This is a genomic window from Methanobrevibacter cuticularis (assembly GCF_001639285.1).
In the GTDB taxonomy this organism is placed as follows: Archaea; Methanobacteriota; Methanobacteria; order Methanobacteriales; family Methanobacteriaceae; genus Methanobaculum; species Methanobaculum cuticulare.
In genome coordinates this window covers 1-57,671 of record NZ_LWMW01000064.1, presented here as the reverse complement: position 1 = coordinate 57,671, position 57,671 = coordinate 1, and the positions used below count along the sequence as shown (strand labels likewise).

At 26.9% G+C, this 57,671-nt stretch carries 49 protein-coding genes (1 of these 49 running past the window's edge); 9 read left to right on the top strand and 40 right to left on the bottom strand.

Translation table 11 applies throughout. The features are described 5' to 3' along the window. The 14 genes from MBCUT_RS02010 to npdG all read right to left on the bottom strand — a co-directional run. Window positions 1–91, bottom strand: the beginning of a protein-coding gene (locus MBCUT_RS02010) for a translation initiation factor IF-2 subunit gamma (RefSeq protein ID WP_067258212.1). Its footprint begins 1,133 nt before the window's first position; the window shows 91 of its 1,224 coding nt (coding positions 1–91); its start codon is at window positions 89–91; its stop codon lies off the left edge, out of view. 92 nt (window positions 92–183) lie between these two features. Then, complete coding sequence (locus MBCUT_RS02005) at window positions 184–582, bottom strand: 30S ribosomal protein S6e (RefSeq protein ID WP_067258209.1); 399 nt, start codon at window positions 580–582, stop codon at window positions 184–186. 260 nt (window positions 583–842) lie between these two features. After that, on the bottom strand, window positions 843–2,630 hold the full coding sequence (gene infB, locus MBCUT_RS02000) for a translation initiation factor IF-2 (RefSeq protein WP_067258205.1): 1,788 nt from the start codon (window positions 2,628–2,630) through the stop codon (window positions 843–845). 412 nt (window positions 2,631–3,042) lie between these two features. Next, complete coding sequence (ndk, locus tag MBCUT_RS01995) at window positions 3,043–3,495, bottom strand: nucleoside-diphosphate kinase (protein WP_067258202.1); 453 nt, start codon at window positions 3,493–3,495, stop codon at window positions 3,043–3,045. Beyond that, complete coding sequence (locus MBCUT_RS01990; protein ID WP_067258200.1) at window positions 3,492–3,653, bottom strand: 50S ribosomal protein L24e; 162 nt, start codon at window positions 3,651–3,653, stop codon at window positions 3,492–3,494. Before MBCUT_RS01990 ends, ndk begins: the two co-directional genes overlap by 4 nt. 23 nt (window positions 3,654–3,676) lie before the next feature. Next, the gene (locus MBCUT_RS01985) at window positions 3,677–3,883 is read right to left on the bottom strand and encodes a 30S ribosomal protein S28e (protein WP_067258196.1); all 207 of its coding nucleotides are present in this window, start codon (window positions 3,881–3,883) and stop codon (window positions 3,677–3,679) included. Between the two features lie 116 nt (window positions 3,884–3,999). Continuing rightward, window positions 4,000–4,371 (bottom strand): 50S ribosomal protein L7Ae, encoded by a 372-nt coding sequence (gene rpl7ae, locus MBCUT_RS01980; protein WP_067258194.1) that lies wholly within the window; start codon window positions 4,369–4,371, stop codon window positions 4,000–4,002. A gap of 1 nt (window position 4,372) precedes the next feature. Further along, window positions 4,373–4,501 (bottom strand): hypothetical protein, encoded by a 129-nt coding sequence (locus tag MBCUT_RS11665; RefSeq protein WP_281177919.1) that lies wholly within the window; start codon window positions 4,499–4,501, stop codon window positions 4,373–4,375. A gap of 663 nt (window positions 4,502–5,164) precedes the next feature. Further along, window positions 5,165–5,416 carry a histone family protein gene (locus tag MBCUT_RS01975; protein ID WP_169805366.1) on the bottom strand — a complete coding sequence of 84 codons (252 nt, stop codon included), beginning with the start codon at window positions 5,414–5,416 and terminating at the stop codon, window positions 5,165–5,167. Window positions 5,417–5,688: 272 nt separating this feature from the next. Beyond that, entirely contained in the window at window positions 5,689–6,888 is a 1,200-nt protein-coding gene (thrC, locus tag MBCUT_RS01970) for a threonine synthase (RefSeq protein ID WP_067258246.1), read from the bottom strand. Window positions 6,889–7,516: 628 nt separating this feature from the next. Further along, window positions 7,517–8,155 (bottom strand): stage II sporulation protein M, encoded by a 639-nt coding sequence (locus MBCUT_RS01965; RefSeq protein ID WP_067258187.1) that lies wholly within the window; start codon window positions 8,153–8,155, stop codon window positions 7,517–7,519. A 316-nt stretch (window positions 8,156–8,471) separates the two neighbouring features. After that, on the bottom strand, window positions 8,472–9,560 hold the full coding sequence (locus tag MBCUT_RS01960; RefSeq protein ID WP_067258184.1) for a tryptophan--tRNA ligase: 1,089 nt from the start codon (window positions 9,558–9,560) through the stop codon (window positions 8,472–8,474). A 226-nt stretch (window positions 9,561–9,786) separates the two neighbouring features. After that, window positions 9,787–10,302: a tRNA-intron lyase gene (endA, locus tag MBCUT_RS01955; protein WP_067258181.1), complete on the bottom strand. Its 516-nt coding sequence runs from the start codon at window positions 10,300–10,302 to the stop codon at window positions 9,787–9,789. Window positions 10,303–10,420: 118 nt separating this feature from the next. Continuing rightward, a complete protein-coding gene (gene npdG, locus MBCUT_RS01950; RefSeq protein WP_067258177.1) occupies window positions 10,421–11,101 on the bottom strand; it encodes an NADPH-dependent F420 reductase in 681 nt (226 codons plus the stop codon). A gap of 802 nt (window positions 11,102–11,903) precedes the next feature. Here npdG and MBCUT_RS01945 point away from each other — a divergent pair. Next, complete coding sequence (locus MBCUT_RS01945) at window positions 11,904–13,298, top strand: MATE family efflux transporter (protein ID WP_067258174.1); 1,395 nt, start codon at window positions 11,904–11,906, stop codon at window positions 13,296–13,298. Window positions 13,299–13,691: 393 nt separating this feature from the next. Here MBCUT_RS01945 and MBCUT_RS01940 read toward each other — a convergent pair whose 3' ends face one another. From MBCUT_RS01940 to MBCUT_RS01920, 5 genes are all read right to left on the bottom strand, one after another. After that, entirely contained in the window at window positions 13,692–15,176 is a 1,485-nt protein-coding gene (locus MBCUT_RS01940; RefSeq protein WP_067258170.1) for a glutamate synthase-related protein, read from the bottom strand. A 136-nt stretch (window positions 15,177–15,312) separates the two neighbouring features. Beyond that, entirely contained in the window at window positions 15,313–16,080 is a 768-nt protein-coding gene (locus MBCUT_RS01935; protein ID WP_084270680.1) for a GltB/FmdC/FwdC-like GXGXG domain-containing protein, read from the bottom strand. A gap of 10 nt (window positions 16,081–16,090) precedes the next feature. Then, entirely contained in the window at window positions 16,091–17,008 is a 918-nt protein-coding gene (locus MBCUT_RS01930; RefSeq protein ID WP_067258166.1) for a class II glutamine amidotransferase, read from the bottom strand. A 136-nt stretch (window positions 17,009–17,144) separates the two neighbouring features. Continuing rightward, entirely contained in the window at window positions 17,145–17,741 is a 597-nt protein-coding gene (pdxT, locus tag MBCUT_RS01925) for a pyridoxal 5'-phosphate synthase glutaminase subunit PdxT (protein ID WP_067258162.1), read from the bottom strand. A 1,023-nt stretch (window positions 17,742–18,764) separates the two neighbouring features. Beyond that, window positions 18,765–19,232 (bottom strand): HEAT repeat domain-containing protein, encoded by a 468-nt coding sequence (locus MBCUT_RS01920; protein ID WP_067258159.1) that lies wholly within the window; start codon window positions 19,230–19,232, stop codon window positions 18,765–18,767. Window positions 19,233–19,800: 568 nt separating this feature from the next. Between MBCUT_RS01920 and MBCUT_RS01915 the strand changes: the two genes are divergently transcribed. Both MBCUT_RS01915 and aksF read left to right on the top strand, forming a co-directional pair. Beyond that, complete coding sequence (locus MBCUT_RS01915) at window positions 19,801–20,382, top strand: hypothetical protein (RefSeq protein WP_067258155.1); 582 nt, start codon at window positions 19,801–19,803, stop codon at window positions 20,380–20,382. A gap of 189 nt (window positions 20,383–20,571) precedes the next feature. Further along, the gene (gene aksF / locus MBCUT_RS01910; protein ID WP_067258152.1) at window positions 20,572–21,579 is read left to right on the top strand and encodes a homoisocitrate dehydrogenase; all 1,008 of its coding nucleotides are present in this window, start codon (window positions 20,572–20,574) and stop codon (window positions 21,577–21,579) included. Window positions 21,580–21,837: 258 nt separating this feature from the next. Here aksF and argB read toward each other — a convergent pair whose 3' ends face one another. The 8 genes from argB to MBCUT_RS11655 form a co-directional block, all read right to left on the bottom strand. Further along, complete coding sequence (gene argB / locus MBCUT_RS01905; RefSeq protein ID WP_067258149.1) at window positions 21,838–22,743, bottom strand: acetylglutamate kinase; 906 nt, start codon at window positions 22,741–22,743, stop codon at window positions 21,838–21,840. Window positions 22,744–23,201: 458 nt separating this feature from the next. Beyond that, complete coding sequence (locus MBCUT_RS01900) at window positions 23,202–23,417, bottom strand: HVO_A0114 family putative DNA-binding protein (protein WP_281177920.1); 216 nt, start codon at window positions 23,415–23,417, stop codon at window positions 23,202–23,204. 186 nt (window positions 23,418–23,603) lie between these two features. Beyond that, on the bottom strand, window positions 23,604–25,007 hold the full coding sequence (locus tag MBCUT_RS01895) for a glutamate decarboxylase (protein ID WP_067258144.1): 1,404 nt from the start codon (window positions 25,005–25,007) through the stop codon (window positions 23,604–23,606). 246 nt (window positions 25,008–25,253) lie between these two features. Then, entirely contained in the window at window positions 25,254–26,678 is a 1,425-nt protein-coding gene (locus MBCUT_RS01890; protein ID WP_067258142.1) for a hypothetical protein, read from the bottom strand. A 237-nt stretch (window positions 26,679–26,915) separates the two neighbouring features. Next, entirely contained in the window at window positions 26,916–28,187 is a 1,272-nt protein-coding gene (locus tag MBCUT_RS01885; RefSeq protein WP_067258139.1) for an Ig-like domain repeat protein, read from the bottom strand. A gap of 392 nt (window positions 28,188–28,579) precedes the next feature. Continuing rightward, a complete protein-coding gene (locus tag MBCUT_RS01880; protein ID WP_157082431.1) occupies window positions 28,580–30,484 on the bottom strand; it encodes a right-handed parallel beta-helix repeat-containing protein in 1,905 nt (634 codons plus the stop codon). Window positions 30,485–31,405: 921 nt separating this feature from the next. After that, complete coding sequence (locus MBCUT_RS11660) at window positions 31,406–31,702, bottom strand: transposase (RefSeq protein WP_067258134.1); 297 nt, start codon at window positions 31,700–31,702, stop codon at window positions 31,406–31,408. Further along, the gene (locus MBCUT_RS11655; RefSeq protein WP_169805364.1) at window positions 31,695–31,916 is read right to left on the bottom strand and encodes a transposase; all 222 of its coding nucleotides are present in this window, start codon (window positions 31,914–31,916) and stop codon (window positions 31,695–31,697) included. The genes MBCUT_RS11660 and MBCUT_RS11655 overlap by 8 nt, the downstream gene beginning before the upstream one ends. A gap of 10 nt (window positions 31,917–31,926) precedes the next feature. Here MBCUT_RS11655 and MBCUT_RS01870 point away from each other — a divergent pair, with 10 nt between their 5' ends. The 3 genes from MBCUT_RS01870 to MBCUT_RS01855 all read left to right on the top strand — a co-directional run bounded on the left by MBCUT_RS01870 (window position 31,927) and on the right by MBCUT_RS01855 (window position 35,085). Continuing rightward, window positions 31,927–32,145, top strand: a complete 219-nt coding sequence (locus MBCUT_RS01870; RefSeq protein WP_067258131.1) for a hypothetical protein — start codon at window positions 31,927–31,929, stop codon at window positions 32,143–32,145. A gap of 528 nt (window positions 32,146–32,673) precedes the next feature. After that, on the top strand, window positions 32,674–34,425 hold the full coding sequence (locus MBCUT_RS01860; RefSeq protein WP_067258125.1) for a DUF11 domain-containing protein: 1,752 nt from the start codon (window positions 32,674–32,676) through the stop codon (window positions 34,423–34,425). Window positions 34,426–34,896: 471 nt separating this feature from the next. Then, window positions 34,897–35,085 (top strand): hypothetical protein, encoded by a 189-nt coding sequence (locus MBCUT_RS01855; RefSeq protein ID WP_067258122.1) that lies wholly within the window; start codon window positions 34,897–34,899, stop codon window positions 35,083–35,085. A gap of 479 nt (window positions 35,086–35,564) precedes the next feature. Here MBCUT_RS01855 and MBCUT_RS11515 read toward each other — a convergent pair whose 3' ends face one another. The 9 genes from MBCUT_RS11515 to MBCUT_RS11805 form a co-directional block, all read right to left on the bottom strand. After that, on the bottom strand, window positions 35,565–36,167 hold the full coding sequence (locus MBCUT_RS11515) for a hypothetical protein (protein WP_067258118.1): 603 nt from the start codon (window positions 36,165–36,167) through the stop codon (window positions 35,565–35,567). A 35-nt stretch (window positions 36,168–36,202) separates the two neighbouring features. Next, window positions 36,203–36,385 (bottom strand): hypothetical protein, encoded by a 183-nt coding sequence (locus MBCUT_RS01845; RefSeq protein WP_067258117.1) that lies wholly within the window; start codon window positions 36,383–36,385, stop codon window positions 36,203–36,205. 966 nt (window positions 36,386–37,351) lie between these two features. Further along, entirely contained in the window at window positions 37,352–38,731 is a 1,380-nt protein-coding gene (gene cca / locus MBCUT_RS01840; RefSeq protein ID WP_067258114.1) for a CCA tRNA nucleotidyltransferase, read from the bottom strand. 156 nt (window positions 38,732–38,887) lie between these two features. Continuing rightward, window positions 38,888–39,451: an RNA 2',3'-cyclic phosphodiesterase gene (thpR, locus tag MBCUT_RS01835; protein WP_211263758.1), complete on the bottom strand. Its 564-nt coding sequence runs from the start codon at window positions 39,449–39,451 to the stop codon at window positions 38,888–38,890. Between the two features lie 430 nt (window positions 39,452–39,881). After that, window positions 39,882–41,012 carry a 3-dehydroquinate synthase II gene (locus tag MBCUT_RS01830; RefSeq protein WP_084270679.1) on the bottom strand — a complete coding sequence of 377 codons (1,131 nt, stop codon included), beginning with the start codon at window positions 41,010–41,012 and terminating at the stop codon, window positions 39,882–39,884. A gap of 128 nt (window positions 41,013–41,140) precedes the next feature. Then, window positions 41,141–41,932, bottom strand: coding sequence for a 2-amino-3,7-dideoxy-D-threo-hept-6-ulosonate synthase (locus MBCUT_RS01825; protein WP_067258107.1), 792 nt, complete (start codon window positions 41,930–41,932; stop codon window positions 41,141–41,143). Window positions 41,933–42,347: 415 nt separating this feature from the next. Next, entirely contained in the window at window positions 42,348–42,893 is a 546-nt protein-coding gene (locus tag MBCUT_RS01820) for a methyltransferase domain-containing protein (RefSeq protein WP_067258104.1), read from the bottom strand. A 1,085-nt stretch (window positions 42,894–43,978) separates the two neighbouring features. After that, window positions 43,979–44,227 (bottom strand): hypothetical protein, encoded by a 249-nt coding sequence (locus tag MBCUT_RS01815; protein WP_067258101.1) that lies wholly within the window; start codon window positions 44,225–44,227, stop codon window positions 43,979–43,981. 500 nt (window positions 44,228–44,727) lie between these two features. After that, the gene (locus MBCUT_RS11805; RefSeq protein WP_084270678.1) at window positions 44,728–45,786 is read right to left on the bottom strand and encodes a protein-L-isoaspartate O-methyltransferase; all 1,059 of its coding nucleotides are present in this window, start codon (window positions 45,784–45,786) and stop codon (window positions 44,728–44,730) included. 373 nt (window positions 45,787–46,159) lie between these two features. Between MBCUT_RS11805 and MBCUT_RS01805 the strand changes: the two genes are divergently transcribed. After that, window positions 46,160–47,074 carry an Rpn family recombination-promoting nuclease/putative transposase gene (locus MBCUT_RS01805; protein ID WP_067258098.1) on the top strand — a complete coding sequence of 305 codons (915 nt, stop codon included), beginning with the start codon at window positions 46,160–46,162 and terminating at the stop codon, window positions 47,072–47,074. Between the two features lie 205 nt (window positions 47,075–47,279). Here MBCUT_RS01805 and MBCUT_RS01800 read toward each other — a convergent pair whose 3' ends face one another. Then, entirely contained in the window at window positions 47,280–48,083 is an 804-nt protein-coding gene (locus MBCUT_RS01800; protein ID WP_067258095.1) for a hypothetical protein, read from the bottom strand. Window positions 48,084–48,785: 702 nt separating this feature from the next. Between MBCUT_RS01800 and MBCUT_RS01795 the strand changes: the two genes are divergently transcribed. Beyond that, window positions 48,786–49,319 (top strand): DUF2115 family protein, encoded by a 534-nt coding sequence (locus tag MBCUT_RS01795; RefSeq protein ID WP_169805363.1) that lies wholly within the window; start codon window positions 48,786–48,788, stop codon window positions 49,317–49,319. A 35-nt stretch (window positions 49,320–49,354) separates the two neighbouring features. Here the strand turns inward: MBCUT_RS01795 and MBCUT_RS01790 are convergent, their stop codons facing one another. Then, complete coding sequence (locus MBCUT_RS01790) at window positions 49,355–50,248, bottom strand: pantoate kinase (protein WP_245634924.1); 894 nt, start codon at window positions 50,246–50,248, stop codon at window positions 49,355–49,357. Between the two features lie 247 nt (window positions 50,249–50,495). On the opposite strand from MBCUT_RS01790, the gene MBCUT_RS01785 reads away from it, so the two are divergent. Then, entirely contained in the window at window positions 50,496–51,161 is a 666-nt protein-coding gene (locus tag MBCUT_RS01785; protein ID WP_067258083.1) for a histidinol phosphate phosphatase domain-containing protein, read from the top strand. A gap of 506 nt (window positions 51,162–51,667) precedes the next feature. Here the strand turns inward: MBCUT_RS01785 and MBCUT_RS01780 are convergent. Both MBCUT_RS01780 and MBCUT_RS01775 read right to left on the bottom strand, forming a co-directional pair. Further along, a complete protein-coding gene (locus tag MBCUT_RS01780) occupies window positions 51,668–55,030 on the bottom strand; it encodes a beta strand repeat-containing protein (protein WP_067258080.1) in 3,363 nt (1,120 codons plus the stop codon). Between the two features lie 1,152 nt (window positions 55,031–56,182). Further along, window positions 56,183–57,439, bottom strand: a complete 1,257-nt coding sequence (locus MBCUT_RS01775; RefSeq protein ID WP_067258076.1) for a peptidase U32 family protein — start codon at window positions 57,437–57,439, stop codon at window positions 56,183–56,185. Window positions 57,440–57,671 lie beyond the last annotated feature (232 nt).

Below are 57,671 nucleotides of genomic sequence, written 5' to 3'. Positions count from 1 at the left end.
TCCATATGCCTGATAATGCTTTAGTAAGAGTTGTCTTACCATGATCGACATGACCCACTAGTCCTATGTTAACATCTGACTGTACTTTCACAGATTACACCTGCTATAAATTTGATTATAAATGTTTTCATACAATTCATACAATTTCATGATAATTATCTTCTATTTTTTATTTCTATTTAGCTATTCTTCTGGTTTTGCTTCCTCTTCAGGTTCTGGGTTTAAAATAGCATTTATAGATTTTTTACCGGATTTAGAGACCACAGTATTAATTTGAACTATTTCATCAGAAATAGAAGTTCCTCTTATTGTTTTTCTTCTTTTAATACCTTTAGCCTTAGGATTATAACCTATTCCACCAGATAATAAACTTTTGATTCGTCTAGACCCTGAAACATCTTTTTTCATAGGAAAACCATTCTTATCACTCCCACCAGTGATAGTTAAAGTATATCCATCAAGACCTAATAATGCTCCATCGATATCTTCACCAATAGATAAACCTATAATTTTTTTATTATTAGAATCTACTTCTATTTGATAACTTTCATTTTTATCTGAAACAACGACTTTAAATACCAAAAAATTCCTCCTTGTAAACTTTAAATACGATAATTTTCATTTAGTAATTTAAATTATTTTTATAAATTATGATAATTAAATTTAAATTAGATTATTTTTTATTATTTTATTTTTATTAATATATGAAATTTAAATTAGATTATTTTTTATTATTTTATTTTTATTAATACTTATATTATTTATTAATACTTATATTATATGATTTTATCAATTATATGTTGAATTAATTTATACTGATTTATTGCTAATTTTTAAATTAGCTATTCAAAAAGACCAAAAGTTCCCCAATTAGGGTCAATTTTCCTTTTAATCTCAATGATTTCATTAAGAGTTTGAAACTCGTCTTCAGTTAACTTATTCTTAAACTCTCGTTCTAAAATTTTGTAGTGCTTTTCAGGGATATCAACATAAAGTTCATCTCCTTCTTCAAAGTCTTTTCCAACTATTGCATCTTTAATAGCCATAGCTATCTTTTGACCTTTGCTAATTGAAGGTAAATTATCTCCTTTATCTTGCATACCTTCAATGGTACCAACAAAATTTCCATTTAAATCCATGAGTGAATAATTTTGTTTTATTGATCCACTGATTACTTCAATTCCAACTATTGCAGGTTTACTTTGACGGAATACTAGTTTAGGAATTACTCGAATTTTTGCAGGTTTGATAATAGCATCCATCCATTTTTTCTTTTGCTCTTCTTCTCTTTCTTTAATCCAAGCATCATAATCCTCAGTTATTTTATAAATAACATTTCCAGAAAATAGCTTAATATCAGAATTGTTTAATTCTTCTTCTGCTTTAGGATGAACTTTAACATTGAATGCTATAATTACTCCATGATTAGGATCTTCCTGTTTAACAATAGATGCATTTATAACATCTCTCCTTGAAACATCCCCAATTTCTGCAATTCTAATTGGAATATCCATGTCTTGTAAAAGATTAACAAGAGCTTCAAGAGAACCTAAAGTATCTGCTTTCGCCATGACTCCATTGTCATTGGTATGTATTGTAATATCCTCAAGTTCTTTCAATATGTCCTCTTTAACATGATCTCCATCACGAGTTACTCTGAGTGGAGAACCTGAAACAATATTTTCAAGTTTAGGGGCTACAATTTTTATACCGGCAGCAGCTACAACCTCATCTACTTTTTTAAACTTCTTTTTTGAATCCCTCATCTCTTCTAAAGGAAGTGGGCGCAAAATAGATCTGATTTTTGTGGTTAAAACATCCTCAGTTTCCATTAAAGCTATTTCATCATTCTTTTTAACAATTCCATCATAAATTATAGTATCAATTGTGACACCAAGTCCTGTTTCTTCTTTAATTTCTAAAACAGTCCCTTTAGCTGGTGAATTTTCTTCAATTTTTAGCTGTTCTGTTAAATATTCTTGAGCAAGTCCTAAAAGCATTGCAAGAAGTTCAATTATTCCTTCACCAGTTTTAGCACTAATTGGAATGATAGTTATCTGTGATGAAAAGTCACTAACACGATCAAATCTTTCTGATTGAAAACCTTCTTTATGTAAAATTCCAACGATTTCATAAATCCTCTTATCTAGCTCTTGTTGTACACTTTGAGCTTGAGTAGAGAAAGATTTAGAAAAAGAATCAAATTCATGTATTTCCCAACCAAAAATTTTATCCATCTTATTAGCAGCTACGATAAATGGAGTTTTATACATTTTTAGAATGTTTAAAGCTTCATATGTTTGTGGTTTAAATCCTTCATTGATATCAACTACTAGAATAGCTAAATCAGCTAAAGCACCTCCACGTTTACGAAGACTTGTAAAAGCCTCATGCCCTGGAGTATCTATGAAAAATAGACCTGGAATAATATCTTTAATAGTCAATTTCTCTATAAAAGTGCCACATATATTTTCTACAGTATCTATTGGTATTTCCGTAGCTCCAATATGCTGAGTTATTCCGCCAGCTTCTTTAGAAGCGATTGTACTACCCCTTATAAAATCTAATAAAGTAGTTTTACCATGATCAACATGGCCTAATACTGATACAATAGGAGATCTAATTTTCATATCTACTCAATATAATTAATAATCATTATTTAAAAACCAATAACCACTATAGAAGTACTAACAACATTATTCAAGTACCAATAACCACTATAGAAGTACTAACAACATTATTCAAGTACCAATAACCACTATAGAAGTACTATTAGTTGTTATTGAAATTGGTATTCTAGAACTGTTATTGTTATTGGTTTATTTATTTAATTTTATTTAGTTTAATTATTGGATCAAAGATTAGAAATAATCATTCAAATTATATTATTAGATCAAAGAATTAAATACAAAGATTACTAGCAATAATTCATCTAATCTATTAATTATTCAAAGACTAAAATCATCGAAATACTAAATCAACGACTAATATTTTCCAATACTAAAATAAAATTTAAATCAATTACATATAACTTCAATAATATTATTCATAAATCCAAGAATCATCAACCATTTGATAATCACAAATTTCATCATCATCGAAAAAGAGAGCTATTTCTCTTTTAGCAGATTCTGGAGCATCTGAAGCGTGAATTACATTTCTACCCATATCCATTGCAAAATCTCCCCTGATTGTTCCGAGATCTGCTTCTTTTGGATTAGTTGCTCCCACTATCTTTCGAATCAAACTTATTGCGTCATCTCCTTTGATGACCATAGCTAATGATGGAGAAGATGTAATATAAGAAACTAGATCATTAAAAAAAGGTTTCTCTGCATGTTCACCATAATGTTCTTTTGCAAGAGATTCATCTATTTGCAATAGCTTCATAGCTACAAGCTGAAGTCCTTTTTCCTCAAATCGAGTTAAAATTTTCCCCAGAAGACGTCTTTGTGCAACGTCTGGTTTCATCATAACAAAACTTTGTTCCATCATTCTTTAACCCATTTAACTTTTCTTGGAACTCTTCCAAGCTTTATCATATTCTTTTCACATTTACTACTACAGAAGAAGTAGATAGATCCATCTTTTTTAACATACATCTTACCTGTACCTTCTTCTATTTCTTTATTACAGAATGAACAATTTCTCATGTTCTACACCTTTCTATGAGGATTTAAGGAGTTTTAATCTCCTTAGCTTCTCTAATTGTGTCTAATAACATTAAAACATCACCCTGTCTTACAGGACCCATAATGTTTCTAGTTAATATCCTTCCCTTATCTCGGCCATCGAGGATTCTGCATTTAACTTGCATTACCTCTCCAGTCATTCCAGTTCTTTTTAAAACTTCAATGACTTCTGCTGGAGTTCCTTCTTCCATATAATCACCTGTTAATTTGTTAAAAGGTAGCTATTCAAACTAATTTTAACTGAAATTAATAATTATTAATTTTATTGTTGAAAAGCTACTGCTTTTTAAACAGATCGAAAAAATAATTAGTTTTTAAGTTCTTCGACTTTTTCCACAACTTCTGCGACTAATTCTTCGCCTTCACCAGCTTCAATGATTGCAGCTGAAGCAGTACCAACATTTAATCCTGCAGCACCACCAACTTCCTCTTTGGTAGCTAAATAAACATAAGGGATTTCCTTCTCATCTGCAAGTACTGGTATGTGTGCAACAATCTCTGCAGGATCTACATCTTCTGCAATCAAAACAAGAGCTGCATTTCCTCTTTCTATGAATTTAGTAACCTCGTTAGTACCTTTAGCTACTTTTCCAGTATTTCTTGCTATTTCTAAAGCTTCTTCAGCTTTATCCGCTATTTCTTGTGGTGTGTCAAATTTTACATAAATTGCTTTTGCCATATTATTTACCTCCTTTTTCATCTGGCATTTGCCATCCATCGGCAAATATTATAACTGCAGCTTTATAAGTTTTATCTGCTGTTATAATATGAATATAATTTAATTTCAATTTATTGAAATCATATTCCATATCGAAATATATTATTTTATTTAACTAGGTATTCTATATCTATATTATCTTTTATTTATATAATTTCTAATTTAATTGCTAATTATTAATAAATATTATTTATTCTAAATCAGGATTTATTTTTTAAATGGCTTTTTAATACCTTAATAATAAAATAGAAACAAAAAGTATAAAATAAATTTAAGCCAATAAAAAATCTCAAAATTTAAATTCAGCAATATTTTTAATGAAATAAAAGTCTTGAGAAATAGACTATAATAAATATATTTTTATAGTTTATAAATCTTTTCAATAATTCCTCATTGAAATTTCTATACTATCATTATAGAAATGAATCTATATAATGACTATGATAAATTTGTTCTAAATCATCCAAAAAATTATTCAAAGGAAAATTATCTGAAACAATAAAATAATTATGAAATAAATTTATTCTTGTCATTATGTAAATATTAATTTCATAATCAATTTATATCAATTTCTTGATAAACTTATCAAAATTTTGAAATTAATAATCAAAACTTAATATCATAAAAAAGTCTTTAAATTAATAAATTACTAAAAAATAAAAAAATCTGTATACAATTATAAATATAAGTATATAAAGTAAAACTAAATAATAAAACTAAATTTAGTTATTTGGTTTTACTCTTTATTTTGCACTTAACTGCAAGTTTTAGTAGCTAATTTAATATCTTCTAATTTTACAGTTTTTCTACCAGCATGTTTTGCGAATCCGACTGCTTTTTTAGCAATTGCGTTTCCACATTCTTCAATAGCTTCAGCTAATGCTTCTTTTGCACCGTCACTGACTCTGTCAGCACCTGCATTTTTTAAAATTCTCCCGATAGGAGCGATTGGTAATTCCATATTTAACACCTCATAATTTGTAATACATAGTGTATTTTTTCTCATATATAAAGCTATTGATTTAATCTTGTTAAAATGACCTATGATTTTCACTTTGTGGAGGGAATTTTATATCATACCTAAGCTATTTTTGTAATTGAATATCTAATCAAAATGACAACTTACACAAAATTTAATTAAAAATTTCAAAACATGAAAATCAAATAAGTGAAATTATATATTTTCAAAAAAATACAAAATAATACAAAATAATACAAAACTAAAATTAAAAAATTAAGAAAATGTATTTAAAAAATCATTCCTAATTTGAGGATAATCTATTTATTTTTCAATAAAATGTTTTTTAATTGTTCAACATCCGCTTCAATTTCAATAGGTTCAGTAGATGCCTCAATTGCAGTATTTGGATCTTTTAAAAGATGTCCTGTGACTACGCAAACAACTTGTTCTCCTTTATCTACTATACCATCATTTACTAATTTTTTTAATCCAGCTATTGATGCAGCAGAAGCAGGTTCAACCCCTATCCCTTCTTTTCTAGCAAGTTCTAATTGTGCTGCTAATATTTCATCATCAGTTACTGTTTCAGAGTAACCATTAGAATCATAAATAGCTCTAAGAGCTTTAATTGAACTAACTGGAGCCCCTATTCTAATAGCTGTAGCTATTGTTTCAGGATTTTTAACAGGTATTATATCCATAGCATTTTTTCTAAAAGCATCAGCTATTGGAGAAGCTCCTTCTGCTTGTATTCCAGTCATCATTGGTTTATTTGATATATATCCAGCGTTATGGAATTCAGTAATTCCTTTCCAAATAGCTGAGATATTTCCAGCATTCCCTACTGGAAGAATAATTCTATCTGGAGAATTCCAGCCCAATTCATGAACAATTTCAAAACCAATGGATTTTTGACCTTCCAATCTGTAAGGATTGATTGAGTTGAGGAGATAGAGATGTTTTTCAAGAGCAAGTTGAGTTACAGCATCAAGAGCTTCATCAAAGTTTCCATTGACAGAGAGAACTTCTGCACCATGAAACATAGCTTGAGCTAACTTACCAAGAGCAACTTTCCCAGAAGGTAAAAGAACAATACAACGAAGTCCTGCTCTTGCAGCATAGGCTGCTAAAGATGCAGAAGTATTTCCAGTTGAGGCACATCCAACAGTATCAACACCAAGTTCCATAGCTTTGGTCATCCCAACACTCATTCCCCTATCTTTGAAACTACCTGTTGGATTTGAACCTTCAACTTTCACATAAAGTTCTACTCCTAGATCCTTTCCAAGTTTTTCACACTTGCAAAATGGAGTTCCACCTTCATCTAAGGAAACTATTTTACTTTCATCCACAGGCATAAATTCTTTATATTTCCATAAGGTATCTTTTCTGCAGTCAAAGGTTTCTTTTGAAACATCTACATCCACAACTACCTCCAAAACAGCCCCACATTTTTCACAAGTGTAGATAATTTCATCACTATCATATTTTGCCTTACAACTTACACATTCAATCATAACATCACATATCAACTTTGTATCACTTTAATAAAATAAATTTCAATACTAATCTCAAAATCAAAATTAAAATAATAATTTAATAATAATTTACTAATCATAATATTATTTTAAAGATTTTAATTCTTTTAGAAATTTTAATTATTTTTTACTTATTTCTAAATTTTTATTTCTAAATTTAATTAATAATAAACTTAACAATATAAAATTTGATATTAATATTATATAAAACTTATTTAACAATAAAACATAGATCTCAAAATAGCTATAGATTATTATTAGAAAGTAAATAATAGTGTTCAAGTAGTGAATTATTAATGATTTTACTTATTAAAAATGATATTAAAGTACTGGACATTTGATTTAAAAATGATATTAAATTTTTAATCGTTAAAATTCTTTTATTTATAAAAATAATGATTAATATGAATATTTAAAAATATTATAATTTTGAGAAGTTTTGTCCATACTATAAGAAGAAAAATAGCTATTTTCATGAAAAAATTTTAAATTAATTAAATATGGATGTATCAAGAATGAAAAAATTATGAGTCATCCTCAAAAAAGATAAAAATGAGGATTTTAATAAAATGAAATTTTCTAATTATATAGCTGATATGTCATATACTCATGTCATATATGGTATTAAAAACTTAGCTAAATCAACAGTGACATATACTTCGATGATTGAGGCTATGAACAGTAGAACAACACCCACTCCTAATAAAACTAAAGATTGGACTAAAATATCCACCTTATCATTAAATGAAATAACTAATCTGCTATATATACCTTCTTTCTCACCATATTCATTAGTTTTTCCTATAGATATATCTTTAAGGAAATAAGCAACAAATTTAAACATTACAAAACCCCCACATCCAGCTATTATTATTGCAGGAATCTCAAAAATTCCATGAGGTAATGTAAGAATCAAAAATAATTTCAAATTTATAGTTGTTGCAAAATAACCAATGAACATCCCATTACTTATTAAAATCGTAGCAGTTAGCAATCCAACAACAATAGCCCCACAGTAAAGCATTATAGCTACAGTGAAGTTATTAAGAAATATTGAATCTGTGGCTAAGGTTATCTGACCATCCTGTACGCGATCCCTAAATGTATTAACCATTGGGTTCATATATGATGCTATATATGGTGCAAAGAAGTAACTTAAAAGCATTGGAATAACAAATAACAATGCAGAAAAAACTAATAAAAACTTATTTTCAACAAAAGCTATTTTAATTTCATGACCTAACACATCAAGATAATATTTAATACTTTGAATTATATCACCAAAATTTAGTATAAATAATATTATTTAAATTATTATATAACTTTTCTAATCTATCACAAAATTAAATATAATTAATATTATTTAATTTGTTATATAAATCATTTTCTAATGATTTTGATCTATACTAATTTAAATAATAATAACTAATAAAATTAAAATAATAATAAAAATAAAAAAACTATAAAATAGTCTTAGCTATTTCTAAAAAATAATAATAAAAATAAAAAAACTATAAAATAGTCTTAGCTATTTCTAAAAAATAATAATAAAAATAAAAAAACTATAAAATAGTCTTAGCTATTTCTAAAGATTCTTCTCGTTTTTCTGATAAATTTTCAAAGATTTTTTTCATTTTTTCTGCTGCGATTGCCTTACATTCACCACAAAGTAAAGTTCCTGTTTTACAATCATCATAAATTTTCTTTAGATCTTCATCAGAATCTATTAGATGATACACAAGCATTTCATAAACAGCACATTTATCAGGACATCCTCCTAATTTTTTTTGTTCTTCCAGACTCTCTCTTCCACCGGTTTTAGCAGTTTTAACCTTCTTTTCAGCGACCTCTGGAGGATCAGTTAGAAAAATAGCTGTTTTAGGTTTACTACTAGACATTTTACCTCCTGTAAGGCCTGTTAAAAATCTATGATATGTGGAAGCTGGCTGAATGAATTTAAATTTATCTTTAGATTTAGATGCAATATCACGAGTTAATTTGATATGAGGATCTTGATCAACACCAACAGGGACTACAACATGTTTAGGGCCACCATATAAGTCAATTTGAGGTAGTAATATGTCAGCCACCTGAACTAATGGAACATACAAATGAGAAACATTTGTTGAAGGAGTGAATCCATAAATTGACTTTAATTCATTAAAATTGGTTTTTTTAGATAATTCAAAAGCCAAATCCTTAACAGGAGTATGTTCTGATTGTAAATACACAAGAACATTTTCATCAGTTAAATCAAGTCCCAGAGCTATGTAATTTGACAAGTATTCAGTGATAGCTATTTCTTTAGCTTCCTTAAAATCAATTCCTCTAGCAGCATACGACTCCATGTCAGCTATTGGAAGAGATAAATTTCCACCTTTATCAAAATACCATTTAAGTTGATCTACGACCATTTTATGACCAATGTGCATTTTCCCACTTGGCATCATTCCAGAAACTACTGAAAATTTTTTATGATCATTTATAAGAGGAATCATTTTATCAAAATCCCTATGTCCAAAGATTACTCCTCTTTTCATGAGATTCAAAGGATTTTGTATCTTTCCAACTATATCTGAGAATTTCTTTATTCCAAATTTAGTCACTAACTTATCATAATCAACAGATGATGATGCCCACGGATCAATCAAAAAATCACCTTAAATTTCATGTAGTTACCTCAATAACAGTATAAGAATAATGATAATTAATAATAGTAATAGTAGTAATAATAAGTAATAGTAGTAATAGTAATAGTAGTAATAATAATAATAGTAATAATACTAATAATATTTAGTAATAGCCAATATTGTATTTATTTATATATTAATGAACAATTGAATCATTTTTTAATTTCTTATAATAATTATTAACTGTTTATGGTCTAGTCCATTCAATCTCATAATAAGTAATATCTTCATCATCATCAACCACTGCTAGAAGAAGACTCTTATTGACACCATGAGCTACTCTAACATAGCTTGAAAAATTTAAAACAGAAATATCATAATTTTCATACACAACTTTTACTAGAAAATCAGAATGACCTTCACCAGGAGATTTTCCTCTTTTATATAATCTAAATTCAGAACCATATTTAAACCCAGTTTTTATAATGTATCCTCTATTTTTTAAATCTCTATAAACAAGATATTTGCCATAAACACCTTTTTCTTTTATTATTTCTCTGATAACATTTTCTTCAAGTTTTTTGTCCTTTTGATAGATTTTTAGTCTTCCATGTTCCATTAAATAAAAAGCTTCTACTAATGAAAGCTCTAAAACATCATCTTCTAATTTTCCAAAAGAACTTTTTTGATTGAGAGAAATAGCTCTTTGACTGTCTTCTTGAATTTTTATAGTTACGATTTCATCTGATAATTCTGCACGCATGTAACACACCAATAAAAGAAAGATAAAATATCTTTAATAATCATTATTTAATACATCCTTTAAATAAGTTATCCTTAGTAAGACTAAATAAGTTATATAAAAAACAGAAAAAAGTAAATTAGATTCTATCTAATCCAGTTATTCTAATTCCTGCATAATGAGTTTTATTTTTAATATTGAGTCCTATCAATAAAGGGGTGATTTTTTCAACTATTCTCGATCTTGAAAGATCACCACAATCAATAGCTTTAACACCAGGGAGTTTATTAATCAGATCAATAGCTATTTGCTTTGATTTATTATCATCACCACAAACAAGACAATCACAATCTATTTCTCTTTCAAACTCCATTAAACTAGATGAGGAAATATTACTAAATGCTGAAACAACAGATACATCTTTATTTTTTAAAATATCTGCTGTTCTTTCTGCTGCTGAACCTTCCCAAACTTGGATAAATTCCATTGGAGAACCTCCAATATTAGAATTAAGAGGAGCAGTTGCATCAATTAATGTTTTTCCATTAACATATTCAGCTATGCTATCAAGAGTAGCCTTTTGAGCTTGTAAAGGTACTGTTAGTATTAATACATCAGCTATTACAGCTGCATCTTGATTACTCATTCCTTGAAGATTTTTAAGATGAGATTCATTCAAAAACTTTTCACCTTCATCTACTGCATTCTCTGCCTTTTCAGCTCTTCTTGAGCCAATAATAACATCTTCACCAGCTTTTACATAACGAATAGCTAAACCTAATCCTTGATCCCCAGTTCCACCAATAACAGCAATTTTCATAATATTCTCCTAATTAATTAGTTATTTTATATTCTTAATTACTTATTCAAATAATAATATATAACTTTTATGAGTTTATTCTGTTTATTGAAATAAACAATAAATGATTTTAATTTTTTAATATGATTCAAAATTAGGTAATTTTTAAGTCAGATCATATTATTCCCCTGTTCTCTTCATCCCCACTTTTTAAAAACTTTATTTTTTAAATATAGTTTTATTTTTGAATTTTTTACATTTTATCTCAATATTACAAAAAGTTAATATATGTAAAGATCTATATTTAATAATGACTTTAATTAAATGAAAATTTAAATAATTCTATAATACTTTAAAATTTTAATTAATTCTTTTTATAATTAGCATTTACAAAAATATAAAAATTGTATTTTTTTGTGGAAATATATAGTTCTATTGATGCATGATAAGCATATATTAAATATAATTATAGCTAATTTTTTATTAATTATTAAATTAATTAATCATACTAATCATTACTATTAATTATTAAATTAATTAATAATACTAATCATTGCTATTAATTATTAAATTAATTAATAATACTAATCATTGCTATTAATTATTAAATTAATTAACAATATCTGATTAGAATTGGTTTGAGGTTTGATAAAGCTCGATAAATCCATAACATTAATCTATGATTAATAATTATTCCCTAATTAACTAATAAACATCTATTAGTTAGCCGATATTAGTTAAAATACTAAAGAATTTATTTGATTAAGTTTATATTTAAAAAATTATAAAGAAAAAAAATATTTAGACTATTTGAGATGATTCTATGACAAACAACCATCAAGAAGAAACAGAAGGAGTAGCAACAATACTTGGAGATCCAAAAAAAGCAGTCTTGAAACTTTCAGGACCTATGATAATAGCTATGCTAATTACATCATTATACAATCTCGTTGATAGTGTTTGGGTGGCTGGTCTGGGTGAAGGAGCTTTAGCTGCTATTGGATTTGTAACTCCTGTGTTCTTAGTGGTTATAGGATTTTCAAATGGCCTAGGAGCAGGAGCAACATCAGTTATATCTCGGTTCATCGGAGCTAAAAATAAAAAAGAAGCAGATAACGCAGCTTTACATATAATGTTACTCACCATTATTTTTACAATTATTATTATGGTTTCTTTAGGTATGTTCCTTCGACCAATTCTTGAAATATTAGGATCTGGAACTACAATTGAACTTGGACTCCAATATGGAAACATAGTATTTGGAGGAGTGTTTTTTATAATATTTACATCTGCAGCTTATGGAATACTTAGAGCAGAGGGAAACGTTAAAAAAACAACTTATGCAATGGCATTTGGAGCTATTTTAAACATTATTCTTGACCCAATATTTATATATACACTAGGGTTTGGAATAGCTGGTGCAGCAATAGCTACAGTTCTTTCATTAGCTGTAGTTAGTTTCATTATTTTATATTGGTTTAGGGGAGATACCTATATCAATATTTCACCCAAGAATTTTAAATATAGTACAGATACAATAAAAAAGATTTTAGAAGTTGGTTTACCTGCAGGGGCAGAATTCTTAGTAATAGCTATATTAGCTGGGACTTTGAATATAATATTAGTTTTAGTTTCAGGTACTGATGCAGTAGCTATCTATTCTGCTGGTTGGAGAGTGGTTATTATTGCTATTGTTCCTATAATCTCCGTTTCAATCTCTGTAGTAGCTATTATTGGTGCTTCATTTGGTGCAAGAAAATATGAAAACTTTACCATAATTCAGAATTATTCTATAAAATTAGGAACTTTAATAGCCATTATAACTGCAGTAACCACCTTTATCTTAGCACCTTATATTGCAGATATATTTACATATTCCCCAGAGACAATGGGATTAGGTCCATTGATAACTGATTTCCTTAGAGTTATGTGTTTATTCTATATTTTTGTTCCAGTAGGATCTGTTGCAACATCAGTATTTCAAGGAGTTGGAAAAGGATTCAATTCTTTAATATTAACTATTATAAGAGAACTTCTCCTTGCAGTAGTATTTGCATATATTTTAGCTATACCTCTTGGTATGGGACAACAAGGAGTATGGTGGGGAATAGTAATTGGAAATATTTTTGGAAGTATAATTGCTTATCTATGGTCTAAAATGTATATAGGAAGACTAACCAACATTAAAGATGAAGAAGAGGAAATTGAAATTATTTAATGAATTTGCATCCCTATAATTAAGAAGTCACAAACACCACTAATAGCAATTCAGTGAAATATTTAATAATTTTTATTGAAGAAATATGAAAAAATAATAATCAATGAAAAAAGTAATTAGTTATCATTTAAAAAAAAAATTAGAAACTCAATTGAGGATGGGACACGATTATTTTCAAGAAAAATTTGATTTGTTCAAATTTGATTTAATAATCTAATTTTTATTTAAATTTAAAATTTTAATTTAATAATCATTGTTTTATTAATTAAAACTAAAATTAAGAGATATGATAAATTTAAAATATTTTCATAGAACTTTAAAATAGCTAAAATTTAAAAATATATGTTGTGACCCAGCCTCAATTAGATAAAAAAAAAGAAAGTAATTAGAAAATCAATTAGATCCTGCCATCGGAACTCCAGTTAGCGCACTAGCTTCTAATGTTAAAGATCTTAAGTCTTGTCTTTCAATTTTACTTATATGTGTGTTTCCTGCTTGTTGTATTAACATACAAGCTTCTTCAGTCATAGCTTTAATATATCTAGCTACTCCCAATCCTCTCTCTTCATAATTTAATCTATTTCTTAAAGTCAAATTTTGAGTAGCTATTCCTTTTCTACAATTCCCTTTATAGCATTCTTGACATGTTTTACATCCAATAGCAGCCAAAGCAGCGGTAGCTATATATACAGCATCAGCACCAAGAGCTATTGCTTTAGCTACATCAGCCCCATTCCTAATTCCTCCTGCAGCTACCAAACTAACATCAGACCTAAGATTAATATCTTTCAAAGCTTGATCTGCCTCAACGATAGCAGCTATTGTTGGAATTCCAGAATGTTCCATTATTACATCTGGCCCTGCTCCAGTTCCTCCTTGCATACCATCCACTACAATGATATCTGCTCCACCTTTTGCAGCTATTTTTACATCATCTTCCACACGACCAGCTGCAAATTTAACCATAATTGGAATTTGCCAGTTGGTAATTTCTCTTAATTGAGATATTTTCATAGATAGGTCTTCAGGACCTACAATGTCCATATGTCTAGCTGGAGATAGTGCATCAGCCCCTTCAGGGATATTTCTAATTTTAGAAACTTCAGCCGTTACTTTTTCACCTAGTAAATGACCACCCATCCCTGATTTAGCTCCTTGACCTATTTTAATCTCTATAGCATTAGCATTATTTAGATAATCTGCAGAAACTCCAAATCTACCAGAAGCATATTGAGCAATTAATGTTTTAGCTAAATTTCTCTCTTCTGGAAGCATTCCTCCTTCACCTGTGTTTGTAGCTGTTCCAATGAGAGATGAACCAATAGCTAAAGCCATTTTAGCCTCCTTGCTTAATGCTCCAAATGACATAGCCCCTATCATAATAGGAGTGGCTAATTTTAGAGGTTTTTCAGCAAACCTACTTCCTAAAGTCACATTGGTAATGCAAGGCTCCCTATATTTATCAATAGGAGGTCTTGAAACTTGAGCAGGAATTAATACCAAATCATCAAAGGTAGGAAGGTCTCTTAAAGATCCTGTACTCCTAATCTTATATGATCCTTCTTGTGATTTTCTTGTAATCTCAGACAATGTATTATATGACCATATCCCTCTTGAATCTTCAACTATAGCATCCACATTAATTGCATTATTTGGACACATTTCCTCACATATTCTGCACCCTATACAGCTCTTTTGATTAACAGGAACTGGATCTCCATTAACTATTTCATAAACATTGTGTGGACAGTTATTTAAACAAGAATAACATTTATCACAGATCTTTTCATCTTTATCATCACATAAATACCAGCAGCATCCTGGGCGGTCAAATCTTCTTTTACATAATGTTAAATTTCTTTCTACTTTAAAAGGCATTATTTTCCCTCCTACTCAATTTTTAAATAAAAAACATTCATTAAACATGTGAATAATAATTTATTTCACATGAACAATCATTTTCATCAAATACATGAACAATCATTTTCATCAAATACATGAACAATCATTTTCATCAAATACATGAACAATTTTCTTCTTCTTCATCATGACCATAAAATGGTCTTTTACTTTTTGGAACGATTTTTCTAAATTTATCGTAATCATCATCATCTAAAACGAAATCATAATTTGATAATAAAGTCTTTAGCTCTTTTTTATCATTATCATCAATATCCAAAAGCTTAGCATTCTGACCTAAACTTGAAACACTACCTCTAACATAGATAGTTCCTCTAATGATAGATTCACCAGCATCTTTTCCTAAATCACCGAGAACTATTATACGGCCTCCCATCATAAATATTCCGCTCATAAAGCCAGAATCTCCTCCTATGATTATGGTTCCGTTTTTCATTATCTCTCCAGTCCTAGAGCCTGCATTTTTTCTAACTACTAAAGTCCCATCATATATTCCTTGACCTGCACCATCTCCTGCTGAGCCATCGATGATAATTTCTCCTCCAGTCATATTGTCTCCAGCAAACCATCCTACATTCCCATTGATTTTGAGTTTCGCTTTATTAATCATAGTTCCAACGAAATAGCCAGCAGATCCATCAATCTCTATTTTAACGTCCCCAATAACCCCAGCTACCAAATAATGCATCGCATTAGGATTTTTAATAATAATATTGTTATGTTCCCTAATTATTTCCTTTAACTTTTGATTTGCTTCTCTTGGGGTAACTGAAGAGAAATCCAACTCATAAGCTTTATTATCCCTACTATCATTAGATTTCTTGATGATTTTATTATTAGATTTATCATTAGTTTTAACCATAACTATCCCTTCATATCTCATAAACCCTAACTTCACCTGGAGAGATTTGTTCAACATCATGAACATCCATGACTTCACGAAGAGCTACTTCTTCAGAAGCTATGGCAAATACATCTTCATTTTCAGCCATAACCCCCGGCCTTAAGCCTAATCTGTCTTTAGCTATTCCAATTCCATTAGGAGTTCCAATTATATATGAAAAAGGACCATCCATATCTTCTACTGAATGTTCTAATGCTTCTTCTAAAGAGTACCCATTATCAAGTTTATCTGCAATATAATGAACTAAACATTCTGTATCATTATTCGTTTCAAAAACATGCCCCTTTCTCTCTAAATGATCCCTTATTTTCCAATAATTAGTAATTTGACCATTATGAACTACAGTGATATCTTTGACTATATAGGTTTGAAATGGATGAGCATGATATTTATCTACATTACTCTCTGTTGAAAATCTAGTATGACCAATAGCATGAGTTCCTTTAATAGCTTTTGTGTTGTAACGATCAGCTATTTCAGAAACTAAACCCACATCTTTTATCATTTCAAAAGAATGACTTCCATTTAAAACAACAACATTTTCAACATTATCTACACTCATAATAAGCGGTTTTAGTTCATCAAAATCATTTAACTCTATTTTACATTTATAAATAAATGAATTATCTACAGAAGGTATTATTTCATCTTCTTTAATGGGAGTTTTTACATTGATTGCATCTTGTAAAATAGGTAGTGTTTCATTATCATCCTTTACTTGAATGTTCAATATATATTCATTATCTTCAAGACCTAATCCCCCATATAATGCAAAACCAGCAGAATCTGGTCCTCTATGTTGAAGAGCATTAAGCATTTTACTCATATCCTCTCCAATATTATGTAATTTTTTATCTTTATATACAATTCCTGCTATGCCACACATAATCCAACCTCCTCTTAATTGAATTAGCCATAAATATACTAAATTATACTAAATTTTAATTTATTAGATTATATTAAAAATCCTTAAACTCAGACTCTCATACATAACAATCAAAAATTCTTAGATTATATAAATATCAATTTTTAGAATCTAAAACCAGGTTTAAATAGTATTCATGTAGTCTAGTATCTTCAGTTAGTTCTGGATGAAATGCCATAGCTATATTATTTCCTTGTCTAACTGCTATGATAATATCATCTAATTTAGATAAAATCTCAATCTCTTCATTGTTGTCATTGTCTTCATGGATTTTTTCAACTGCAGGTGCTCTAATAAAAATCCCTTGAAAAATATCTCCTAATATCTCAATTTTTCTTTCAAAAGAATTTTTTTGAGATCCATAAGCATTTCTTTTAACTTCAATATCCATTAATCGTAGTATAGGTTGTTCTTGATCAATTTTTTTTGAAAGTAGAACCATTCCTGCACAAGTTCCAAAAATTGGAATATTGTTCTCTTTTATTATTTTAGATATTCCTCTCTCTTCAATAAGTTTACCAATAACAGTACTTTCTCCACCAGAAATAATAATTCCATCACAATCAGCTACATCAGCAGCATATCTTACAGTTTTGGCTTCAGCATCGAAATCTACTTTTTCAATAGCTTTTTGTGTCATGACAAAATGTTCACTAACTGCTCCTTGTAGATTTAATACTCCTATTGTAATCATGAGATCCCTATAAATTATTAAGTATTCTAGTTTATTTTAATTTTTAATATTCAGCATATTCGCTTATTTATTTAATACTCAGTATATTTGCTTATTTATTTAATACTCAGCATATTCACTTATTTAATAAAATTCACATTATTAATTATACTTATAGTGTATTACTTAAAAATTATCATAAATTCAAATTTTAGGATTTTTATAAAAATCTTTTAAAAATTCTACAATTAAAAAATTTGTTATAATATGAAATAAATTATAATTTTTAATATATACTTATAAATTTTTGGTAAAACACTATATATTTATTTCTAGTTATTTATTTCTAGTAAACATTATAAATTACTATAAAACTTTTAAGATTTCTAGGAAATTTATAAATTACTATAAAATTTTTAAGAATTATAAAAATAGTATTTAATTCTTTCACATGTTTAATTAAGTTTTTATAATATATAAATGTACCGGAAAGCAATTTCCGAAAGAATGCTTTTTCTAATAAATCATAGGAAATTATCCCTTATTAACAACTATTGTTTAAAAAAATAAGGTAATTTACAAAATAAATTAAACAATCCCTAAAATAATAGAAAATAAAAATAATAGAATAATGGCTAGATAGTAGTTAATTAAAAAATTATCACTCATATATACTTGATGATGCAAAAATTTCTTAGTTGTTATATTAAATGGTCTTGTAATAATTCTAATAGAAAATCGTTAATTATGTACTTAAAATTGTCAAATAGTTAAGTAAAATGAGTGTCACTAAATACTACTAATATTTACACTAATAATCTCCCGATGACCAATATAAAATATAACTAAATAAAAAATTAAATAACTAAATAAAAAATTAACTAAATCCAAAATTAAATAACTAAATAAAAAATTAACTAAATCCAAAATTAAATAACTAAATAAAAAATTAACTAAACTCAAAATAAAGAATATGAAAAGAAGTACGATGATTTACTATATTTCAATTCTTTAAAGTAATTAATACTTGATATTAAAAGTAAATTAACTTTTTATATTAGCTATTGCCCATTTAGCCCCTGCATTAACAAACCCACTTTCATCATCAAGTAATTTGTTTAAAGGGTCAATAGCTCTTTCATTACCTATTCCACCTAATGCCCAAGCAGCCGCTCCTCTAACTTTCCAATCATCATCTGTCAAAATATTTATCAAAGGATCAATAGCTTTTTCTCCCATTTGACTCAATGAAGTAGAAGCTTCTCTTCTAACAAGTTTGTTGTTATCACGAAGAGTTGTTATCAAAGGTTCAATAGCTCGCTCATCTCCAATTAATCCTAAAATTTTAGCTGCAGATATTTTCACATTCTTATTGCGATTAGTTAATAATGCTTCAATGAGGGGCTCAAGAGATTCTTTTGCATTTGATTCAAGTAATGCACAAGCTTCTTCTTGAGTAAATTCGTCTTCATCCTCTAAATCTTTAATGATTTCCTCTATACTTTTTTCCATGATATAATCTCCTTAAATTCATAATAACTTGTTATTTAATTATTAATTTCAATATTAAATTTTGTGAACTTTTATGAGTCCTATTAATCTTTATTAATATTAATATCTAATAATTAGCTAAAAAGATAATATATGCAATCCAGTTAGATACATATAATATATGTGAACTTTTGTTAAAACAGCTTAATAAATCTATGGTTTTAGAATAATAACAATCCAATAAATACAGATATATATTTTTCTAAAATACATTAAGAGTTAAAATTTTTAATATTAATTTTTCGTTTAAAACTATTTAATTGTTATTAATAATTAGTAATGATACATGTTTTAATTATAATTTTTTATGCAAAATATATAGTTATAATTATATTAAAAATTATTAAATTAAATAAATAAAAAATAACTATAGTGATAATTAATATATTAAATCATAGAAATAAATGGTATAATTAAATATATACCAATTAAATAATAATTATGAGCTTAATAAAAAACATAGACAAATATTTAGTTAAAATAAAAAAATCGATTAATATTTAAAATCAATTAAACAGGAATTAGTAACATGATCAGTTTACACGATATTGATACATTAGTATTTATTGCTACTGCATCTTTAGCTATAGGGACTTTTATATTAGCTTTTTTCACAAAAAAAACTGCTAATGAAATGACTAGAACTAGAAAAGAAACAAATCAGGCAAATGTGATGTTATATTTCAAAGAACAAAACAACATATTGTATCTAGTAGTAAAAAATTTTGGTGATACAGAAGCAAGGAATGTGAAAATATATTCAAACCCTCCAATTGAAAATAGTAAGGGATATAACTATGATTCACTATTTGAAAGCATGCTTTCTAATTTTCCACCAGGTTATGAGGTATTTACCTTTTTCGATGTACCAATCAATTATATAAAAAAATTTGGGTCCAATTTTCCAAGATATGGAATAACAATCGAGTTTGATGATATTTATAATGAACATCATATTCAAGAATGTGATATGGATTTAAGATACATTCAAAATATTGAGTTTTTAGGTTCAGAAGAAGATAGTATTGAAAGTTCAATGAATACAATAGCTGCTGCTGTAGATAATAGTATTTTAAGAGTTGAAAAGCTCAAAGAGGATGAGAAAGAATAGAATATATAGTAAATGAATCAACAATTCTATTAAACAAAACTTCAAGAAAAATGAAATAATGAAAAAATTAGATAAAGCTAATACTAATTAATAATATGAACTAACAATTAAATATAGAAAGTAATTAATTATATTTATAACAAATAAAATAAAAAAGTATTGTTAACTTGACATATAAATTTGATTACTATGATTAAAGTCACCACAATTCCTGGAGATGGAATAGGAAAAGAAGTAATGGAAGCTGGAATAGCTGTTTTAGATGCATTAGATTTAAATTTTGATTTTATAAAATCTGAAGCAGGAGATGGATATTTTCAAGAAAATGGAAATACTATTCCGGAAGAAACTCTAAAAAATGCAAAAAATAGTCAAGCAACTCTTTTTGGAGCTATTACATCAACACCTGGAGAAAGAAGTCCAATAATAACTCTTAGAAAAGAACTTGATGCATTTGCTAATTTGCGCCCTATTAAATCATTTGAAGGAATTAATTCATTATACAATGATTTAGACTTTCTTGTGGTTCGTGAAAATACTGAAGGATTATATTCACAAGTAGAATCATATGGAGATAAAGAAGAAACTATAGCCATATCTGAGAGAATAATAACCAAAAAAGCTAGTGAAAGAATAGCTAGGTTTGCTTTTGATAAAGCCATATCAGATGAAAGAAACAAAGTAACCTGTGTTCATAAGGCTAATGTATTGAAGAAAACTGATGGGCTGTTTAAAAGAACTTTTTATGATGTAGCTAAAAGTTACCCAAAAATCAAATCTGAAGATCTTTATATTGATGCAGTAGCTATGTACCTCATAAAAGAGCCAAGAAGTTTTGATATCATTGTAACTACTAATTTATTTGGAGATATATTGTCTGATGAAGCCGCAGGTCTTGTGGGAGGATTAGGTCTTGCACCATCAGGTAATATTGGAGATAATAATGGACTATTTGAACCAGTTCATGGCTCAGCTCCAGATATAGCAGGGAAAAATATTTCAAATCCAATAGCTATGATATTATCTTCAGCTATGATGTTAGATTTTCTTGATGAAAATTATTATGCTAATCAGATTACTACGGCCGTTGAAAATGTATTAAAAGCAAGAAAAATAGCTACTCCTGATTTGGGTGGAACTGCTAAAACAATGGACTTAGCTAATGCAGTTATTGAGGAAATAAACAAACAAACCTAAATATTGAAATTTTACTTTATTATTAGTTCCTAACTATCAATACTACATCATTACCATATTCTCATAATCATCAATACTACATCATTACCATATTATCATAACCATCAATACTACATTATTACCATATTCTCATAATATCAATACTACATCATTACTATATTCTCATAATATCAATACTACATCATTACTATATTCTCATAACATCAATATTCAAATAAATTTAATTATTCATTAATAAAATGAAATTACATAACTTAATTATTTAGTTATCATTGTTCCTACACCCCTTGTTGTGAATATTTCAAGGAGTAGTGAGTGTTTAACTCTCCCATCAATTATATGAACAGATTTTACTCCCCCTTCAATAGCTTTAACACAAGTTTCTATCTTAGGAATCATTCCACCAGTTATTATCTCTTTTTCAATTAGATTATCCACTTCATCAATTTTGATTTTTTTAATTAAGCTATTTGGATCATTAGGATCTTTTAAAAGACCTGGAACATCAGTTAATATTATTAGCTTTTCAGCCATTACTTCAGAAGCTATTTCCCCAGCTACTGTATCAGCATTGAGATTAAGTGTATCACCCTTTTCATCAATTCCAATTGGAGATATTACTGGAATATGGTCATTATCTGTGAACATTTCAATTATCTCTGTGTTTAAAGAACTTATTTCTCCAACTAAGCCAAGATCTATTTCTTCCTCTTCACCAGTCACTATATTTAGTATTTTATGAGGAGCTTTTTTAGAAGCTAGAATAAGTTCACTATCTTTTCCAGAAACACCTACCCCCTTTCCACCATGAAATCCTATTTTAGAAACTATATTAGTGTTTATTTTTCCAACTAAAACCATTTTAACGATTTCCATGGTTTCTTCATCAGTAACTCTGAGTCCTTTGATGAATTTTGGCTGTTTCCCCATTTTATTCATAGAACGAGTGATTTCAGGACCCCCACCATGAACAACAATAGGTTCCATTCCTACATACTTAAGAAGAACTGTATCTCTAGCTGTAAAGGACATAGCTTCATCATCAATCATGGCATGGCCACCATATTTTATCATTATCTTTTTATGATGGAATCTTTTAATATAAGGCAAGGCTTCTACTAAAATAGAAGCAGAAGCTGGGTCATTTTCTATCTTTTTTGACATAAGGTTCACTTAATAATTATTCTAAAAAAATCTTGTTATTACCTAATAAACAAGCTACAATTTTTATTATTAATCAATAATTTATAATATTTTATAATATACTATATTATGATTACAATAATTAACTACAATACATTTAATTATTATTTAATTAATTCATAATTAATATATATAACTATTTAAACAAAAAAAATCTATTAGAAAAAAATCTTAAGAAAAACGATGAAAAAATATAAAAATAAATATAAGAATAATAATTAATAAAATTAGAATTTAATGATAAAAAAATGATAAAACACAATTAAGATATTATACATAAACTTAGTAAAAAAAACTGTACTATTATTTAGTTTTATTAATTCATTGAATTAAACAATAAATAACATAATCAATTATCTTATAATAAGTGATGAACAATTAGATAAACTGTTAGAATTTCTTGAAAAATAATGAAATCACTAAATAGCTATTTCTATTTTATCATAATTGAAAACAGGTGTTTTCATATTATGTATTTTCCCTTCTATTAAATCTATTAATCCATCTTCTTTTAATTTATTTACTTGTTTAGCTACATTACCTGGATCTTTTTTAAGCATAGTAGCTAATTCACTTATGCTTTTTGGTTTGTTGTTTTTAATCATGTTTATGAGTTTTAAATTTGGTTCATTTATGCTTTGGTTCAGTTATGCCTTCAAAATCATACAATGAGAGTGTCCCATAATTAAGTTTTGCATGAACAAATTTGTAAAAATCACCAAGATTTTCTTTTTTTGTTTAATTTATCTTAATAATTTCTTCAAATGTTTGTAGATTTGTTTAGTGAAAAAGTAATTATGGGACACTCTCAAAAATAAATATTAAAATATGTTTATAGAATCCTCTTTAATATCATCATTTCCTTCATCTTTTAACTTATTATAATAGCTAAATACATCATAAATGTCTTCCATTAGAAGATCTGCCATGTCTCGGCTAAAATTTTCTTTAACAACTATTCTTAAAACAGCTGTTTCTTCATCATTAGCTGGGAGAGTGTAGGCTGGAACAAGCCACCCTTTTTCTCTAAGTTTTCTAGATATGTCAAATACTGTAAAATTATCTTTAAATTCTTCTTTAATCTTAATAGCTATTATAGGAAGCTTTAAGTCGCTGCCCAATAGCTCAAAAACATCTGTTTCTTCAAGATTGTTTCTAAGATAGTTTGTAATTTCTATTAAATTCTCCATTATTTGAGTATATCCACCTTTTCCTAGCCTCAAAAGATTATAATATTGAGCTAATATCATACTACTTCCCTTTGAAAAGTTAAGGTTGAAAGTTGGCATAACTCCTCCTAAATAGTTTACATGGAATATTAAATCCTCAGAAATAAATTTTTTGTCTTTAAATATAAGCCATCCTACACCAGGATAAACAAGCCCATATTTATGACCTGAAACATTTATGGATCTGACATGTGAAAGTCTAAAATCCCATTTAAAATTAGGATAAATAAAAGGAACAACAAAACCTCCACTTGCACCATCTACATGAATTGGAATGTCCCACCCTTTTGTCTCCTTGACTTCTTCTAAAAGATCATTTATTTTTTCTATTTCATCAATTTGTCCTGTAAATGTAGTTCCCAGAATAACACCAATAGCTATTGTATTTTCATCAATGTTATCTTTAACCTTATCTGCAGTTAAAATATAATTATTTTTTTCCATAGGAACCATTCGAAGTTCCACATCAAAATATTTAGCGAATTTTTCCCACACAACATGAACATCTGCTCCCATAATTATATTTGGAGTTTCAGGAGTATTAATTCCTTTTTTCTTTCTGTTCTCTCTCCATGCCCATTTGTGTGCAAGAATTCCAAGCATTATTGCCTCAGATGATCCTATTGTACTAGTTCCAACAAAATCACAGTCCCCAGGAGCATTGAATAATCTTGCAAGCATGTTAACAACTCTATTTTGAATAATTTCAGTTTGTGGATATTCATCATTATCAATGAAATTCTTACCATTGTTTTCAGCTATTAGAACATCTGCTTCAGGTTCCATCCATGTAGTAACAAAACTAGCTAAATTAAGATTAGGATTTCCATCAAGGTTCAGTTCATCGTTAATTAATCGATAAGCTGTTCGTGGAGGCATTCCTGATTCTGGAATTTCAAATTTAGGAATTGGTTCTGAAAAATATCTACTTCCATAAGTTGTTGTGTTTTTTCCTTCTCTTTTAGCTTTATTCAAATTTACTTTGTTAGATAACATTTAATCATTCCTTCATATTCTATAAAACAAATTTTATTTTTATAATATTTGAAAATCTTTGATATTTTAATTTTATAATATTTGAAAATCTTTGATATTTTAATTTTATAATATTTGAAAATCTTTGATATTTTAATTTTATAATATTATAAAAAATGTCTTAATAATTTAATTAATATATGATGGTTTAAGATAATAATTAAATTATAATGATATTCAAATAATTATATTAATTATAGGCTCTGTCTAAAATCCTGCTGATTTTTTTATTTTATTTTTTATAACATTTCTTTTTGTCCATCGTATTCTGTTTAGTCTGAGTTTTGTGTTTAGTCCTTTTTCTGTTCTGAATGTTCTTTTTAAGTATCTTGGAAGTGTTATTTTAAAGTATCCTTCTATTTTATTATTAGTATTTGGTATATCGTTGTTTTTGATGTGGTTTAGTGTGTTGTTTATGTCTTTTGATAGTTTTTCGATGAATGTTGCGATTTCTTCAGGTAATTCTTCTATTTTATCTTTTAATTTATTAAATCTTTTTAATACGGTTTCTTTAGTTTTTGATTTGAACATTAGGGATATTTTATCTGTGTATTTTTGGATTTCATCTATTTTTGATTTATTTTGACGAATCGAAGTTCGAAGTGTTCTGTTTTCTTTTTCTAGTTTTTTTATTTTGCCACTATATTTTTGCCTTTTTTTATCTTTTAAGCTTATTCTACCTCTTTTGTGATGGTTTTTACTTTTCAGTTCTGTGATTTTTAGCTTGTTTTTTTCTATTTTCTCTGTGTTGTTTTTTATTTTTCTGTTTAGTTTGTTTAAGGTTTTTATTACTTTTTTCATGAGTGTTTGCATTTTGTGGAAAACACACTTTTGATGTATGGCTCCTAAAGCTTTAATAATTGAAGGATAAGACCGATACCCATCAGTAACAATAGCTTTTAGCTTTAAACCTTTTAAAGATTTTTTCAAAAACTTTTTAATCGTGCTTTTATCGAAATCTTTTCCGTCTATAATTTCGTCACAGATTATTAAGTTGGTTGTTGCACATAATATGGTCATTCGTAACTTTATTTCAGTATTAACCCATAATACTTGTTCATCATAATGATAAACACCTTCAGGTTCGATTCCCAACTCTTTAATCATGCCAGTCATTTCTTTTTCTTTTTTATCCAAATATTCATCAGATAAAGCTTTTTCATGATAATATACTGTTGATCTAGGTATTAATACACCTGTTAATAGTTCAATGAGATCTGATTTTTTATCATAGGAACAATAATCAATTAAACTTGTATTTAAGCCAAATTCTCTTAAATCCTGTGTATAATTACAATTTTTGTCTATGAATTTGTCTAAGCATGCTCGTGTGTGTTCTTGACATTCTTTATCTTTGCAAACATATTTTTGCTTCTTTATTTCCCTATTCTTATTCAATAAGAACCTGTCAGTTCCATTTTTACTTAAATTTGAGTTACAAACAGGACATTTCTCAATCAACTTAAGATAAACCACTTCATACTTCTCATTCATGAAATTATCCATTAATAAAACAAATTCTGGTGAAATATCATCACTTAAATAAACTTTACCTTTTTCACTATCAAAGAAAAACTTAAATACTTTATCACTACAAAACATAGAATGGTGGTTATTTTTGTTTTTAGCCATAATAATAAATTATAACCACCAACTATAATAAACTTTTTTTCCAAAAAAATCATTAAAACAAAAACATCTTTTTAACTAATATTTAAGATTTTCAAAAAAAAAATCAGCAGGATTTTAGACAGTGCCTTTTAAGCTATCTAATTTTAAGCTATCTGATTATTATACTGGTAATAATACAAATTATAATAAAAAATAATAGAATATATTATTAATTAAAAATTAGTTAATTTCTATATTCTAAACAATAGTTATATATAATTTTTTACCTGAAGAATATTTGTTATATGTGTCAGTTGTAATTTTTGGGGTTAATAAAGCTCTTCCAGACTTTTTAGTTTTGAATGTTAACTTTAAAAGTGTAGTTCCAATTTTAGCTTTACTGATAGTCCATGTGAAAGTTTTACTTTTTGAATTATATTTTTTACTTCCTGATCCTACTGCTTTTACATATTTAAGATTAGAAGGTATCTTATAAGTTAATTTTGTATTACTTGCAGTATCTGGACCATCATTCTTAACTCTGTAGAATATAGTTATAGTATTTCCAACTTTTGGTCTAGCTTTATTTGAAGTAATTTGAAGATAAACATTAGCCTTTTTAACTTTTAAAACACCAATATTAACCACATTATCACTATATTTAGCTAAAACAGTATATTTTCCATGATTTAATTTAGTTCTATATTTCAATACAGCGATACCATATTTATTTGTTTTAGCTGTTCCAACAACAACATTGTTAACATAAAACTTAATTTTTTTATTAGCTACCTTTTTATTTTTATAAGTTAAAGTAGTTTTAAGTTGTACTATCTTATTTTTATCAGAATCGATGTTAGATACTTTTAAACTGTAAACATTGTTTGTAACATACAATTTTCCACTATTTGAAGAGGACATATAGCTATTATCACCTAAAAATTTGGCATTTACTGTATAAGTTCCTTTTACTCCTTTTAAAGTGATTTTAGCTACTCCACTACTATCAGTTGTGGCAGAATATGTTTTTCCATTGATTGTGAATTCTATCTTTTTATTTGTAATGATTTTATTAAAACCATCCTTTAATGTAGCTATTACATTAACATTAGTGCCTTGTAATGCTTTAACATCATTGATAAGAATTTTTGTCTCTTTTTTAACATTGTTTAAGTTAATGTTTATGACTTTTACACCTGGCCCTTGAGGATAATCATCATCTTGTGCCTCAGCTTTTATAGAATATTTTCCATTTGGTGCTGAACTTGTATCCCAATAACATTCCCATGTAGTATCACTAGATTTTTCACCCTTAAGAGTTTTTTTATAATTATTAGGTCCTGAAATATCAAATTTTACACCCTCGCCATTTATAGCTGTATGTGTCCTAATAGAAACCTTAATTTTAACATTATTAGTAGCATCGGATCCATCTATAGGAGATACAAACTTAATTTCTGGTGGAAAAGGGTCATGAGCAAATGCAATATTAGAAGAAAACCCAATAATCGCCAAAACAAATAAGGACATCAAAATAATTTTTTTAAAACTAATTATAATTCCTCCTTAATTCAATAATTAATTTAACCACTATATTTCATTAATCAATATATCCATTTAACAAATATTTTTAGTAATAATTATATACTATTTACTAAATATTATATACTTAATATTATATATTATTATATATTATTAAATATTATTGTATATTATTGTATATTATGTATATTATATATTTAATAATATATATTAAATATTTACTATTAAACATGATAATATACTATATATATATTAATTATAATGATAAAAATTTAATAAATAAAAAATAAAAGAATGGAGAAAAGTTTAATAATATTTAAACAAATTAAATAAACTCTTATCCATTTATTTACTAAAATTCTATTTATTTCAACATCCATTCACTTTTTTAAGATAAGTACAACTTTTCCTGTGGTTCTTTTAGCTAAATTGAATTTGATTGTTAATTTACCTTTTTTAAGGGAAACTTTTTTAGCATACTCGTAAGAAGCTTTAGAAAGTTTATATTTTTTCAAATCAATTGTAACTACTTTTGATCCAGCTATATTACCTGAATTTTTCCATTGAATAATCCTTGTATAAATCTTTCCTTTTTTATTAGTCTTATCTGAGACTTTTTTAAGAATAGCTAGTTGAACATTAGCTATACTACTAGAAATAGCTGATTTTTTATATTGAGTAGAACCAATTTTTATATCATTTGATGTAGATGAAAAACTCAACTTTCCAATAGCTGTAGGTGTGTATATGAATGTTGCGATTCCATTTGAGTCAGTTTTTCCAGAAATAGTTTTTGATCCTATTTTAAGTGTTATAATCTGACTTTTTACGATAACTCCATTAATTCCTGTGGATTTTACTTTTATTGTAATTTTTCCTCCATTTGCAGCTTGATTTGTACTTATTATATTTAAATTAGTACTATAAGCATTTGAATCTTCATTGTAAGTGGAATCACTGCCTTTATATATAATATTATTTATAAATTCAGATTTAGATGTGTTCATTTCACTTTTTTGAAGGAATATTGCACTGCCATAGTCTGCTTTATTATTTATGAATTTAGAATTTTTAATACTCATGGTTCCATTTTCATCTTGGTATATTGCTCCACCATTGTCTGCAATATTAGCTGTAAATATACATCCATCTACTAAAAAATTTTTAGCTTTATTATAAATTCCTGCACCATAATCTCCTGTATTTTTAGTGAAATTTGAGTTTAGTACTTTAAAATCATCCCCTGCATTTTTAATAGCTCTTGAACTTGATTCAAAAACACAATTTTTAACAGTTACATTAGTAGCTGGTCTATCAGATGAAGCTGATGGCGCATTATTAATTCCAGAATCTTTAGAATTTTTAATTGTACAATTATCTATAGTTATGTTCTCTCCACCATTAATTGAAATAGCAGAATCTCTACCACCATCAAATAAAGAATGTAAAATGTTTACATTACTTGCAGCCATACTTATTGCTTCTGAATTGTTGTAGGCTTTTATATAAGATACTGTAATATTATTTCCATCAAAAGCTATTGGACAGCATGGGAAATTACTAACAGTTATATTTGCAAATAATGTATGATTTGCATCTGATTGAATAGGACAACAAACCATTGATGATGTTGCAAAAGGGTTTGTTTCTGTAAAGAAAGAGTTCTTAAGTGTGAAATAATTTCCAATATTATCAATACCATATCTATTAGGATTATACATAGTTAAATTATCAATCGTGCCATGAAGCCCTTCATTGTATATAGTTCTTGCTGGTCCTTCAAAGATACCTGGACTAATGATTAAAGAATCCTCCATGAGAAAATTATTCCCACTGTTCCAGATTAATGCAGGTTTATCAGGATTTGCAGCACCTTTTTGAGGATAAGACTCTTTAACAGTTAAACCAGAAATGTAAAAATTATCACCTTGATTTTTAATTGCAGCATCACTTGAAGTAGCACCTGAACTTGTGAATCCTTTTATAGTTACATTTATCAATGCTAAAGAACCTCCAGATCCTACATTAAATAACCAATTAAGCTTTCCAGTTGAATATTCACCATCAATTATAGCTTTATCTTTTGAATTACCTATAATTGTAATATTTTTATTATTAAAGCTTAAATTAACATTACCTAAACCCTTGTAAGTACCATCCGCTAATTTTATAATTCCTTCAGATCCATCCCCAATACTATCAATACTATGATTTAAAGTTCCAGTAGAATTTATATTTATAATGACAGGTTCAGCACTAGCACTACTTATCGTTAAAGCAAACAAACAAAGAGCAAATAAAATTAATATACTTAATTTATAACTCAATTTATAGCTCAATTGATAGTTTAACTTATAGTTTAACTTATAGCCTAATTGATAGTTTAAATTATATTCTGATTTATAATTTAACTTATTTTTATTCAATATTAATCCCCCTTAATTTATTTATTAAACTAAACTTAAAATATCAAGAAATAATAACTAAAAATGCTAATAATATTAGAATACTTTTTAGTAACATACTATGTCAAGTAACCCAAAATTTAGTCTGTTTAAACCTATGCAGATAATCTGAAATTTCATTCTAGAAAAAAATATAAACTTTAGTGAAAACCTTTTTAAATCGCTTTATTTATCTAAATAATAAATTTAAAGGAATTCGGAGAATTATTAAAGTTTTATGTGGATTTTATATAAATTTATAATCTTTTCATATAGTAGAATTCCATAAATGGCTTAATTCTTAGTTATATAACTTAATATAATTTTACTTAATAGTAATAACTATTTAAACACTTCTAAAAATTAACCATTAGAATTAGGTGTAAATATTGAAATAAAGTTATATTTGATGATAAAAAACAATACAAGATATAAAACGATTAGCAAATCAATAGTAAATAATCATATAGTCAAAAAAAGTATTATAGTAATACTTTTCGATATATATAATCTGGAATTTCTTTAGAGATTATGATAAAAAGAGATAAAATATTAGCTAAATTAAAATCAATCTACCAAATAAGGATAACTTTTGAAAAAATAACATGTTAAACAGAAAAAATCAAGTTTTAATGAAAAATAAAAAAATAAAAAAATAGTAATACTTATTCAAAAAATAATAATTGATTATTGAAGAACTATTAAATAATTGTACAATTAAAATCAGCTGGGAAATAATTTTTTTAAAATTTTTTGTGTTTGTTATGAATTTTTTCTTATTTTTTTTATGTAGTTCCGTTTTTTTATTTTCTTTGTTTTGTTTTTTTGGTTTAATGTTAAAATTTGGTTATTTGATGTGTTTTGGTTTTGGGGGTTGTTGATGAATGTGTGTATTTTTTTTATGTTGTGTGTTGCTGCTATTAAATTGATTTCGTTTTGAATTTTCTTTATTCCTCTTGTGCTTGCTTGTGTGAAGTTTAGATTATGTTTCATATGGGCGAAAGGCCTTTCAGCTATTATTCTTCTTTTGTAGATTTCTTGGTTTTCTTTTTTATCCATTTTTTTGACTCATTAAATCTTGATAGCTGGTTGAATAATGTGATATTATCCTATAATTGGAATGGGGAGTGCATTCTTCTTTATATTGGCAATTTTTACAGTCTTTTGTGTAAAATACTTTTCTTTTTTTACCATTAATATCGTAAGTCTTTTTATATGGTAGTATTCTGTTATTAGAGCATGTGTAAGTGTTTTTTTCTATGTTGTATTGCAAGTGTGGTGAGATGTTTGATCCTGTTTTAGCTTGCTTTTTAGGAATTGCATGTGATGCATTAACTGGATTTATTCGAGAAATTCATCTTAACACGGCTGGAGCTATAATATTTGCTTCATCTAGTTTTTTGTTAGGTTTTTTATCCCTTAAGTTTTTCTACGTATTTTTGGTAGCTATATCTATTGCTCATGCAATGATTGGGTGTGATATGAAATTAGAAGACTTATAATCGTTTTTAGCATACTTTTTGATGGTTTCTTATTAATAGTATTTGGGGGGTAAAGAATAATTAAGCGATATAAAAATATATAATTTTAACACACAATTGAAAAGACTTAAATATTAGTTAATATAATTTATATACTGTTATATACTCAGTTTTCATAGTATCCATATTAAGAAAATTTACATAAAAAACATATTATAGTATTATAACAACATATATAGATAATAAAAAGGAGGTGAAAAAATAATAAAAAAGAAAAATAATTTACTCAAAAAAGTTTTAGTTCCTACTATAATATTACTATCAATTTTTATTGCTTTAACATCAGTAAACGCAGCAGAAACTAATATAACAAACACCACCACTGGTGGACTAAACAAAACTATAACAGATGCAGAAAACGGAGACATTATAAATCTTGAAGAAGGAATATACACTAACAATGTTACAAACATAACAATAAATAAAAATCTAACAATAATTGGAAAAAATCCTAAAACTACAATAATAGATGCACAAAAATTAGGAAGAATGTTTAATATAACTTTTGGAAATTCATTAACACTGATAAATATTACATTAATGAATGGAACAAGTTCTAGTGGAGGATCAATATATAATAATGGGTCATTGACATTGAATAATTGTGTTTTTACTAATAATAATGTGATCGATTATGGTGGAGCCGTATATAGCAATGGAACACTTAATGTTTTTAATTCTAAGTTTGATAAGAATACAGCTTACTCTGGTGGTGCAATCTACTGTTATGAAAATACTACTATGAATATAACTAATTCTAATTTCACAAATAATAAAGTAACCTATATGGGTGGAGCTATAGACTCTGAAACAGGTACATTATTTAATATTAGTAATTCTAATTTTATAAATAATACAGCAGGTAGCGAAGGAGGAGCAATATATACCCAAGACAGATATGGTAGTTTTATTGGATCCAACATCACCAACTCCAATTTTATAAATAATAATGCAACTAAAAACGGAGGAGCGTGTTCTATTAATGGAAAAAACAACTTCACAATTATTAACTCAACTTTCATTAATAACACAGCAATAAATAATAATGGTGGAGCCATAGAAGACTATTATAATATTGATCTTATAATAATTAACTCAACATTTAGAAATAATCAAGCAAATCTAAATGGAGGAACCATAAATTCATATGGTATAACATATATTGAAAACTCTACTTTTACTAATAACAAAGCAAACAATGGTGGAGCTATTTACAGCAGATATGCTATGAGTATAAACAATTCCCAGTTTATCAACAATACAGCAAACACTAATGGTGGAGGAATTTTTAATACCGGACTCATGTTAGTTTCTCTAAACACAATGACTGGAAACACTGCATTATTAGGTAACATGATATATAATACTGGTAATATGAGTGTTCTTAACCTAACCTATCTTAACAATAGCACAATTATTGTAGATAATAACACTTACATTTTATTAAATGCTACTTTAACTGATGATATGGGAAACACTGTCACTGGCCAAAACATATCTTTTTATGTTAATGGAACACTCATAGGAAATCAAACTTCCATTGAAGGACTTGTTTCTATAAATTATCTAGTAAATCATGGCATTGGAACAACTACTGTTACTGGAGATTATGCTGGACATGATAATAGAGGAATCACTATTAAAAATGCTCAAATCTTAATAACAGATGAAACTAATGTAAATGGAACAATAAAGTTCAATAAAGACAAATATGAAATAAATGAAACAGCAAAAGGAAATATCAATATTACTAATAAAGGTTCAGATATTGCATATAATGTAATGGTTAAGGTTAATTTACCTCAAGAATTTATTTTAAATGGAGGTAGTGTTGTTGTATCACATGGATATTATGATTTAATAGCTAATATATGGTATATTGGTGATTTAGATATAGGTGAAGAAGTAGCAATGAATTTTGCAGGAACTTTCACGAAAACAGGAAATTACACAATAGACATACTAACAAGTGGCTTAAATTTCAATGATACAACAGATTCAGATACAGTATTAATTGAAGAAGATCCAACACCAGTCCCACCGCTTCCACCAGAACCAACACCAGTGCCACAAACACCAGTTCCATCAACTCCAATAAACCCTATAAATCATGAAGAAAACGATGAAACTAATAACAATCCAGTGGCTCATGCTAGTATGAAAAATACAGGCATACCAATAATAGCAATAATCTTAGTATTATTATCCACTTTAGGTTTAATAACTCATAGGAAAGAATAAATATTTTAAAATTCTTTTTTTTTCTTTTTTTTCTTTTTTATTTATACTATTTTTATTATTTTTCATGATTTCTTTCTAAAATTTATTAATATTAAAAAATAAAACTGTTTTTTTCATTTATACTATTTTTATTATTTTTCATGATCTCTTTCTAAAATTTATTAATATTAAAAAATAAAACTGTTTTTTTCATTTATACTATTTTTATTATTTTTCATGATCTCTTTCTAAAATTTATTATAGTAATGATGGTAATGTTTGTAAATTATTAATCTTTTTATTTCTTTTAAAAATTGTTTAAATTGAATTTAAAGATAAAAAATTGAATATTATAATTTTATAAAATGATAAATTTTTCAATAATGACTATAATATTAAAAAATAAAACTGTTTTTTCATTTATACAATTTTTATTATTTTTCATGATCTCTTTCTAAAATTTATTAATATTAAAAAATAAAACTATTAAGCATGACTGATAAGAAAGTTTCAGAAATATACGGTGAAACCATAAAAGCTATTAGAGATTTCAAACTAGAAATTACAACTGAAAAAGAAAAACAAGAAATATTCAACATTATTAATGAGAATAAAAAATATTTAGGTTTCGATTATTTCAACTCTAATCTAATGAGTTATGAAAGAATCAGGAAACTATAACGTGACATACACGATAATATAGTAATGGGCAGTCATGGTAGTCGATTTGTTTTTTAATTAATTTAAAAAGGAAATTAAAAGAAGAACCAAGTTTTCTAGAACAATTCAACTTTAAATAAGAAATATAGTGTAAGTCCTCCAAAGACAGGTTCAAACTAATTAAAAAAGAGGTGAGTCCCAAATAAAAAGTTAGAAAATGACTTACCTTACACTACAATATTATATAAATAAAACAAGAATATAAAACTAACACTATAACTAAAACAAATTAAAAATTAATATTATTAATAAATAATAATATATTTAATTATAATTAATAAAAAATTTAAAAAAAATAGAGATAGCCCTTGGATAGATTTACCTCAAAAATATAATTTTTTTAAATTTAATTATAAATAATTTTATAAAAAATGATAGTAAAAATTTTAAAAAAAAATATAATATGGTAGAATAAAAATAAAACATCTACCAAAAAAAGATTATTGTTTACGAACTAATAAACCAAGACTTGCGAGTAAGACTAATATTACTGCTATTATTGGCATACCTGTAGCTTTCATAGTAGTATTAGCTATTGGATTATTATTAGGACTACTTGAGCTGTTGTTTATTGGTTCATCAATATTATCCTCCGGAGCAATTGGGTTTACAGGAGCAACTGGATCTACAGGGTCAACAGGGTCAACTGGATCTACAGGATCTACAGGGTCAACAGGGTCAACTGGATCTACAGGTTCTATGGGATCATCAGGGGTTTCTGGAGGAATTAATTCAAATTCTTCAATGAAATTTTTAATATAATCTACTTTATATATTAGTAGATCTTGATATCCAGAATTCCACCCATCTCCTACCATACGGAATAAGAAATCATATGTTTCACTTGCCCATCTGGTAACAGTGTAATTAGAACCATTAATCTCTTCAACAGTAACTATTTTACTACTATTCAATACTTTTTGTGCTTTATAATAATCTTCATATGTCACAAAAGGCAAACTAGTATTTTGAGTAATATTCCACATACCATTTTGCAATTCATCACTTGAAGTATTATGATAATTATCAACAAAATAATCCAATGCTCCATCTCGTATTGTAATATTATTTGTTGTATTTACTTAGTATTATCATAGATAACTCTATTTTCATCAACACAAATAGCATCATATGTTTCATTTATACCATTTTCATTTACAGTAACTTTTCCATTTTTATATACGCCAGGGTCAGCCATGACAGTAGTTATACTTCCTATCAACAAGACCGACAAAAAACTGGCAACTAATTTTTTATTCACAAAATCATCCACCTAAATTTTTTATAATGTTTAACAGCAAGCAAAAAAATAGGATTTAACCAAATTCCACTTACTATTAACAACAACATATATATAAAAAGAACATATATAACCGTATTTCAAAATTAAACGCAAATTATGCAAAAAAATCTTACAAATTAAATACAAATCTAATACAAAAAAAAATTTAAAAAAAATAAAATCCTGATTCAGCCAATAATGGCAAAAGTAGAATATAATGTTATTAGAGAATGATTAAGCTTAAATAATTGTTTTATATTGCTTTGTTTTGATAAAAAAAATATAAATGGGGCTAAAAATATAAACATACCTCAAAAAGTAAGTTATTTCCAAAAAGAAATAATTTATCTATTTCTTTTTTAAAACCTTAACTGGTTTTATTTTTCCTAATGCTAATCTTGCATTTATAGCTTTCTTAAGAACACCTAATGGATCTCATTTTATAGTTCTACTAGGGTCAGCTATTTTAACAGTTTGTGCTGATTTGTTGTATCCTGTGAAGGCAATATAATGCACATATAATCATAAGTATCCAAGTTCAGAGATAATTAAGATATGTATAATCATCGAATTTTTATTATCAATATGCTTAATTATTTGCTTAAAGTTTTTGTAATCCTCCTCTAATGATATGAAATTATTAAAAATATTAAAACAATAATAATAAAATTAAATATTGTTGATTATTTCTATAAAAAAAACATTAAAAGATAGAAAAAGATAAAGCAGAAGATGAAAAAAGATAAAAAAAGGAGATAGAAAAAGATAAAAAAAGAAGATGAAAAAAGATAAAAAAAAGAGATAGAAAAAGATAAAAAAGGAGATGAAAAAAGATAAAAAAGGAGATAGAAAAAGATAAAAAACCTTAAAATATGAAAAATACAAAAACAAGGTAAAAAATCATTGTTTGGCTGTAATTATATAATCAATATTTAATTTATGATGTTATCTTTTTAATAGCTTTCCAGGATTTAAATAATCATTTAAAAAGTCTAAAAAATCATTATTACAATAGTTATTAATTAATAGTAACTCTTCAATAATAGCTAAATTATAAGTATCAGCGATTAAATCTTTCAAATTCTTACCTAATTTAAGAATATGAATATTATCTTTCTTCAATACAAAGTTTATATATTCTTCAGGAGTTCTTATTGTTCTAGGTTTTTTTAATACCCATTGTTCTCCTTTAAGATAACAGTCGTTACCATGAATAGCTAAAAATTCTGTACTGGCCTCTTTATTCCATATTTTTGGGCCTTCATGGATTTTATATTTACTTTGAGTCCAAGTGTCTAATTCTATGATTATAATAGCTATTTTTTTTTCATCAGTCCAATAGCTACTGTTTATAACATTAAATCCTTCAAATTCCAACTTTTCTTTTAGAGAAACAGAAGTTTTTTTAATTTGAGGATATAAATTATCAATCGGAATATCTGGAATATTAAAAGTTAAACTGAGAGTTTTACTTTCTCTATCTTGAAATAAATTTTTTAATTCTTCTTTATTAGGAGTAGTAGTTTTTTTAGGATAAAAATAATCAATTTTTGGGTCTTTTATGAAGTTTCGACTGCTTGCTATAAATTCACCCATTTTTTGAGTTGTAAGAGCAGCTCCTACATTTCTATTTTTATCTGTAGGATCAATAGCTATCAGTGGTTCTTTAAACTTTTTTGAAGTTCCATAATTCTCTAAATCAATGATAGTATTTTTTTTCCAATGAGATGTTTTTTTTAAAGTGTTTTCAAATGTTTCATATTGTAATATCAATATTTCACAGAGATATCCTGCAAAACCTCCAACTTTAAACTCCGATCCATATACTCCTACTTCTTTCATGAATTTTTTAAGTAGAAGAACTTCTTTTTTTTGTTCTTCTTTAAGATTAGCTAAGATATAGTTAGTATGAAGCAAAGTCCTGTCAACTGCAGATTTTAATTCTTCAGCATCTTTTATATTATAACAAGGAACTATATCTACTTTGCATCCATTTATATGGCTTGTAATATAAGGGTGGGATGCATAGTGTTCTTCAGCTATTCCATTTAGAGCATTATTACACTCATAAGCTAAATATAATCCTTTTTCTTTTAATTCTTCTTCTTTTGTTTCAAGAGGAAAATTAATAAAAATATCAATGTCTGCGTTTCCTGAAAGCCATGTTCCCTTAGCTACAGAACCAACCAACTTAGCTATAGCATCAATATTTTCTTCCTTAGCTTTATTGTTTATGTATTCAATAACATCATAGGCGATTCCATGAACTTTAGCTATTTCTTCTTTATTTGGTTCTATATCTTTTAGTATATTATCATAGTTCATATAAACACCCCTTTTATCTTTAATTAATTATTATAACAATAATTTCAATATAATTGATAATAAATCTAAGAATTAATATTAAATAAAACCATTAACATCACAAATCACATTAAATAAAACCATTAACATCACAAATCACATTAAATAAAATTATTATTATAAGTTAAAAACAGCTATATCAGAATATATTGGCCCATTTGGAGTTAATTCACTCTTTTTCAGGTATAATTTAGCTATCTTCATGTTTCCTATACCAATATCTTTAAAAGAATCCAATATCTTCTTTACTTGAGATTTATTCTTAGGATTTTTCATTCTGCCTATGGTTAAATGAGGAATATAACTTTTTTCTTTTTTAAACCCTAATTCATTAAATTTTTCATCTAAATCTTTTTGTAGATTTATTAGGTCTTGATTATTAGTTATTCCGACCCAAAGAACCTTTATATTGTTTTCATTTGGAAATGTGCCTGTACCTTTAATAGATAAATTAATAGGCTGATGATTAGCTATAGTTTCTTTAATAGCTATTGATATTTCCTCAATCATATCTTCAGTAATCTCTCCAAAAAACTTCAATGTAAAGTGCATATTCTCTTCTTCAATGTATTTTATATTTGCATTTATATTTTTTAGTTCATTTTGAATTTTTTGTATTTTAGCTATTAAATCAATATCGATTTCAATAGCTAAAAAAGATCTTATCTTTGAAGAACCCATTTACTCACATCATTAAGATATTCTTACAATCACTTTTGAAACTGCTTGGTTATCCTTTGTTTTTAACATACTTTTAAATTTTTATGTAATATTTATGTAATACAAAAATTAGCTAGTTTTTCATTTGAAAAATCACAAAGTTTTAGACATTGCCTAAATGTAGATAGTCATTTATATCTTATGAAGCTTGAACTTCATTAACCGTTTACTAACTTCACACAATATTATATTATCATAATTATTTTTCCTGATAAAATATTCATTATTTGAGGGCTAAGCTCATTAAAACATGTAATTATTGAATCTGAAATAGTATATCTACCTATAAAATATTTAATTGCTTGAGTACCTATTTTTTCATCTCTTTTTTCAGGAATAATGAATGAATGTGTTAAAGAGTAAATTTTGTTGAAATTTACTAATATTATTCCTATTTTTCAATTATTGTTTCTTCAATTGCCATTCCAAAATGACGAGCAGAATCATCAATGAAGACTTTTATTTTATCTCCAACTTTAAGTTCAGATACAGAAACAGCTTCTCCTTTAGAATCAACTAATCGGATGGTTTCAGCATTTTGTAGTAATGTTTTAATTTTCAAACCTTCATATTCTGCTTCAATTAATATTAATGGTCGTTTTTCGATTTTTACCCTTCCCACTACAACAGGTCGAGTCTTTCCATCTTTATTTACAACCAATACCTCATCCCCAGTTTCAAGTTCAGAGAGGTATTTAGTTTTATTCCCTGGAGTCATAACATAAGCTTGAACTGGACCAGCATTTACTCTAAATGGCCTTGAAGCAACATATTCACTTTCCAAAGATTCACTATGTACTAAAAACATGGCTTTTGAATATGAACCAATTAACATTCCTTCTCCAATATTCATCATGCTGGCAGTATCTATACAAACTCTGTCTCCAGAGGTAAGTCCTCGAATTCCTGTTATTGTAGCTTCTTTTAAATCATAGCTATTTGAACTTGTATCTTCAACAATTTTAGCTATTTCTTTAATTTGTGTGAAATCTTTTGGTTCAAATAATATCCCATCTGCCCCTATTTCCAATGTTTCAAGAGCTAATCTAGCTTCTTCAGCATCACTCACTGCAGCTATTATCTTCACATCTCTTTTTTGAAGATCTGCTATTATATTTTCAAGAGGAATGACTGTCCAGTCTTTACCAACTAGAATTATGTAATCTGCAATTTTTCCAATAGCTACAGCTAGCTGTTCATGAGATTTACTAGCTATTTCTATATATGCAGCTATTTTTTTTCCATTGTTTTTTAAGGATTTAGCAGTAGCTAAGTCTTGAGAATTATTTAAATCTTTATCAAGAGACAGTGTTCCATCACCCTCTCCACCAATACCAACTAAGATGATATCTGAATCATCATCAGGATTTATAACACTAATATTTCCTAATTTCTGGATGTTTTTCAAGTCTTTCAAATCTAAAACATGGTCAATTCCTGATTCAAGTGAAGTTGTGATTAAATCCTTTTTGTCTTCCCATTCAATATTAGGGGACATTATCCATGCGAATTTATTTGTCAATGGCCAATCTCCTTTTTAATATAATATAACATTAATATAATCAATATAACAGTAGCTTTCACAGTATTCTTTAACAATTATTCAATCTAAACACATCAGTAGCTTTCACAGTATTCTTTAACAATTATTCAATCTAAAATTTTTAAAGCATCTTCAACAGACATATCATTATGAACTACTTCAGAAATAGCTCTTGTGATTTTTCCAGGGGCTTTAGCTTGGAAAAGATTTCTTCCAAAGGCAACACCTGCTCCACCCACTTCTAAAGAATCTCTAACCATTTCAAGAAGTTCTTTATCAGTTTCTATTTTTGGACCTCCAGCTATAACTACCGGAACAATAGCTCCATCTACCACTTCTTTAAATGTTTCCGGACTTCCAGTATAATTAGTTTTAACAATGTCAACACCTAATTCTGAACCAACTCTTGCAGCATGTTTGACTAAATCCACATCATGTTCGTTTTTGATCTTTTGTCCACGAGGATACATCATAGCTAAAAGCGGAACACCCCATTGACTACAGGTTTCAGCTATTTCACCTAATTCCATCAACATTTCAGCTTCTGTTTCTGAACCAATATTAACATGGACTGATACTGCATCTGCACCGAGTTGTATAGCTTTTTCAACAGATGTAACTAAAACTTTATTGTTAGGATCTGGACTTAAAGAAGTACTAGCTGAGAGATGCACGATAAGACCGATATCGCTACCATATCCCCTATGACCTTGTTCAACAATTCCTTTATGCATTAAAACAGCATTTGCCCCCCCATTTCTAATGTTATCAATGGTTTCACTCATATTGACTATACCTCTTACAGGCCCAATTGAAACTCCATGATCCATAGGAGCAATAACAGTTCTATTAGTTTTTCTATCTATAATTCTTTCTAGTCGAATTCTTTTTCCGATCATATCTGATGATCTCCTTAATATTAATTTTTTAATCATTGATTCTTAAAATAATCTTTAACTATTAATTTTTAAAAATCACTTTATTAGATTTCTAATGTAGTTTTGAATATCTCAATTTAAATTAATCTATTATCAATTTTATATAAACTTTCATTATTATAGAATATTTCTATTTCTTTAAGTATAAAATATTTTTTAATATAATTTAATATCATAATATTTTAACAAATAAATTGATCAAAAAGTAGAATATTATTTAAAATATGATTCAATAGTAAAAAATATTATTACATTAGAATATTATTATAAAATATCATTAAATAAGTAGCATTTATAATTTTATTGGATTTATATTTGATTTAGTTTAATTTTAAATATTCATTAATACTATATTAATAGTTTTAAATTTTTAGATTTATTTTTTCGTTATTTTCTTTAAAGACGAACTCCATAATTCAAATTCTTTAATTTGAGGAGGAATTCCTTCATTTCCACAGGATTCAAGCCAACCTTCTTTAGATTCAATGATTTCTTCAGTTTGTGAAGTTCTTACAAAGTCAATAAGTCCCCTATTTCTAATCAAAGTATGTTTTGGTTTTAGGACCGAAGCCCAAATGAAATAAACTTTGAATGTAGTGTCAGGGTGATAACCTCCACCCAAATCTACAGATAAAACATCACATTTGTTAATTTTTTTACTTACTTTTGCTAAGATATCATGAAGACGAACATCTCCACTAATAAATTCAAGATGGGAGTATTTCTTAGTCAATTTAACCATTTGAGAAATAGCTTCTGGGCTATTGTCTAATGCGATTATTTTTCCTTTAGTGACAGTTTTAGCTATTATTTCAGTAGTATTCCCAACATGACATCCCAACTCAACTACTACATCATCTTCCCTTAGTATTTCATTGAGTTGTTTTCTGTATAGTTCAATATCATAGCTAATTTTTATCATTTGCTTAATTCCTTATAAAGTGATTTGTTATATTCACTGCTACTCTCTAATCAATTTAAATTTATTGCTAATTTTTATATATTTTAAAATAATATGTTGCTAGTTGATAATTAATCTTATTGTTATTCATTATTACTAACTTAAATAATATTATTAAGATATGAAAAGAGCATTATTATGGTAAAAATAGCATGATCATGATAATTTTAAGGTAAATTTCAAAATCTTAATTTTTAAGAATACTATACTGAAAAAATAGAAAAATCGTCCTATTTGTTAGTAACGAGATATAACTAAAAAAATAGAAATTATTATAGCTATTTTCTTGACTAAAACAATCTTAAAAACAACTAAAAAACGAGCAAAAAACAACTAAAAACAATCTTAAAAACATAATAACAGATAGAAATAGAAAATAAAAAAAATTAAATACAGAAGAAAAGTCCTCAATTGACTAGAAATTTGTAAAAATGAAAAGGCTGAGATGACATTTTTTGCGAAAGAACAGTTTTTTTCGTCAATTGAGGATTTTATATGGCCCCTATTAAAAATAAAAAACTATTTTTAACAAGGAAGTAAAGTGGATCTATTTTCTATTTTTTGGAGGAAATAGTTTTTTAGACACCACAAATAGTAATTGAATTTCATAGTATATAAATGTTTAGGCATGCCTAAACTTTTATACTTAACATGATAAAAAAATAAAAGAAAAAATAAGAGAAAAAAATATTCAAAACTAAATACATAACCCTTAATTAATAGGTATTGTTAAAAAATTGGATAACAAAAGCATAGTAATATTAAATACTAATAAAACGCCATATAAATCTCAAAAATAAAATAATTAAAGAAAAAAATAATCATGTCTTCTAAAAATAAAATTTCAAGCATTCTATCGCATTTTTTCTTAAACTGATTCGAATATACCTCTTAATACTAAGATCAGCTATTATCTAACAATATTCTTATTTTTCATAATATATTAATCCAATATGTTATAATATGTTATTTTTCATTATATATTTTTGAAGAACTAGTAATGGTATGGATGATGATGAAAAAGGATGAGAAAAAACATGCAAGATCTATTCTATTTTTGAGAAAGATCCTTTAAATCTAATAGGTCTATGAGATATAATCTCATTGATCACACAATTATATAAAGTTTTATTATCTTTTATGTTTATATTAAAATCATCCTGTGATGTTATAATCTCATAATCACTTTTATTGATCCTTGCACTAAAAAAATTTTCATTATCCAAAATAATATTTTTTAAATGGTATGCATATAAACCAATAATAACTTTACCATGACCTAAATTACGAGTCATAATTATCACTTCCTATAATAGTATTTGTTTTTATTTCATATATTAGTATTTGTTTTTCATTAGTATTATTTCTTTACCTTATTTCTTAAAGTAACTTAATGATTTTTAACAATTTAAAAAGTATAGCTTTTCAACTTAGAAAATCTATGATATTCTTTATTTTAAAAAACGAAAAAGTGCAAAAGGGTAGAATATGGAGAATTAAATGACTATGGTATCTTAGAAGAATATTCAACATTAAATTTAAAATATAAAATAATCTTTAGATAATATAGATAAAGGAAGAGTATCATATAAAAACAGAGGAAATAAATAATCAGTACATGATAATAGCTATATTAATTGTGCTAATTAACTACAAATATTCTTAATAAAGTCAAAAATTTAATTTTATAAACAAAAAAACACTTATTTACTTATCTTATAATCAAAAAAACAGCTATTTACTTATTCATAATCAAGAAAACACCTATTTACTTATTTTATAATCAAAAAAACAGCTATTTTTTAGGCCATCCATATTTTCCAATCATTGGAACAAATCCAACCTCACCTAAAGATTTTTGCTTAAATTCGTTTTCTGATTCTTTAACAATACAAATGAGATTTTGAAAAGTTGATTGCTCGCCGACTGGAATTAAAAGTCTGCCCCCAATTTTAAGTTGTTTTTTAAGAGGTTCAGGTACATATGGGGCACTTGCTGTCCCATAAATCCTATCATAAGGTGCTTCTTTCTCATATCCTAAAGTCCCATCACCAACTATCATATCTACATTTCCATAATAGTCAGTTCTTTTAAGATTTTCATTTGCAATTTTAGCAAGTGATTCTAAACGTTCTATAGTATAAACATGCCCCTTTTTGTTCATAACTTCTGAAATAACAGCTGCATTGTATCCAAAACCAGTTCCAATTTCTAAAACTTTCATACCTTCTTTAAGTTCAAGTTTTTCACAAATTGTTGCCACCATATGAGGTGCTGAAATGGTCTGTCCTTCAATTAAATGTATAGGTCTATCAACATAAGAATAAAATCTATTCTCCTCTGGAATGAATTTTTCCCTTGGAACTAAACTCATAGCTCTTCTAACTTTTTCTGTTTTTATATAACCATGTTCTGAAAGTTTTTTAACTAAATCTTTCCTTTTATTGTCAAAATCTTTATAAATTCCTTCTGTTTTATCAAAAGATGGCTGTGGGTCTAATGATTCATCAAACTTTTCTTTGCCTAGTTTAGAGATCCATTTTTTGAATGATTCTATATTAGGTGAATGTATTGAGGGAATTAGTCTTAAAATTTCTTCAGTATTTCCTACATCTGTGATTTTCATTGTACCATCTGAGTCAATCATTTTCAATTTGTGAATGTTTTTCACAGTTTGGCTTTCTTCTTTTTTAAGTCTTTGTTTTAGATTCCTCCAGTAGTCATCAGGGTCTTTAGTGTTAGTAAGAACTCTTATAACATCTACAACTGGAAAATAATAATCATTATTATATTCATCCCACACTACATTAATTTTATTATTTTCAAATAGCTTTATTGTATTTTTTGGGGGCATTGAAATCACTATTATAATATATGTCTTTTCTAGTATTTATTTTTTTAATCAATAGATTCTATATTCTTTATATATAGAAATTCCATGATTTTTATTCTATAAAGTAATTTTATAATTATAACAATTAATGTAAATTTATTAATTATATGGAATTTGGATAATAAATATAAGAATAATTCCATTAAATTCCATTAAAAATTTTAAAATTTGATTTTTAACCACGACTCAATTATGATGAATATTTCTAGTTTCATGCTAAATTTCTAATCTTGATTGTTAATTTTTTAGTTACTTCAATTTAATGTTTTAAAACCACTATTGCTCTGAGAATTACTGTTGTATTTATATATTATAGGTGCTAATAGCTATTTTTATGAGAGAATTGGATCCTTTAAACGATTTTGGATTTTTAAAGTGTATGGGTGAAAACGGTGATGAGGAGCAGTTGTTATCATTTATAAACGCAATATTTAAAAGTAGAAATAAAATAATAATAAAGAATGGAATAAAAAACATTTCTATAGCAGAATCATTAGATAATATAGAAATTGATGAGAATACCAAGTTATCTGCAGAAAAACTGAAAGATAAGTATTGTATACTTGATATAAGATCCAAAACATATAATAAAGAGATAATTATAGAAGCACAAAGACAGAACACTGGTGAGATGATAAAAAGATCACTTTTCTATGCATGTAATATCTACAGACGCCTTATAAAAGAAGGGCAGAACTACCAAAAACTACCAGAAGTAATAGCTATCAACCTAATAGACTACAAAATGAAAAATAATGACAACATACACACATTCTATCGATTAATAGACATACCATCAATAAAAACCTGTACTCCTAAGTTTTTAGAAGGCATAGAAATACACTTCATAAACATGCAAAACTTTAAAAAGTTAAAGAACAAAGATATTAACAACTCTCTACACCAATGGTTAATATACTTTGATAAAAACACAAACCCCAAATTATTAAACAAGGTGATAAAAATGAACAAACCCATAGAAAAAGCACAAAAAAAACTAGACCTCATATCCATGAGTGATGAAGACTACAGAATGTATGAAATGCGAGAAATGGCACAGTACGACGAAATAACCCTCAAATACACAGCAACACAAAAAGGAATAGAAATAGGAAAAACAGAAGGAATAAAAGAAGGAAAAGAAAAGGCAAGTATTGAATATGCTAAAAAATTAAAAGAAACAGGCATGTCAACAGAGCAGATAAGTAAAATAATAGACCTACCAATTGAAAAAATTGAAAAACTATAACTTTTCCATTAAAATATAAAAAATTTTTCCATTAAAATATAAAAAATCACAAACTTTCAAAAAATTATTTCCTAGCCAGTTAATGAAAAAACCATTAATATTTATTTAATAAATGAAATATATTTATTTAATAAATGAAATAAAAATAGAAAGGTGGATAATAGCTATATATTAAACTATTTATCCCAATATGAAAAAAGTCCAATTATTTTACTTTAATCTTAGGTAATTTGTTATTAGACTTAATTTTTAATCCTGTTGATTTAATAATAGTTGGATTTATAGAATATTTACCTTTTTTAGCATTTAATGTAAATTTAATACTCAATGGACTTTTAACTTTTAATTTATTTACTATCAATGTAACTATTCTCTTCTTCTTATCATATTTTATTAGTATTCCTTTACTAACTACTGGTTTCTTGTAAGTTAAACCTTTTGGAAGTTTATAACTTATCTTAAATTTGCCTTCCTTTTGTCCAACATTAGATAAAATAGATTTCAAGATTATTTTACCTTTTTTTGTGGAATAGCTATTTTTAACATTTAAAACTGCAATTTTTTCAGTGCCAGTTTTTGGAGTTGCAGTTTCAACCTCTTTGGGTGAGTCTTTAGCTTCATTGTTAGCTTTTGGATCTGAAACATAAAATGTTGCAGTTGTAGAACTACTTTCATATTCATCAGTGCTATTATAACTAACTAGAACTGTATTCAACCCTACCTTATTTGCAACTTGAAATAAGTAGCTTGATCCAAATTGGTTGGAAAATTCATGGCCATTGCAGTGTTCGCCATTGATTGAAAAATCAATCATTTTACCAGAGAGTACATTACCATCTTCATCATATATTGTAGCTTTGATGTTTACTCCGCCTCCTAAAGAAGTATTTTCTATAGGATCCACTTTAATATAGGTTTTTGTAGCACTTATAGCTGAAACAGAAGCTATTATCATAACAATACTAACTATTATTAAAAATGCTTTTAACGTTTTATTATTTCTTTTCATTCGTAATCACTCATAATAATTTAATATGTATTAAAATTGCTTGTAAGATATCTTAAGCATTTTTAAGACACAAAATCTCTTATTAAATATTAATAAGCTAAAAGGCATGAAATAATAAATAATTATATCTTTAATAATATTATTTTCATGCTCATAGTAGAACTGTATGTATATGCATAACTATCACATTTTATTCATATATATAATTTTCTAAAATAGGAATAAAAAAGAAGATATAACTTTATAAAAGAATAGGTAATCAAAAATGAGGAGTTTTTCATAATCAATATACAGTTATTCTATTGAAATTTTCAAAAATCTGAATTTTGGCCATGACTCACTGTTTCATACAATCTTGGTTGTGATATCATTAATTAAGATATTGGTAATTAAAAATAATAGAAATAATTATTAAAAAATAATATAATGATTAAAATATAATAATATAATAATAAACTTAAAAAATAGGAATTTAATATTAATAAAGAATTCAATATAATAATAAACTTAAAAAATAGGAATTTAATATTAATAAAGAATTCAATATAATAATAAACTTAAAAAATAGGAATTTAATATAACAATACTTAAAAAAATGTAAATAATATATAATGATTAAAAAGTAATATAGATGGTATATTTGTATAATAAATAATTATAATTATCTTATATGTATTATGAAAGATCATAGGAGGTTTCTTTGTGTTTGAAGAATTGAAGTCATTAGAGAATAATGAAAAAATATATAGAAATGATATTTTAAAAATATTAAAGAAATGGGCAAAGAAAATTTCTATTTTTGATATAATGGAATCCACATATAGATTTAGAGAAGCCTGTAAATATGTAAGGGATGAATATAAAGGACATTTTGATGATATCTATGTTAAAAATTTTTATATGCGTGTGAAAGACATTATAAATGATAATAATGGCTATGATGGTTTTGTTAATAAAAAAAAATTCTTAAAATCAATTGATTTTTTTCAAGACCAAAATAAAGAAAGAACTGGTGAAGATATAGAAGAAAAATATAATAATCAGCGATTGATTTATTATTTAATATGTATTTACACTACTTATGTATTAAATGAACCTATTCACCATGAAGGAAGTGTCTTTCCAGGACATACAAAAGTTAGATATGATAATGGAGTTTATTATTGTCCAGTTAAATCAAATAATAGTAATAATCCGAAAGCTGTTTGTAGATATTGTATAGCAGTCCAAGGATAGTTATTATGAACCTAAATACCCATTAAACAATTTAATTAAAGGAATTTCATACCTTCATTATCAATTTTAGAAATTAATACATCTTCCATATCACAATAAGGATCTTTTGATAATGCAAAAATAGTATTTCCTAACATCACCATTGATGCATCTAAATTATTGTTTTTAAATTGTTTTATTATTTCTAACAATTCATTATTCATGAGGCCTGTTTTCTTTGAGAAATTATAGGAGCACTTAATTAAGTTTTCAATAGAAGGATACTTTAAAAATTTATTTTGTGTGAGTATCCCTATTTCATTAATTTTTTTAGCTATTATTGGATTTTGGATTATTGAAGAAGTATCAATTTCTCCTAGAGTCTTTGTAATTACATATGCATCAGATGAAAGAATATTTTTAACTTCACCAATTCCTGGAGCTCCTGGTTTTGTTCTAATAACTATTCCATGAGATGTTTCAGCTATTACATCCCCTAATCCACTACCTAACTCAATTTCGATTCTATGTGCAATTTGATATAGTTTTGTATTTTCAATTTTTAAGTCAAATAGCTTATTAATAGCTATAGCTATTCCTAAAGATGAAGATGCAGATGTACCAAAACCACTCCCAAGTGGAACTTCTATTTCATGAGTTATAGATATTCCTTCTTCTATTTTAAAATGATTTTTCATATATTCAATTGTTTTTTTGGATATAATGTCATTAGAGCCAATTGGAGAATATATATTCTGAAGAGACTTTATAGCTATTTTATCCTTTTTAGATGATTTAGCTTTAGTAATTACTCCTTTGTCTATTAAAATTCCAGCTCCACAAGATCCTTTTTTTAGAGGGTTTTCATTATTGAATATACTAAAAAAACAAGTGAGATGTGAAGGTAAAAACACGGCAACAGTCATAGTATCATTTCTGTGATGTTTCATTAATTAAAAAGTATAAATATTTATAAAAATAATATATATTTAACATAAAATGATAGAAATTTTAATTATGTAATAGAATTATTATTTATTTTATAATTATGATTTCAATTACATATGATTATAATTTATTTTATAATTATGATTTCAATTACATATGATTATAATTATATCTTTAATCATATTATAATCTTTATTTAATTAATTATATAGTTATCATCATATATTTTAATATCAAAGGAGCCAGAATTTGAACAAAAGAATAGATTTACATATGCATAGTTTATTTAGTGATGGAGAATTACTTCCTTCTGAATTAGCTAGAAGAGCTTATGTCTTAGAACATGAAATAATAGCTATTACTGACCATGTTGATGCTTCTAATCTTGGAGTAGTACCTAAAATTGTTGATGCAATTGAAGATATTAATGAAAATTGGGATATAAATGTAGTTCCTGGAGTAGAAATAACCCATGCTCCTACAGAAGTAATTGATAAAATAGCTAAGAAGTCAAGGGAACTTGGGGCGAAAATAATAGTTGTTCATGGTGAAACATTAGATGAGCCTGTTGTTGAAGGGACAAATTTCGTAGCTGTTAATTCATCTGAAGTAAATATATTAGCCCATCCTGGGCTAATAACAGTTGAAGAAGCAGAAATAGCTAAAGAAAATGACATATTTTTAGAAATTAGTTCAAGATGTGGTCACAACTTAGCAAATGGCCATGTTGCTAAAATAGCAAGTGAAGTAGGAGCAAATCTTTTAATAAATACTGATACTCATTCTCCAGATAATTTACTTACTTTTGAGAATGCTAAAAAAGTAGGCTTAGGTGCAGGATTAAATGAAAAACAAGTTAATAAAGCTTTAATTGATAATCCTAGAAAACTCCTTAAAAATATAGGTTTATTATAATTTAAAATATATTTATTTAGAAGAAAATTATATATAATAAACTTAGAAACCTTTCTAAATTATATATAATAAACTTAGAGATCTTTCTAAATTATATATAATAAACTTAGAGATCTTTCTTAAAAATAGAACTACTTTTATTTTGTTCTTAAAAATGTTAGTTATTTTTTATAAACACAGTTTCTTTTTTTTTAATTTTATTAACTTGATTTGTATTTGTTGCTATTTTCTCTTTTTGGGAGTGTCTCATAATTAAGTTTTGTATGAACAAATTTGTAAAAATCAGCGAGATTTTCTTTTTTTTGTTTAATTTATCTGAATAATTTATTCAAAGCTTGTAGATTTGTTTAGTGAAAAAGTAATTATGAGACACTCTCATAACTATTATAATATTATAATTAATCGATAAACAATAAAAAAAACTTTAATTAGTTAATAAATTACAGATATGAATAAAAAAAATAAATAAATAGGGGAGAAAATAAATAAGTTCTCCTAAAAAATGTTTAATTTTGTTTTCTTCTAATGCTTATTCCAAATATGGTTATCAATACTAATATGATAGCTATTATCGGTATTCCTGTATTTTTCATAGTAGCTGTAGCTACTGGATTATCACTTGTTTTATTAGTATTATTAGTATCATTTTTGTTGTTGTTTTGGGTTTCAAATTCAGCTGAAACTGGATTAACATTGTAGTTTGCATTATCAGATGAGACTGTAATCACATGACGACCGACACTGAGTTTATTATTTGGTATATGGATTCTTCCAATACCAAGAACATTAGTAACGATATTTCCGATGTTTTTACCATCCAAAACAATATTAACTTTGTAGTCTGGTATTGGATCGCCGTATTCGTCTGTTACTGTGACAATTACATCTACAGATCCATCAGAATTTTTAACTACATCAATATCAACAATAACTTGACCTTTTACCACATTAAAAGTTGTAGTATTAGTATAGCTAAAGTATTTATCGTTTCCAGCATAATCCAAAACAGCATCAACAATTCCTGTATGAGTTGGTTTATAAGTAAGAATCCATCGACCATTAAAATCAGTAGCCAAAGAATAAACTTTACCACCAACAGTAACATTAATTGGGGCATTAGCTACTGGATTGCCATTCTCATCAACAAGTATTCCCTCGATTGTTATGGTTTTACCCACTTTAACAGTTTTAGGAATATTTATAGTTGAATTAGCAGCTATCTTAGTAACATTAAAACTGATAGTATTAGTAAAACTTGTGTAATTTTCATTACCCGCAAAACTAACAACAATATCGAAAGTACCAGTACGATTAGTAGTATAATTTAACTCCCAATAACCAGAAACATCAACAGTTACATTAGTAAATATTGTGCCATCAACAGTAACATTAACACTAGTTACTCCAGTAAAATTAGCTAATTGACCACTAATAGTGATATTTTCACTAATTTGGGCAGGATTAGGGTTAACAACAATAGTTGAGTTAGTACTATTCTTATTCACTGTGAAAGTAGTAGAATTACTGAAATCAAAGAAATTACCATTTCCAGAAAGACTAACAGTAACATTAATAGAACCAGTACGATTAGTAGCATAATTCAAACTCCAACCACCAGTACCATCAACATTAACCAATTGAATATTACCATCAACAGTAACATTAACCTGAGTAACACCAGTAAAATTAGCTAAAACACCACTAATAGTAGCATTCTCACCAATCTGAACATTACCAACAACAATGGTAGAATTAGTACTAGTCATAGCTACATTGAAAGTTGTAGAATTACTGAAATCAAAGAAATTACCATTTCCAGAAAGACTAACAGTAACATTAATAGAACCAGTACGATTAGTAGCATAATTCAAACTCCAACCACCAGTACGAGTAACATTCACTAATCGAATATTACCATCAACAGTAACATTAACACTAGCCACTCCAGTATAATTAGCTAACTGACCACTAACAGTGACATTCTCACCAATACTCACAGGATTAGGACTAACAACAACAGTAGAATTAGTACTGCTCTTATTCACTGTGAAAATAGTAGAATTACTAAAAGCATAATAATTACCATCACCAGCAAAACTAACAATAACCTCTAAATCAGTGTCAGTACGATTAGTAGTATAATTTAACTCCCAATAACCATTATTAACAGCCACATTAGAGAGTGTACCATCAACAGTAACATTAACACTAGCCACTCCAGTGTAATTAGCTAACTGACCACTAACAGTGACATTCTCACCAATACTCACAGGATTAGGACTAACAACAATAGTAGAATTAGTATCTAACTTAATAAGTAATGTACCATTCAATAAATTGATATCATAACCATTGCGACCAGTATAATTACCAGAAACAGGAAGAAGATCGCCTGCTGAACCAGTTATTATTAAACTTATATTAGCATATCCTTCAATAGCTGTAACACTACCCTTATTAGTTCCATTAACAATAAAATTTATATTTTGACCTGTTACAGTATTACCCATATCATCAGTCAAAGTAGCAAACAAAGTAACTGCTTGACCCCATCTAACAACTTTTGTAGAGTTGTTAATATAAGTCAAGTTAAGAATACCCATATTACCAGCATTATAAATCATATCACCGCCACTAGCAGCAGTATTACCATTCATAATGTTATTAGAAACAATCATATTCCCTTGGTTATAAATTCCACCACCATTAGTACGAGCTGAATTGTTAGTGAAATTAGAACCAGTAATATTTATAGCCCCAGCATTATTACATACAGCACCACCCCTTTCTGAGGTGCTATTAATGAAATTAGAACCAGTAATATTTATAGTCCCACCATTATTATATACAGCACCACCATAATTACTTGCGGTGTTGTTAGTGAAATTAGAACCACTAATAGTCATATTAGCAGCAAAATTATATACAGCACCACCATGAAGGCCTGAGGTGCTGTTAATGAAATTAGAACCACTAATAATCATATTAACCCCCATATTAGCTACAGCACCAGCATAATAGCCTGTGATGCTGTTAATGAAATTAGAACCACTAATAATCATATTAGCACCAGTATTATATACAGCACCACCAGGACCCATAGAAGTAAGTGAGGTGCTGTTAATGAAATTAGAACCACTAATAGTCATATTAGCACCACCAGCATTATATACAGCACCACCAACACCCTGATATGCGGTGCTGTTAGTGAAATTAGAACCAGTAATAGCCATATTATCACCAGTATTATATACAGCACCACCATTATCACCAGAACCATTTATGGTGCTGTTAATGAAATTAGAACCACTAATAGTCATATTAGCACCATAATTAATTACAGCACCACCCTTCTTTGCGGTGTTATTAATGAAGTTAGAACCACTAATAGCCATATTATCACCATAATTAGCTACAGCACCACCACCAAAACTCGAACCATTTGAGGTGTTGTTGGTGAATGTGCAGTTTATGATGGTTATTGTGGTTCCTAAATTGTTATTGTAGATTGCTCCACCATCATTATTAGTTTGGGCATTGGTGAATGTTAGGTTTATGAATGTGACATTCACATTATTGCCTATTGTGAATATTCTGTTACTTTTTGTTGCATCGATGATTACTTGGTTTGTTGATGTATTACCTTGTATCGTTATATTTTTGCTGATTGTGATCCCGTAGTCATCTGTTTTGTTGTATATTCCTTCTTGTAGGGTTAATGTGTCTCCATCACCTGTACCAGCTATTCCATCGGTTATCGTGGATGAAGTATTAATAGTGTTATTTGCTGCACTAATAGTTGATAAACTACATACAAATAAACACATAAAGATTATCGTGAACAAAACTATTTTCTTGTATTTTAACATTTTATTACCTCCTTTTTCATTCCATTATTAATAAAACTATAATACAAAAGTTAGAAATAGAAAGTAATCACTACTATCTAACAAAGATAACTATCTCCTATACAATATATAAACTTTACTGAAAAATAATTGAGAGATATATATATATATATATATATATATATATCATAAACAAATAAATAAAAAACAATGAAAAGAACTTAAAATTAGTAAAACCTGAAAAAAATCAAAATAATAATAATAATAATAATAATAATAAATTTTTGAAATAATTGCAAAAATACAAATAAATTGCTAAAAACTTTTAATAATACACTATAACTAAAAATACATAACCATGTAAAGTTTTATAATTGATAAAGCTATATAAAAAATAAATTATATGAAAATTAGTAAAAAGTAAAAAAATAAAAAGATTTTTAAAGATAAAAAATTGCATTTTTAATTATACGAGATTCTTAAAAATGCAAATGATAGATAGATTAATTGATATTATGAAAATTAGTTAGCTATTCAATTCCTTTTAATCTCAAAGCATCGTGGGGGAGAGAATTTCCATCACATTTATAGCAGTGGTTTTCTACACCCCATGGAACCTTGTTTTCATAGACTATGTCTGCGAAAATATTGAATTAAATATAATGGACATTTGATTTTCAAAATGATAAAAAAAGATTATGGGAGTGTCTCATAAGTCACTTTTTTAGAAATTTTCATGAAATTAGTTTCCATAAAAATCATTTAAATATTAAATAGTTGATAAAATATGTATTAATAGCTATAATAAATTAATTATTTTATTTAATTCAATTTTTAAAGAACTTATATTATTTTAAATTTAAATTATAGATTTTTAAATATTATTTTTAATAAATAAAATAATATATGTAGTTATATAATATTTAAAGATTTTAAATGAGGAACACTTTTATTAAATTTTTTAAAAATCTTAATTATGAGACACTCTCAAATTTTTTTCTTTACGAATGTTTATAGGCTACCTATATAGAAATATTTTTTCTTTACGATTGTTTATAATTTACCTATACAGAAATATTTTTTCTTTACGATTGTTTATAATCTACCTATACAGAAATTTCTTAAATAAAAACAAAATTATATATTTACAACAATAATCTATTTGATCTTGTTTTAATATGATTCTCTTTCTATAAGTTTATAAATAAAATCATTTTCCCTTACTTTGGTATCAATAGCTATTGCTACATTATGACCCTTTTTACAGTAATCAATAGCTTTATTATCAATTTCCATGGATTCAACAGTGTGAGTAATGGACCCTGTGGTTGGTCCTTGAATCATGATTTTATCTCCTAAACTTAAATCGTCCCATAGCTGAAGTTCAGCTACTTTAACTTTCGAGTAATAGTTAACCACTTTACCAATGTCTTTTTTAATGAAATTTGATTGATTGTCATTGCTAGTTTTATAAGGATCTTTGAAATAGAATCCAGTGTCAAATCCACGGTTAAAAACATTTTTTAGCTTTTTTACCCATTGAGGATTGAATTTATAAGTTTTAGAGACTTCAAACCTTTTAAAATCAGTATAAGAATCAATAGCTTCCCTATAGACTTTGGTAGTGGTAGCCACATAATCTGGAGATCTGGCTCTTCCCTCTATCTTAAAGGCATCCACCCCTGAAGACATGAGTTCTGGAATATGTTCTATCATAGACATATCATTAGGACTTGTAAAATTAGATTTATAACTACCATCAAGAGATTTTTCCAGAATAAATGTAGAATCATTATCATCAAAACAAAACTGAGAATTTTCATCCTGAAAAATAGCTATTTTCCATTGTTTGCGGCATGGTTGTAAACATTCACCGCAATTAGCACTTTTACCATATAGTCCATAACTTAAGAAACATCTCCCTGAAATAGCCATACACATAGCCCCATGAATAAATATTTCCGTTTCAATAGGAGAATTAGAAGCTATTTTATTTATATCTTCAATATTCAACTCTCTAGATAGAATAGCTCTAGTCACACCTAGCTTTTTCAAAGTTTTTAAGGCATAGCTATTGGATATATTTTCTTGAACACTCATATGTGGTTCTAAACCAGCAGAAACCACCAAATCAACCAAACCAATATCAGAAACAATAAGAGCATCCACTTCATATTCCTTAATTCGCTCTAAATTAGATTCAACATATTTAATATCTTCATCTTTCATTACAGTGTTTGTGCAAAGATAAATTTTGGAAGAATATTCCTTAGCTATTGAAGATGCTTTTTTAATATCATCAATAGAAAAATTAGATACATTAGATCTCATATTAGTATCTTCAAAGCCAATATAGACTGAATCTGCCCCATTTTCTAAAGCAGCCCTCAAAGATATGAAATTTCCAGCTGGAGATAATAATTCTACCATAAGATTCCTCTATTTTTATAGTTTTCGATTTATTGAATAGATATAGATACTAACTAGAAACATTTATTATAGTTTATGTGTTTTAACAAGAAGAAATGACTATATTATAACACAAGATTATTGGAAAAATAATTATAATTTTTTTAATGTAAAATATGTTTTTATTTATATTTTAAATTAACAATTAGACTCATTTAATAATAGGATCATGTAGTGATAGTTTATTTCAATA

Bases quoted from the DNA above. Each gene is read 5' to 3' on its own strand.
- infB (WP_067258205.1), bottom strand. From the start codon at position 2,630: ATGAAAATTAGATCTCCTATTGTATCAGTATTAGGCCATGTTGATCAT.
- ndk (WP_067258202.1), bottom strand. From the start codon at position 3,495: ATGATGGAACAAAGTTTTGTTATGATGAAACCAGACGTTGCACAAAGA.
- MBCUT_RS01990 (WP_067258200.1), bottom strand. From the start codon at position 3,653: ATGAGAAATTGTTCATTCTGTAATAAAGAAATAGAAGAAGGTACAGGT.
- MBCUT_RS01985 (WP_067258196.1), bottom strand. From the start codon at position 3,883: ATGGAAGAAGGAACTCCAGCAGAAGTCATTGAAGTTTTAAAAAGAACT.
- rpl7ae (WP_067258194.1), bottom strand. From the start codon at position 4,371: ATGGCAAAAGCAATTTATGTAAAATTTGACACACCACAAGAAATAGCG.
- MBCUT_RS11665 (WP_281177919.1), bottom strand. From the start codon at position 4,501: ATGGAATATGATTTCAATAAATTGAAATTAAATTATATTCATATTATA.
- MBCUT_RS01975 (WP_169805366.1), bottom strand. From the start codon at position 5,416: ATGAGAAAAAATACACTATGTATTACAAATTATGAGGTGTTAAATATG.
- thrC (WP_067258246.1), bottom strand. From the start codon at position 6,888: ATGATTGAATGTGTAAGTTGTAAGGCAAAATATGATAGTGATGAAATT.
- endA (WP_067258181.1), bottom strand. From the start codon at position 10,302: ATGCGTGCAGAATTATCAGATGAAATCGTAACTATAAAAATTCAAGAA.
- npdG (WP_067258177.1), bottom strand. From the start codon at position 11,101: ATGAAAATTGCTGTTATTGGTGGAACTGGGGATCAAGGATTAGGTTTA.
- MBCUT_RS01945 (WP_067258174.1), top strand. From the start codon at position 11,904: ATGACAAACAACCATCAAGAAGAAACAGAAGGAGTAGCAACAATACTT.
- MBCUT_RS01940 (WP_067258170.1), bottom strand. From the start codon at position 15,176: ATGCCTTTTAAAGTAGAAAGAAATTTAACATTATGTAAAAGAAGATTT.
- MBCUT_RS01935 (WP_084270680.1), bottom strand. From the start codon at position 16,080: ATGGTTAAAACTAATGATAAATCTAATAATAAAATCATCAAGAAATCT.
- MBCUT_RS01930 (WP_067258166.1), bottom strand. From the start codon at position 17,008: ATGTGTGGCATAGCAGGAATTGTATATAAAGATAAAAAATTACATAAT.
- pdxT (WP_067258162.1), bottom strand. From the start codon at position 17,741: ATGATTACAATAGGAGTATTAAATCTACAAGGAGCAGTTAGTGAACAT.
- MBCUT_RS01920 (WP_067258159.1), bottom strand. From the start codon at position 19,232: ATGGAAAAAAGTATAGAGGAAATCATTAAAGATTTAGAGGATGAAGAC.
- MBCUT_RS01915 (WP_067258155.1), top strand. From the start codon at position 19,801: ATGATCAGTTTACACGATATTGATACATTAGTATTTATTGCTACTGCA.
- aksF (WP_067258152.1), top strand. From the start codon at position 20,572: ATGATTAAAGTCACCACAATTCCTGGAGATGGAATAGGAAAAGAAGTA.
- argB (WP_067258149.1), bottom strand. From the start codon at position 22,743: ATGTCAAAAAAGATAGAAAATGACCCAGCTTCTGCTTCTATTTTAGTA.
- MBCUT_RS01895 (WP_067258144.1), bottom strand. From the start codon at position 25,007: ATGTTATCTAACAAAGTAAATTTGAATAAAGCTAAAAGAGAAGGAAAA.
- MBCUT_RS01890 (WP_067258142.1), bottom strand. From the start codon at position 26,678: ATGGCTAAAAACAAAAATAACCACCATTCTATGTTTTGTAGTGATAAA.
- MBCUT_RS01885 (WP_067258139.1), bottom strand. From the start codon at position 28,187: ATGTCCTTATTTGTTTTGGCGATTATTGGGTTTTCTTCTAATATTGCA.
- MBCUT_RS11660 (WP_067258134.1), bottom strand. From the start codon at position 31,702: ATGGATAAAAAAGAAAACCAAGAAATCTACAAAAGAAGAATAATAGCT.
- MBCUT_RS01870 (WP_067258131.1), top strand. From the start codon at position 31,927: ATGTTTGATCCTGTTTTAGCTTGCTTTTTAGGAATTGCATGTGATGCA.
- MBCUT_RS01860 (WP_067258125.1), top strand. From the start codon at position 32,674: ATGTTTAATATAACTTTTGGAAATTCATTAACACTGATAAATATTACA.
- MBCUT_RS01855 (WP_067258122.1), top strand. From the start codon at position 34,897: ATGACTGATAAGAAAGTTTCAGAAATATACGGTGAAACCATAAAAGCT.
- cca (WP_067258114.1), bottom strand. From the start codon at position 38,731: ATGAACTATGATAATATACTAAAAGATATAGAACCAAATAAAGAAGAA.
- thpR (WP_211263758.1), bottom strand. From the start codon at position 39,451: ATGGGTTCTTCAAAGATAAGATCTTTTTTAGCTATTGAAATCGATATT.
- MBCUT_RS01825 (WP_067258107.1), bottom strand. From the start codon at position 41,932: ATGATCGGAAAAAGAATTCGACTAGAAAGAATTATAGATAGAAAAACT.
- MBCUT_RS01820 (WP_067258104.1), bottom strand. From the start codon at position 42,893: ATGATAAAAATTAGCTATGATATTGAACTATACAGAAAACAACTCAAT.
- MBCUT_RS01815 (WP_067258101.1), bottom strand. From the start codon at position 44,227: ATGACTCGTAATTTAGGTCATGGTAAAGTTATTATTGGTTTATATGCA.
- MBCUT_RS11805 (WP_084270678.1), bottom strand. From the start codon at position 45,786: ATGCCCCCAAAAAATACAATAAAGCTATTTGAAAATAATAAAATTAAT.
- MBCUT_RS01805 (WP_067258098.1), top strand. From the start codon at position 46,160: ATGAGAGAATTGGATCCTTTAAACGATTTTGGATTTTTAAAGTGTATG.
- MBCUT_RS01800 (WP_067258095.1), bottom strand. From the start codon at position 48,083: ATGAAAAGAAATAATAAAACGTTAAAAGCATTTTTAATAATAGTTAGT.
- MBCUT_RS01790 (WP_245634924.1), bottom strand. From the start codon at position 50,248: ATGAAACATCACAGAAATGATACTATGACTGTTGCCGTGTTTTTACCT.
- MBCUT_RS01780 (WP_067258080.1), bottom strand. From the start codon at position 55,030: ATGTTAAAATACAAGAAAATAGTTTTGTTCACGATAATCTTTATGTGT.
- MBCUT_RS01775 (WP_067258076.1), bottom strand. From the start codon at position 57,439: ATGGTAGAATTATTATCTCCAGCTGGAAATTTCATATCTTTGAGGGCT.